This is a genomic window from Streptomyces dioscori, assembly GCF_003024195.1.
GTDB lineage: Bacteria > Actinomycetota > Actinomycetes > Streptomycetales > Streptomycetaceae > Streptomyces > Streptomyces dioscori.
The window spans coordinates 288285-344097 of the sequence record NZ_KZ679039.1 but is presented as its reverse complement, the minus strand read 5'-3'; the positions used below and the strand labels follow the sequence as shown (position 1 = coordinate 344097).

Genomic DNA, 55813 nt, shown 5'->3' with positions numbered 1-55813 from the left:
GCGAAGTCGTCGGTCGGCGAAGCCCCTATGGCTGCCGCCAGCTCCTCCTCGAACCGCTCCCTATCGCCGGGAAACCCGTAACGGCTGAGCGCTCTGCGCAGGTCGTCCACGGTCCGGATCTCGGGCTGGGGCATCGTTCCCCAGCCGTACTCAGGCTGTGCGCTCATGATCTGCTCCTGACGGACAGGCGTGGCTCCACCTCCCAGTATGGTGCCGCCTTCACGAGGCGGACAGCTCGCGCTCTGCGCGCGGGCCCTCACTGGCGCGCTCACCGCTGCGCCGACTCGTGACCGCATTCCGCCCACAGGAGTTTGCCGCCCCGGGCAGACCCCAGGACGTGTGCGCCCCAGCTGTCCGCGCACGCCTGTACGAGGTGGAGGCCGCGGCCGGTCTCGGCGGTTTCGGGTCTTACGCCGGCGCGGGCGCCCCCTGGAGTGAAGGCCGGGGGGATCTCGCAGTCGGAGTCCCACACCGCGATCCGCAGCCGGTTCGGCTCCGCCGAGCGGACCCGGAGGGCGTACGGGCCCCGGGTGTGCAGGTGGGCGTTGGTGAGCAGTTCGGAGGCGAGCAGTTCCGCGGTGGGGGTGAGACCGGCGAGGTCGTGCGCGGCGAGCACGGTTCGAAGAGTTGCGCGGGCGATACCCGGTGCGCGTGGATCGTGCGGGAGTTGGAGGGTGTACGCCCAGGGCGGCGATACGGTGGCCATGGGAGTCTCCGATCACGAGTGGGGGTTGGGTACGGGGCCCAGTGACCGGGTCGCTCCGTCGAGCGGGGTGCTTCTGGGTGGTGGCGCCTGCACTCAGTAAGCTAGCGGTTCACCACTTAATACATTTCCCATTTCGGCAATCGCATGAGGTTTTCCCTCGTGTGGGTGACTCCAACGTGCGGTTGATCGAGGAAAGTTGAGCCATGGCGCCCAGGACCGCCACCACCGCCCGCCGAATCCGCCTCGGCACCGAACTCCGGCGGCTGCGCGAACGAGCGGGGCTCACCGTCACCGAAGGCGCCCGCCAACTAGGCGTCAGCCAGGCGCAACTCAGCAATATCGAGGCCAGCCGGTTCGGCGTCAGCCCGGAGCGACTGCGCGCCCTCGCACGCATCTACCGCTGTTCCGACACCCACTACGTCTCGGGACTGATCGAGTTGGCCGGCGAACGGAAGGGTGGCTGGTGGGAGACCTTCCGAGAGGTGCTGCCCACCACACTCCTGGATATCGCCGAGTTGGAGCATCACTCCACGCGACTGCGGTCAGCCAACACCGCGCACGTGCCGGGGCTGCTCCAGATCACGGACCACGCCCGCGAAATCTTTCGGCAGGTAGTGCCTGAGTTCTCCCGCACCGACATCGAGCATCGTGTGAGTCACCGTCTCCAGCGCCAAGCACTGCTGGACGGACCAGACCCGACCCCGTACCGGGCGATCATCCACGAAGCCGCGCTTCGCGTGCCGGTCGGCGGCGCCGCAATCGCCCGACGCCAGCTCGGACACCTGGTCGAACAGAGCGAACGCGAGCACATCACGGTCCAGGTGATCCCGTTCGCGATCGGCGCCTATCCCGGCTCCGGTCAGACCATCCTGTACATGTACGGCCCCGTGCCCCCGCTGGATACCGTCTCACTGGACCAGTCCCACGGCCCCGCACTTGTGGACGCCGAAGCTCAACTGCACACGTATCGCGTTCTCCTCGACCGTATGGAGTCCGTGGCTCTCCCTCCCGAGAAGTCCCGCGACTTCATCCACACCATCGCCCAGGATCTGTGAAGGGACCGAGATGCTTGACCACTCCTGGCAGAAGTCGTCCTACTGCGGCCAGGGCGAGTCCTGCCTGCACGTAGCCGAAACGTGGCAGAAGTCCTCCCTCTGCCAAGAAGGCGACGCCTGCCTCCACGTGGCCGCCTCCGCCCCCGCAAAAACGATCCACCTCACCGAGAGCGGTGACCCCCGCGGAGCGATACTCGGGGCCTCCCCCGGGGCCTTCTCCGCGCTGCTCAGTGCCGTGAAGGGGCGGCAGCCGCATGGCGCGTGAGCGGGATCTGCGGTTTCGGGTCGTCACCCGGGTTCAGCGGTATCTGGCGAACCCGCTGACCCGCCGGCTGCCGTTCCACACGCTCGTGGAGACCACCGGCCGCACCTCCGGTCTGCCCCGGCGGACACCCGTCGGGGGGCGCCGCGTCGGGCGGGCGTTCTGGTTCGTCTCCGAGTACGGCGACAAGTCGCAGTACGTGCGGAACATCCAGGCCGACCCCCGCGTACGCGTCCGCGTCGGCGGGCGGTGGCACCACGGCACCGCCCACCTGATGCCGAGCGACGACAGCCGTGCCCGGCTGAGGTCGCTGCCCCGCATGAACAGCGCCGCCGTCCGTCTCTTCGGGACGAACCTGCTGACCGTGCGGGTCGATCTCAGCGACTGAACGGCCGCCGGGTCACGCCGACCCGTTCGACAGGCGGTCCAGCCATTCCGTGAGCAGCGCGCCCTCGGCCCGGGTGAGGGCCGGGGGCGGGGTCTGCTGGAGGAGGGCGTTCAGGTGGGCGGCCGTGGAGGGGACGTGGGGCTCGGACGGTTCGACAGCCTCCTGCGGAGCCGCCCCCGTCACGTCCGGCGTGAACACCGTCGCGTGGACCGCGTCCCGGACCCGGCGCGACACCGACTCGTCCGTGAACGTCGCCGGGCGCGAGACCAGCATCAGCGCCACGCCGACGTTCGCCGACATGATCATCTGAGCCGCCAGCTCGGGCGCCAGGCACAACTTGCCCTGCGCTGCCGCCCGTTGCAGATCGGCCGTGAGGATGCTGTGGGCCTCCAGCGCCGCCGCCGGGGGCGTACGCATCGCGGGTGAGTGCATGAGCCGGAACAGGTTCGGGTTCGAACGCGCGAACTCGACGTGCGTGGTCCAGCCGTCCCGCAGATCCTCGATCGGATCCGTACCGGGCGGCCGGTCCCGCTTGGTCGCGAGGTACTTGTCCCAGCCGTGGTCGACGACCGCCGACAGAAGGCCCTCCTTGTCCCCGAAGTGGCGGTAGAGCGCGGGGGCGCCGACGCCGGCCCCCTCGCACACGGCCCTGGTCGACACGTCCCCGTCGGGGGACTGGGCGACCAGGGCCGCCGCCACTTCGAGAATGCGCGCTTTCGTACTCACGGCCGTGACGCTATCCGAGGTCATACGGCGGGCCGCGGGGAGGCCGCCGGAGATGTCCGGGAGGGGCGAGAGGGTCGGGAGGGTCGGGAAGGTCGCGGGGTGAGCAGGTCTGCGAGGCCTATGCGGGCCAGGAACTGCGCGCGGATACGGTCCGCGACCTCGCTGACCTCCTCCGACCCGTCGTTCGAGGGGTCCACGTGGACGCGGAAGGGCCGCTTGCCGGGCGGCGCGTCGACCACGTCCACGATCGCGTCGGCCACCAGGGACGCGGAGGTGCCGGCCGGTTCGAGGGCGGCGAGGCGCTCGGCGACCTGTTCCATCAGGCCCGCGTACCGCTCCTCGTACGCCGGGAGCACGGACTGCTCGGACGGGTGGCCGCCGGTCGCGAAGTGCTCCGTACCCGACGTGAACGCGCCCGGCACCACGATCGTCGTCTCGATGCCGAACCGGGCCAGCTCACCGGCGTACGACACCGCGAGCGCGTCCATCGCGGCCTTCGCGGCGAAGTACGGGGCGAGGTAGGGCGGAGTGCCGCCCCTGGTCGAGGACGAGCCGACCCAGAGCACCAGGCCGTGCTCCTGGGCGCGCAGGTGCGGGAGCGCGGCCCGGTTCACGCGCTGGGTGCCGAGCACGTTGGTGTCGTACACCGCGGCCAGTTCGGCCGGGGTGAAGGCCTCGGCGGGTCCTGTCACCATGTGGCCCGCGTTGTGGACGACCACGTCCAGCGCACCGGCCCCGGCCAGGACCGTGGCGACGGCGGCGTCCGCGGACTCCTGCGACAGGACGTCCAACTCGACGGTACGCAGGTCGACTTCGTGCTCGGCGGCGCAGGACTCGGCCTCGGCGACCCGGTGGGCGTTGCGCCCGGCCGTGTCGCGCATCGCCGCGTACACCGTGTGCCCGGCGTCGGCCAGTGCCCGCGCGGCGAGCGCGCCGAAACCGGAACCCGCCCCGGTGATGACGACCGTCTTGCCCATGACGGAACTCCTGAGGGAGAGGGGAGGAAAGAGGGTGGGGTTACGCGATGCCGCCGTTGGCGCGGACCACCTGGCCGTTGACCCAGCGGCCCGCCGGGCCCGCCAGGAAGGACACGACCCCGGCGATGTCACCGGGCGTGCCCAGGCGCTCCAGCGGCGGCTGCGCGGCCATCCGCGCGATCGTCTCGTCGTCCTTGCCGTCCAGGAACAGGGCGGTGGCGGTCGGGCCGGGGGCCACGGCGTTGACGGTGACGTCCCGGCCGCGCAGCTCGCGGGCCAGGATCAGGGTCATGGCCTCGACGGCGCCCTTGGTGGCCGCGTACCCCGCGTAGCCGGGGAGGGCGAGCGCCAGCACGCTGGTGGAGAAGTTGAGGATCGCGCCGCCCTTGCGCAGCCGGCGCGCGGCCTGCTGGTCGACGACGAAGGTGCCGCGGATGTTGGTGCGGTGCATACGGTCCAGGGCGTCGAGGTCGGTGTCGACGACCGGGGCCAGGGTCATGACACCGGCCGCGTGCACGACGACGTCGATCCCGCCGTACGTCGACTCGGCGGCGTCGAAGAGGGCCGCGACCTCGGTCTCGTCGGCCACGTCGGCCCGGAAGGCGAACGCCTTGCCGCCCGCCTCTGTGATCGCGCCCACGGCCTTGTCCGCCTCGGCCTGGTTCCCCGCGTAGTTGACGACGACGGCGAATCCGTCGGCGGCCAGGCGCTCCGCGGTCTCCCGGCCGATACCCCGCGATCCGCCGGTGACGATCGCGACGCGGGTGGTGGTGCCAGTGGCTGCACCGGTGCCTGTAGCTGTACCGGTGCCGGTCTGCTCGGTCATGACGGTGCTCCTTGTCTCGGCGGGTAGCGCTGCTCGCATCCCGACAGGAGCAACGCTAACACCGATATAATATCGACGCTACCCCGCAACCGTAGCGCCGCTACCAGCACTGGACGCGACGACCGGCCTTCACTAAACGGAACAGCGTTCCGCATTTCTAACGGAACGACGCTCCGCTTACTGCCGATGGGCGACGAACGCAATCACCGGGGCGGCTCGCGGCGCTGGCTGGTCAAGACCGACACCCCCGCCGTCCTTGCTGGACCCGTCACTACGGCGCCGCTGACCGCCGCCCGCGTGGGTACGGGCCCCTCACCCCTCGATCGCGCCGCGTTCGCGCGCCATACGCTGACCGCATGACGGTCGAAATGACGCTGAACCTGCCTGCCGACGTGGCCGCCTACCTGACGGCCAAGGGGGACGCCTCCGCGTTCACCACCCGGGTACTGCGCCGCCAGATGCTCGCCGAGGATCTGGAGAAGTCGGCGCGGGTACGGGCCCAGGCGGGCCTGGCGACCACCGCTGCGGAGCCCGCCGAGAGCGAGGACGCCACCCTGGAGCGCTGGGCGCGGGTTGCCGCGCGGTGAGGCACGGGAGGCACGGGCAGCGGGGAGGCGGAGAGCCCAGAGCCGGCCACTCCGCCGTCAGGGCATCGGTGAGGCTCACCGCTGCCCAGCCGAGCAGCCCCGGCAGGACGCGGCGTCGGCGTTCAGCCCGGCCACACCAGTGACTGGAGTTCCGCGTATGCGTGCAGGGCGTACGAGCCGACGTCTCTGCCCACTCCGCTCTGCTTGAAGCCGCCGAACGGGGCCTCCATGTTGCGGCCCACCGTGTTGATGCCCACGCCGCCGGTGCGGAGGCGGGACGCCACGCGGAAGGCTCGGGAGACGTCGCCGGACCAGACGTAGTCGATCAGGCCGTAGTCGGTGTCGTCGGCCAGGGCGACGGCCTCCTCCTCGTCGTCGAAGGGGACGACCACGACCACCGGGCCGAAGATCTCCTCGCGGACCACCCGCATGTCGGGCGTGCAGTCCGTCAGGAGGGTCGGGGCCACGTAGAAGCCCCGCTCGAACGGCGGGCGTTCGCCGCCCGCGACCACCCGCGCGCCCTCCTTGCGACCCAGTTCGATGTATGACTCGACGCGGTCCCGGTGCGCGGACGAGATCAGCGGGCCGACGACCGTGCCGGGGGCCCGCGGGTCCCCCACCTTCAAGTGGCCGATGAAGGCCGCAAGTTGGTTGACCAGACGGTCGTACACCGGCCGCTGCGCGAGCACCCTTGTCGGGGCCGTGCAGATCTGGCCGCTGTAGAACGAGAACGTCGTGCCGATGCCCCGGACCGCCGACTCCAGGTCCGCGTCCTCGAAGACGATCGCCGCGCCCTTGCCGCCCAGCTCCATCAGCTGCCGTTTCATCCCGCGCCCGCACACCTCGGCGATGCGCCGGCCGACCGCCGTCGAGCCGGTGAAGCTGACCATGTCGACGTCGGCCGAGTCGACGGCCGCCTCCCCGACCTCCGCGCGCGCACCGGAGACGACGTTCACGACCCCCGGCGGTACGCCCGCCGCCTCCAGCGCCTCGGCCATCCGGTAGACGGAGAGCGGGTCCTGCGGGGCCGGCTTCACGACGACCGTGTTGCCCATCGCGAGCGCCGGGGCGATCTTGCCCGCCGGGTTGGCCCAGGGGTTGTTGTACGACGTGATGCAGGTGACCACGCCCACCGGACGGCGTACGGCGAGCGCGCCCAGCACGGCGGCCCCGCCGAACGGGCCCGCCTCGTTGATCTGCGGCGGCAGCGGCTCCTCGACGGGCTCCACGCGCGCGTACCGCTGGAAACGGGCCGCCCCGACCCCCACCTGCATCCCGCGCGCGGTGCCGGTGGTGGCCCCGGTCTCCGCCTGCGCCAGTTCGGCGTACGGGAGGAGGTTGCGCCGGATCTCCTCGGCCGCCCGGTGCAGGACGGCCGCCCGTTCCTCCGGTGTCGTGCGCGACCACGTCCGGAAGGCCTCGCGGGCCGCGCCTGCCGCCGCGTGCACCTGATCCCGCGAGGCCTCCGGCGCGAGCCCGACGACGTCCTCGGTCGCCGGGTCGATCACCTCGTAGTGGCCGCCGTCCGGCTCCACCCACGAGCCGCCGATGAACAACCTTTGCCCAGACCCCGCTTGACGGGTCATCACTTGGTGCTCACCGTGTGCGTGTCCCGGCCCGACCTGAGCACCTTGCCCGGCACGGCCCCGGTCACCACGTCGTCGCGTATCGACTCGACGCCGTTGACCCACACGGCCGTGACGCCGATCGCCTTGGAGTCGAGGCGCGGGCTGTCTCCCGGCAGGTCGTGCACCAGGGTGGCCTTGCCGGCGTCGATCCGTTCCGGGTCGAAGAGCACGAGGTCCGCATGGAAACCCTCCGCGATCCGTCCGCGCCCACGGAGCCCGAAGAGCTGTGCCGGATCGTCCGTGAGCATCTTCACCGCCTGCTCCAGCGTGACGAGTTTCCGGCCCCGCAGGCAATCCCCCAGGAACCGGGTCGTGTACGGCGCCCCGCACATCCGGTCCAGATGGGCGCCCGCGTCCGACCCGCCGAGCATGACGTCCTCGTGCCGCCACGTCTCCTGGCGCAGGGTCCACGAGTCGGGGTCGTTGTCGGTCGGCATCGGCCACAGGACCGTACGGAGGTGGTCGGCGGCACAGATCTCGACCAGCGTCTCGAAGGGTTCCCGGCCTCGCTCGGCCGCGATGTCCCGTACGACGCGGCCGGTGAGTCCCTCGTTCTCCGCGCTGTACGTGTCCCCGATGACGTACCGGCCGAAGTCCGCGAGGCGCCGGAAGACGCCCGCCTCCTTGGAGTCGGCCCGCCGCAGCATCTCGGCGCGGACCTCAGGGTCCCGGAGTTTCGCGATCCGCTCGGGCACCGGGAGATTGAGGACCTCGCCCCAGCCGGGGATGAGGTTGAGGGCGCAGAAGGTGCCCAGGGACATGTTCATCGGCGTGAGGATCGGCATCGTGAGCGCCACGATCCGTCCACCGGCCTTACGGGCCCGCTCGCTCGCCGCCAGCTGCCGTGGCACGCGCTCGGGGACGGCCGCGTCGATCGTCAGGACGTTCCAGTTCAGGGGCCGGCCGGCCGCCGCGCTCATCTCCACGAACAGATCGATCTCGTCGTCGCTGAACTGGTCGAGGCAGCCCGCCACGATCGCCTCGATCTGGGTGCCCTCGCGTTCGCCGACCGCCCGGGAGAGGGCGAGGAGTTCGGCGGGTCCGGCGTGCCGGGAGGCGACCGGTTTCCCGTCGCCGTCGGAGTGGGTCGACGACTGGGTGGTGGACAGCCCCCAGGCCCCGGCCTCCATCGCCTCATCGAGCAGCGCGACCATCGCCGCCAACTGCTCGTCCGTGGGCTGCCCGCCCACCGCGTCCGGACCCATCACGTACCGCCGCAGCGCGCAATGCCCCACCATGAAGCCCGCGTTGACGGCGATCCGGCCCTCCAGGGCGTCGAGGTACTCGCCGAAGGAGTGCCAGCTCCACGGCGCGCCCTCCTCAAGGGCGACCAGCGACATGCCCTCGACCTTGGACATCATCCGGCGCGTGTAGTCGGCGTCCTCGGGACGGGACGGATTCAGGGGCGCGAGCGTGAAGCCGCAGTTGCCGCCCGCCACGGTCGTCACACCGTGGTTCAGGGAAGGCGTCGCGTACGGGTCCCAGAAGAGCTGCGCGTCGTAGTGCGTGTGGGGATCCACGAACCCGGGCGCGAGGACGAGCCCGGAGGCGTCCTCGGACGTCCGCGCCTCCTCGGTGACCGCCCCGACGACGGCGATCCGCCCGTCCCGTATCCCCACGTCGGCGACGAAGGCGGGCCCACCCGACCCGTCGACGACTCGCGCACCCCTGATCAGATGGTCAAGCACGACAGCCCCTTCGTTTGTTTTTTGGGGGCGCGGGGAACTGCGCGACCAGCCCCCACCGGACCCGCACCCACCCACGATCCTCAGACAGCCCCGCGGAACCGCGTGGTCCGGTGCACAGGATCCGTATCGATCTTCGGAATCACGTGCTCCCCGATCAACCGGATCGTCTGCAGCGTCTCCTCCTTGGGCACCCCCACCGGCAGCCCGAACGACAACTGATCGGCCCCGGCCTGCTCCCACCGCTTGCACTGCGTGAGCACCTCGTCCGGATCCCCGCAGATCAGCAGCTCCTCCGCGATGAGCAGTTCGATGAACTCCTCGTTGTACTCCGGCAGCGTCTCCGGCCAGACCGGAAAACCCTCGGGCCGCGGGAACGTGTCGTGGTAGCGGAAGACGAGCGAGGGCAGATAGTGCAGTCCGCCGCTCACGGCGATCCGTACCGCCTCGTCGTGCGTGGGCGCGCAGACCGCCGTCGTCGTCACCATCACGTTGTCGTTGACGAAGTCCCCGACCGGCTCGGCCTCGACGACGGCCGTCTTGTACTGCTCAAGGACCCACTCCATGTCGGAGACCTTCTGCACGCTGAACCCGAGCACCCCGAGCCCCTTGCGGGCGGCCATGGAGTACGAGGGCGGCGACCCGGCGGCGTACCACATGGCGGGGTGCGACTTCCCGTACGGCTTCGGCAGGATCTTGCGCGGCGGGAGCTGCCAGTGCTTGCCCTGGAAGCCGACGTACTCGTCCTGGAGCCACATCTTGGGGAACTCGGCGATGGTCTCTTCCCAGATCTCCTTGGTGTGGTTCATGTCGGTGATGCCGGGGAGGAAGCCGAGGATCTCGTGCGAACCGGCCCCGCGTCCGCTGCCGAACTCGAAGCGACCCTCGGTGAGATGGTCGAGCATGGCGACCTTCTCGGCGACCTTCACGGGGTGGTTGACCTGGGCGAGCGGGTTGAAGATGCCCGATCCCAGGTGGATGCGCTCGGTGGCGTGCGCCAGATAGCCGAGGTAGACGTCATTGGCGGAGAGGTGCGAGTACTCCTCCAGGAAGTGGTGTTCCGACGCCCAGGCGTACTTGAAGCCGGACGCGTCGGCCTGGATGACGTACTCGGTCTCCTCCATCAGCGCCTTGTGCTCCGCGAGCGGGTCGGTCTCGGCCCGCTTGCCCACGTATCCCTGTACAAAGAGCCCGAATTCCAAGGAGGTTCACCGTCCCCTGTGTCCGTCATCCGTCCGGCGAACGCCGAACCTGACGCATCGTCAGATTGACCTGCCGCCGACTGTGGCACCGCACCCGTGAGGCGTCAATAGCTGATGGCCCGTCACATACGCCCCGTCGCGCCCCGATGCGCCTCGCCGCGGCTCGCTGTGGCTCACATCGCGCTCACGCCCGCCAGCCATCCCCCGTCGATCACGAATGGTTGCCCGGTGATGTAGGAGGAGTCGTCGCAGGACAGGAAGAGGGCGAGGCGGGCCACCTCCTCGGCCCGGCCGATCCGGCCCATCGGCACGAGCTTGCGGTAGAACTTGGCGACGGCCGCCGCAGCCGCCTCCGCGGCCTCCGCCGAACCGGTGCCCACCGATCCGGTGCCTGCCGATCCGGTGTCCGCCGCCGGGTCGAGCAGGGCGGGATTGCTCATGGCGGTGTCGATCGCGCCGGGACAGACGGCGTTGACGCGGATCCCCTTCGGCGCCAGTTCCAGCGCGGCCACGCGCGTGAGTCCGACGATGGCGTGCTTGCTCGCGCTGTACGCGCCCACGTACGCCATGCCGGTGAGCCCGGTGTACGAGGCGGTGTTGACGATCGTCCCACCGCCGGCCGCCTCGATCTCGGGCGCCAGGGCCTTGATGCCGAGGAAGACGCCGACCTGGTTGACCCGCACGATCTGCATGAACTCGTCGAGGGGGGTGTCGACGAGGGCGTTGAAGCGCAGGATGCCGGCGTTGTTGACGAGCCCGTCGACCTTCCCGTACGCCTCCTTCGCCAGTGCCACCGCGGCGGTCCAGTCGTCCTCGCGGCTCACGTCCAGGTGCACGTACCGGGCGCGGGCCCCCAGCTCCTTGGCGAGGGTCTCCCCCTGCTCGTCGAGCACATCGGCGACGACGACCGAGGCCCCCTCCTCGGCGAAGAGCCGCGCCTCCTGCTCCCCCTGCCCCCGAGCCGCCCCGGTGACGACAACGACCCGCCCGTCCAACTTGCCCATGATCACTCCCTAGCCGATGGGCGCCCCGTCAGGGGCGCGGGGAACTGCGCGGCCAACCACGACGCACCCGCGGTCGCACACGAGGCCAGCCCCCTCCCCCTCAGGGGCGCGGGGAACTGCGCGACCAGCCACAACGCACCCGCAGCCGGGTACGGGGCCAGCCCCCTCCCCCTCAGGGGCGCGGGGAACTGCGCGACCAGCCACGACGCGCCCGCAGACACGTACGAGCCCCGCCCTCTACCCGAGCAGCGGACCGACCCCCGACCCGAACGCCGCGATCTGATCGGTCAGTTCGGCCCGGCTCCGCGACCGGAACCGCACCTGGATCTGATGCACCCCCATCGCCCCGTACGCCCGCAGCGACTCGGCGATCTCCTCCGCGGAGCCGGAGACCGTCCGGCGTCCCACGGCCCACGAGGGCCGCCCCACGTACAGCGGCTCGGTGATCGCGCCGACGGTCAGCGGCCGGGTCACCCCCGCCTCCTCCCGCAACCGCCCCAGCCGGGCGATCTGCTCGGGCAACCGCTCCCGCGGATCCCCCTGCGGCAGCCACCCGTCCCCCCGGACCGCGGCCCGCCGCACGGCCGCGGGCGAGGACCCGCCGACCCAGACGGGCACCCGCTCCTGCGCGGGCCGGGGCCGCTGGCCGAGCCCCTCGAAGTCGTACAGCTTCCCGTGATGGGACGGGAACTCCTCAGGTCCCAGCGCGGCCCGAAGCGCGTCGATGCACTCGTCCAGCACCGCCCCGCGCCGCTCGAAGTCCACCCCCAGCGCCTCGAACTCCTCCTGTACGTGACCGGCGCCGACCCCGAGGATCAGCCGTCCGCCGCTGAGGTGGTCGAGGGTCGCGTACTGCTTGGCGGTGGCGAGGGGGTGCCGCAGTCCGACGACGGCGACGTGGCTGAGCAGCCGGACGTGTTCGGTGACGCCCGCCAGGAAGGCGAGCGTGGCGACGGGGTCGTACCAGACCGTGCTCATCGCGGCGGCGAGGCGGCGGGGGACGGCGACGTGGTCGCAGCTCGCGAGGTACGCGAAGCCGGATGCGTCGGCTGCGCGGGCGATCTCCACGAGATCGTCCGGGCCGGCGTCGGCCTCCCACGCCTCGGCGTAGAGGGTGCTCTGCGACTGGACCGGGAGCTGCATCCCGTACGCCAGTCGCCCTTCGGGGAGGTTCTGCATGGGCGGCGCCCCTTGTCTGACGGGCCGTCATTGGGGTGGGTGGGGGTGTTGTGTGCGGGTGCGGGTGCGTCGTGGCTGAGCGCGCCGTTCCCCGCGCCCCTTAGGGGGTGGGGGTCGGGCTCCGCGTTCAGGCTCAGGTGCGTCGTGGCTGAGCGCGCCGTTCCCCGCGCCCCTTCGGGGGTGGGGGTGGGGGCGGGGGTGTCACGGGGACCAGAGGCCGTCCTTCGTCAGGGACAGGAGTTCTATCGCGTTGGTGCGGACTATTCGGTCCACCACTTCCGCGTCCAGGTGGGACATCTGGGCCTCGCCGACCTGGCGGGACTCGGGCCAGGTGGAGTCGGAGTGGGGGTAGTCGGTCTCGTAGAGGACGTTGCCGACGCCGATGGCGTCCAGGTTCTTGAGGCCGAAGGCGTCGTCGAAGAAGCAGCCGTAGACGTGCTCGGTGAAGAGTTCGGAGGGCGGGCGGTGGACCTTGTCCGCGACGCCGCCCCAGGCGCGGTTCTCCTCCCACACCACGTCGGCGCGTTCGAGAATGTAGGGGATCCAGCCGATCTGGCCCTCCGCGTACATGACCTTCAGGTTCGGGAAGCGTTCGAACTTGCCGCTCATCAGCCAGTCGACCATCGAGAAGCAGCAGTTGGCGAAGGTGATGGTGGAGCCGACGGCGGGCGGCGCGTCGGCGGAGGTGGAGGGCATCCGGCTGCTCGACCCGATGTGCATCGCGATGACCGTGCCGGTCTCGTCGCAGGCGGCGAGGAACGGATCCCACTCGTCCGTATGAACGGAGGGCAGTCCGAGGTGCGGAGGTATCTCGGAGAAGGCGACGGCCCGCACTCCGCGGGCGGCGTTGCGCCGTACCTCCTGTGCGGCGAGCTGCGGGTCCCACAGAGGGATGAGCGTGAGCGGTATCAGCCTCCCTTGGGCCTCGGGCCCGCACCACTCCTCGACCATCCAGTCGTTGTAGGCCCGCACGGAGAGCAGTCCCAGTTCGCGGTCGGCGGCCTCGGTGAACGTCTGGCCGCAGAACCGGGGGAAGGTCGGGAAGCAGAGCGCGGACTGCACGTGGTTGACGTCCATGTCGGCGAGGCGCTGCGGGACGTCGTACGAGCCGGGCCGCATCTGCTCGTACGTGATGATCTCCAGCTTGATCTCGTCCCTGTCGTAGCCGACGGCGGTGTCGAGGCGGGTGAGCGGGCGGTGCAGGTCCTCGTAGACCCACCAGTCGCCGATCGGCCCGTCGTCGCCGGGGCTGCCCATGACGGGGGCGAACTTCCCGCCGAGGAAGGTCATTTCCTTCAGCGGGGCGCGTACGACGCGCGGTCCGATGTCCTGGTACTTCGACGGGAGCCGGTCCCGCCAGACGTTGGGGGGCTCCACCGTGTGGTCGTCCACCGAGATGATCTTCGGGAAGGTCTCCATGCGTTGTACGGTAGCGCCGATCTGACGGGGCGTCAGCTACTGGAGAGGGATCTCCGGAATGCGGGTACGGCCCCGCGTGGTTGCGGGGAGGGGGTGTGGGCCCTGTGTGGGCTTGCGTGAATCTGGCATGGCGGCCTGTGATCGGTGTCTCCCACGGCTGACGCATCCGCCATGAACAAGGCAAACTGGCCTGGTTGTCATGACGGTTCGGCAGGGGGACAGCGATGGACGGTGTACCGCGAGTACCGGAGCAGTGGGAACCCGAGGAATCGGTGGCCCTGCGCTTCAGCGTGCTCGGGCCGGTGCGCGCCTGGCGGGGGGCACAGGCGCTGCCCACGGGGTCCCCGCAGCAACGCGCCCTGCTGGCCGCCCTGCTGCTCCGCGAGGGCCGCACGGCGACGTCCGGCGAGCTGATCGACGCCCTGTGGGGCGACGAGCCGCCGTCCCAGGCGCTGGCGGCCGTGCGCACGTACGCCTCGCGACTGCGCAAGATCCTCTCCCCCGGCGTCCTGGTCAGCGAGTCCGGCGGGTACGCGATCCGGCTCACCGACGCCTCCGGCAGCGGCGCCACGCTCGACCTCGCCCTGGCCCAGGAGCTGGCGGCCGACGCGGAGAAGGCCAAGAGCAGGGGCGATCTGTGCCATGCGCGCGCCCTGCTGAACAAGACGCTGAGCCTGTGGGACGGGGAGGTGCTGGCGAGCGTCCCGGGCCCGTACGCGGAGACCCAGCGCACCCGGCTGCAGGAGTGGAAGCTCCAGCTCACCGAGTCCCGCCTCGACATGGACCTCGAACAGGGCTGCCACGCCGAGGCGGTCTCCGAACTGACCGCGCTCACCGCCGCGCACCCCCTGCGGGAGCGGCTGCGCGGGCTGCTGATGCTGGCGCTGTACCGCTCGGGCCGCCAGGCCGAGGCCCTGGCCGCGTACGCCGACACCCGGCGGCTGCTCGCCGACGAGCTGGGCGTGGACCCGAGCCCGGAACTCCAGGAACTCCAGCAGCGCATCCTCCAGGCCGACCCGGGCCTCGCCGAACCCTCGGCGCCACTGGCCCCCGAGACCGCGGCCACCCCGGTGCGCCCGGCCCAACTGCCCGCGACCGTCCCGGACTTCACCGGCCGCTCGTCCTTCGTCTCCGAACTGTGCGAGGTCCTCGCGAGCGCCGAGGGCCGTGTGATGGCCGTCTCCGCGCTGGCCGGCATCGGCGGCGTCGGCAAGACCACGCTCGCCGTCCACGTCGCCCACCAGTCGCGGGTCGCCTTCCCGGACGGACAGTTGTACGTGGACCTGCAGGGCGCCGGTGCGCGCGCCGCGGCACCGGAGGCCGTACTGGGCGCCTTCCTGCGCGCGCTCGGCACCCCGGACTCGTCCATTCCGGACAGCCTGGAGGAGCGGGCGGCCCTGTACCGCTCGGTGCTGGACGGCCGCCGGGTCCTGGTCCTCCTCGACAACGCCCGCGACGCGGCCCAGGTCCGGCCCCTGCTGCCCGGCACCGAGGGATGCGCCGCGCTGGTCACCTCGCGGGTGCGGATGGTCGACCTGGCCGGCGCGCACCTCGTCGACCTCGACGTGATGTCGCCGGAGGAGGCCCTCCAGCTCTTCACGAAGATCGTCGGCGCCGAGCGGGTGGAGTCGGAACGCCAGTCCGCGCTGGACGTGGTGGCGGCCTGCGGCTTCCTGCCGCTGGCCATCAGGATCGCCGCCTCCCGGCTGGCCGCCCGGCGCACCTGGACGGTCTCGGTCCTCGCGGCGAAGCTCGCCGACGAGCGGCGGCGCCTGGACGAACTGCAGGCCGGCGACCTGGCCGTGAAGGCCACCTTCGAGCTGGGCTACGGGCAGCTGGAGGCGCCCCAGGCCCGCGCCTTCCGCCTGCTGGGCCTCGCGGACGGCCCCGACATGTCCCTGGCCGCCGCCGCCGCGGTCCTCGACCTGCCCCTCGACGACACCGAGGAACTCCTCGAATCCCTCGTCGACACCTCGCTGCTGGAATCCGCGGCGCCCGGCCGCTACCGCTACCACGACCTCGTCCGGCTCTACGCGCGTGCGTGCGCCGAACGCGACGAACACCCGCCGGGCGAACGGGCCGCCGCGATGTCGCGCCTGCTCGACTTCTACCTCGCCACGGCCGCGGGCGTGTACGCCATCGAGCGCCCCGGCGACCGCCTGGTGGACCACCTGGAGACGACGCAGTACCCGGGCCTGACCTTCACCGGCGGCAGCGCCGCGCTCGACTGGCTCTACACGGAAGCGGCACCGCTGCTGGCCTGCGTACGGCAGTCGGCGGGCACGGAGTTCCTGCGGCGGGCGGTGGATCTGCTGTGGGCGGCCAAGGACCTCACCGAGTCCGGGGCGAACTCCCACCAGTACGAGACCACGGCCCGGGCGATGTGCGACGCCACCCGGGCCGCCGGGGACGACCGGGCTGAGGGCAGGGCCCGGACGATCCTCACCGACGTCCTCCTGGTCTCCGGCCGCATCCAGCAGGCGGAGGACGAGGCCCAGCGCGCCATGGCACTCGCGGGTGCCGCACAGGACGCCACCGCGATCAGCTGGGTCGCCAACAACCGCGGCCTCATCTGCCTGCACCAGAGCCGGCACGCGGACGGCAAGGAGTTCTTCGACCAGGCCATAGAGCTTCTGCGGGCGGCCGGCAACCGGCCGTTCGAAGCGACCAGCCTCTGCAACCTCTCGCGCGCCCACCTGGGCATGGGCAACGTCAGCAAGGCCGTGGAGATCGCCCAGCGCGGTGTCTCCATCCATGCCGAATTCGGCCGGACGGTACGCCTCGCCAACGGCCACTACGCGGTGGGCATCGCTCTGCACATGGCCGGGCGGCACTCCGAGGCACTCGGCCACTTCTCCGAAGCCCTGGGCATCCTCGGGGACCACCGGCAGCGGCTCTGGGAGGGGACGACCCACTTCCGTATCGCCGAGGTCCATCTGGCCGCCCACCGTCCCGCGCCGGCGGCGCAACACGCCGAACAGGCCCTCGCACTGCGGTGCATCGGCGGTGACCGTATGCGGGGCAACGTCCTGACGCTGCTGGGGCGGGCCCTGTCGGTCCTGGGACAGGTGGACCGGGCCACGGCCTGCTGGAGAGAGGCCCTCAACCTCTACGAACAGAGCGGCGCCGAGGAGGCCGCCGCGGTGCGCGCCCTGCTCACCCCCGCCGCCGCGGCATGATCGACGAGCCGCCCACCAGGGCGGATGCAGACGTTCAGCATTCGTTTATCTCCGCGCGTCAGTCTCTACCTGTCACACCGTCGCGTCGGGGGGCAGACGGTCTGACCAGGAGCCCAACCGGCTAGTGTGCGGCTCCGAACGCCCGTCCAGCGACCCTCGGGGGAGTCTCTGGACGGGCGTTCTTCACTTGTCAACATCAGCAAAAGGGAGTCACCCCATGAGCGACAAGCAGAAGGACACGGCCGGAGCTCTGCCGGACGACTCGGTCAAGGACGAAGCCATCACGACGATGGACAACCCGATGCCGACGCCGCCGGCCGGACCTGACCTCACCGCGATGGACAACCCGATGCCCACACCGCCGGCCGGGCCCGACCTGACGGCCATGGACAACCCCATGCCGACGCCGCCGAAGGACCCGGACGTCGTCACACTGGACAACCCGATGCCGAGCGAGCCCGCCAAGGGTGGCGTCACGACGCTGGACAACCCGATGCCGACGCCGCCGTCGCTCTAGCAGGACGACACAGGACAACAACTGAAGACCTTTCTCCCGACGGGGATCGGCCGCGGTGGCGCGGAGGGGGAGCCACCGCGGCCGAGGTCTGTCCGGGGCAGGATCCGGCCGATCGGCGACGTGAGCCGTTTCGGCCCGGCAGGACGTAGCACCCGTACGTAGGACCCGTAAGTGACCGGCGTCTTCGGGCGTCCGGCCGTTCCCTCTCACCCAGGAGTCGGTATGACCCGTACGCAGAAGTTCCTCACGACGCTCACCCTGATGCTCGGCGTCACCGCCGCGGCCGCGAGTCCGGCACTGGCCGACAACTCCATGCCGGCGCCCGCGCCGGACGACATCGCGACTGTGACCGTGACCGTGCCGGAGGCGCCGGCCGTCCCGGCGCACTGACGTCCCGACGTCCACCGCGTCCAGCACGTCCGCGACGTCCGCGACTCCGACGGGCCGGGCCGGGCCTGGCCGACAAGGCGCTCGGCCCGTCGTCGTGTCCGGGGTTTTCGGGCCCGGCCGGAATTCGTCGCCGGGGGCGTCCCGGCCCTCGCGGTGGGCGCCCGTACGCCGTACTGTGCGGATCACGATGACAGCGCAGCCCACCGAGCCCGGCAGACCCCTCGTTCCGCGGCCGGAACGGACCCCCGGCGCCCTTCGCGCGGCCGTCATCCGGGTTGCCCCGCACCGGCTCGCCGAACTGGAGCGCGAGACCGACGGGGCCATCGGGGCCGCCGCTCGCACCGGCAGTCTCGGGCCGATCATCCAGCTTCTCGACACCTGGGCCGTCACCGTGGAGATCGCGAGGTTCCCGTCCACGGCCGCGCGGCTCCGCAAGGCCGAGCACACGGTGGGGGCGGTGGGGCGGGGCGCGCCTGCGCGGCGTGGGGCGCGGGATGAGATCCACGCGTTGCGCGCGGCGGCGCGGGAGTCGCTGGCACTCGGCTCGGCGACTCCGACGTAGGTCCGTTTCCATCCGCGGGCCGGTGGGGGCTGGGCGCGCAGTTCCCCGCGCCCCTGACGGGCGGGGCTACGCCCTGCCTCGATCCTCATCTGCGGGTCCGGTGGGGTTGAGCCGCGCAGTTCCCCGCGCCCCTGAAAAGCGCCCCTGAGGGGGCGCAGCCGGGGCGCGTCCCGGAATTACGCGCAGAGTTCGTCGTCGATCAACGCGTTCTGGGTGTCCTGGGTGGACGAGTCCGTCGAGCCGTCGCCTGTCGAGTTCAGGACCACGGTGCGGCGGCCGTCGGCGCTGATGCCGTTGCGGGTGGTGTAGCCGGGGAGGTTGCCCCCGTGGCTGTAATAGACGCCGCCGCAGGACAGCGGGACGCTCATCAGGCCGAGGCCGTAACGCACGCCGGGCCAGGCGGAATCCAGTTCCGGGGCCGGTACGGTCGTCCTCATCGCCGTCAGCTCCGCCGGGCGCAGCAGCCGGCCCCCGAGGAGCGCCTGGTAGAAGCGGCTCAGGTCGGCCGTCGTACTGATCATTGCGCCCGCCGCGCCGCCCGCCGAGGCGTTGAGTTCGGTGATGTCGATCGCCGGTCCCGCTTCGTCGAAGCTGGAGTAGCCGCGCAGATGGCGGCCGGGGATACGGGACTCGGTGGTCGGGGCAAGGGTGTCGCGCAGGCCCAGCGGGCGGATGAGACGGTTCGTGACCTCCTCGTTCCAGGTGTGCCCGGTGGCCTTCTCGACGATCATTCCGGCGAGTATGTAGTTGGTGTTGGAGTAGCTCCACCCGGCGCCGGGCGCGAATCGCGGGGTGTGCCGCATCGCGACGGCGACCAGTTGCTCCGGGGTCCAGGTGCGGTACCGCTCGGCCTGGTAGCCGGCCGTGCCGGCGAACTCGGGGAAGTCCGACGTGTAGTCGAACAGCCCGCTGGTGTGCTGGAGCAGCTGCCGTACGGTGATCGCGCCGCCGTCGTTGCCGTGGCCGGAGACGACTCCGGGCAGCCAGTGCTCCACGGTGTCGTCGAGCGACAGGCGTCCCTCGCCGACGAGTTGCAGGATCACCGTGGCGACGAACGTCTTGCCGGCGCTGGCGATCCGGAACTTGTCACCGGGGCGTACGGCGGCCTGCGTGGCCCGGTCGGCGACCCCGCCGGTGGCGTACCGGGCACCTCGCGGGTCCGTGGACCGGGCCACGACCCCGACGGTCCCGGTCTTCATGATCGCGTCCACGCCGGCCTGCAACGCCCTGCCGTGCGAGGCGCTGTACGCGGGGGTGCCGGTGGCCCCGGTCGCACCCGCCGCGGGCAGGGTCAGGCCGACGCCGGCCAGGACGGTCGCCAGGGTCGTGGCCACCACTCGGGAGGTGAGTTCGGTCTTCATGGATCACGTGCTCCAAGCGTCTCGGTAGGGATCGGGCCGTCGTCGCGGTACGACCACCACGCTAGGAACCCCACCTGTGCACCACGATCAAGCAGGCGCCCCAGCAGGCACTGGTGCACTCCCCCGCACAGGGGTAGCGCCTGCTGTACCAACGAGCCAAGCCCAAGCCCCGTAAGGGGCGCGGGGAACTGCGCGGCCCACCCCCACCGGCCCGCACTCGGCACCCGGCCGCAACCACCCCCACCCCAGGGGCGCGGGGAACTGCGCAACCACCCGCACCGAACCACGCACCCCACCACCCACGCACTCCAAGACGGCCCGTCAGCCCTTGCGCCGCGCATCGTCCAAGTACCTCAGAACCGCCGCCACCCGCCGATCCACCTGATCCGCGGGCGACAGGTCCAACTTCGCGAAGATGCTGCGGATGTGCTTGTGCACGGCCCCCTCCGTCACCACGAGCCGCCCAGCGATCGCCCCGTTCCCCAACCCCTCCGCCATCAGCGCGAGAACATCCCGCTCGCGCGGGCTGAGCCGCTCAAGCCGCGTGTCCTGCCGACTGCGTGTGAACAACTGCGCGACGACCTCGGGGTCGATCGCCGTACCCCCGCCCGCCACGCGATGGAGCGCGTCCAGGAACTCCTCGACCCGCCCCACCCGCTCCTTGAGCAGATACCCGAGCCCGGTCACCCCACCGCTCAGCAACTCCGTGGCGAAGGACTGCTCGACGTACGCCGACAGCACGAGGACCGCGAGATCGGGCCGCCGACGCCGGGCCTCGACCGCCGCGACGATCCCCTCGTCGGTGTGTGTCGGCGGCATCCGCACATCGAGGATGGCGACATCCGGCTTGTGCGTGTCGATGGCGTCGAGGACACCGTCACCCGTAGAGGCCGTCCCCACCACGTCGAGCCCCTCCGCACGCAGCAGCAGCGCCAGCCCCTCCCGCAGCAGCGCGTCGTCCTCGGCGATCACAATCCGCATGGCAGTTCCACCTTGAGAGTCGTCGGGCCGCCGGGCGGGCTGGCCAGTTCGAGGGTTCCGTCGTGCGCGGCGATCCGGTCGCGGATCCCGGTGAGCCCGGACCCGCCCTCCTGGTCGGCGCCGCCCCGCCCGTCGTCGGTGATGTCCAGGCGCAGCCGTCCGCCACCGCTGCGGACCGTGACCGCCGCCTGCCGCGCCCCGCTGTGCTTGGCGATGTTCGTGAGGGCTTCGGCGACCACGAAGTAGGCGGTCGCCTCGACGGACGCGGCGCACCGCTCGGGCGCGTCCACGTCGATCCGGCAGGGCACGGGACAGCTCGCGGCGAGTCCGGTGAGCGCCCCGGCGAGCCCCCGGTCGGCCAGTACGGGCGGCAGGATGCCCCGGGCCACCGAGCGCAGCTCGGACAGGGCCTGCTCGGCGGCGCTCTGGGCGCGTTCGAGGAGTTCGTCGGCGCCCGCCGGGTCGCGGGCCACCATGCGGCGCGCGGCGCCGAGGAGCACGGTGACGGTGACGAGCCGGTTCTGGGTGCCGTCGTGCAACGAGCGTTCGATGCGCCGCAGTTCGGTGGCGTGGGCGTCCAGGGCGGCGGCCCGGGTCGCGGTGAGTTCCGCGACGCGCAGCGACAGGTCCGTGTCGGGCCCGGCCGCGAGGAGGATTCGGCCGGGCTTTGCCTGGAGGCGTGCCATGCCGGGGCTGAGGCCGAGGATGATGGCGGTCCAGCCGAGCCCGAGCAGGCCGGCGGCGGCGGCGTCGGCCCAGGTCTCCGCGACCCCGATCCCGAGGGACGTACTGGTCGCGCCCTCCGGCAGCAGGTACCAGTAGAGGGGGAAGAGCGAGTCGCGCAGGGCCAGCAGCGGCAGCAACAGGCCGCCGATGCCGAGCAGCAGACCGAGCGTGGCGTGGCGGGCCAGCCAGCGCAGTTCGCGGCGCGTGGTCGGGTCGACGACGGCGAGCCGCACCGCGGTCGGCGCCGGGTCGGGCCCCAGGATCTCGGGTCCCCACCGCCCGAGCCGGTCGCGTTCGCGTCCGGCGAGGGAGTGCAGGGCGCGCAGCACGAGTGGTGCCATCAGCAGTCCGACGCCCACCAGGGATGTCACGGCGGTCACGGCCGCCCAGACGAGGACGAGCAGTGCCATCAGCGCGGTGCCGAGTCCGCCGACGAGCTGTTCGAGAGCGGCGACGGCCGCACCGGCCGCCCGCACCACGGTGGCCCGGATCCCGGGCCTGTCCTCGCCGCCGTCATCGCGTACGCCGGGCGGGGTCGGGGTCGGCATCCGCCCCTCCTCTCTCGCTCGTTCACGGCCCCGTACGAGCGACCGCTTCACCGTCGTGGAGGAGCGTAGAGGTACAGCCTGCTGTACCCCCACTCGGGCTGCTGGCGGGCTCGGCCGGCCGGGGCCCTGATCCGTACCTTCGAAGCCACGACAGCGAGACCCGCAGCGCGCATCGCCCACCGCGAACCACGCACCACACATCGCGCACCGCGCAGGGTCCGAAGAAGCTCGAAGACTCCGAAGAGGGACAGCCATGACGACCACGGACCCCTACCGCCTCGACGGCTTCCCCGGGAGCCCGGACCCGGCGCGGCAGAACGCTCCCCGGGAAGCCCAGGAAGCCCTCAGCTGGGACCGCTTCGTGCGTACGGTGCTGTGGCTGGTCCTGGTGATCAGCACCGTCGGCAATATGGTGGCCTCCTACAGCGCCGCCTCCACCGGCGTCCACCTGGTCTGCGGCGGGGTCACCGCCCTGTGCGTGACCGCGCTCGTCGTCCGTCACCTGCGGGGCCGGCGATGAGCGGGGTCCTCGCGGGAGCCGGCCACCCGATGGCGGCGCCGACCGCGCCGGCCATCGAGCTGGGACACGTCAGCAAGACGTACGCGGGAGGCGTCCGCGCCCTCGACGACGTGTCGCTGAGTGTCGAGCACGGCACGTTCCTCGCCGTGATGGGGCCCTCGGGCTCCGGCAAGAGCACGCTGATGCACTGCGCCGCCGGACTCGACTCCCCCACCTCGGGGAGCATCCGTATCGGCGAGCGCGAGATCAGCGGGCTGAACGAGACCCGCCGCACCGAACTGCGCCGCGAGCACATCGGTTTCGTGTTCCAGTCCTACAACCTGGTCCCCGCCCTCAGCGTCGCCGACAACATCACACTGCCGCTGCGGCTGGCCGGGCGCGCCCCGGACCGGGAGTGGGTACGCACACTGGTCGAGCGGGTCGGTCTCGCCGACCGGATGTCGCACCGGCCCGCCGAACTCTCCGGAGGCCAGCAGCAACGGGCCGCGATCGTACGGGCGTTGGTGGCGAAGCCCGCCGTCGTGTTCGCCGACGAGCCGACCGGCGCCCTCGATCTGCGCAGCGCCCACGAGGTGCTGGGCCTGCTGCGCGAACTGGTCGACGAGCTGCGCCAGACGGTGGTGATGGTCACCCATGACCCGGCCGCCGCCGCCCAGGCCCACCACGCGGTGGTGATGGCCGACGGCCGGGTGGTCGAGCGCCTCTACCGGCCCACCGCCGCCGAACTGGCCGACCGTCTCGTCAAGCTGGGAGAGGTCTAGAACCATGCTGCATCTCGCGGTCCGTATGGCAGGACACCGGATCACCGCCCTGATCGCGGTGGCGTGCGCGGTGCTCGGCGGCGCGGCACTGATCACCGGCACGGGGGTACTGGCCGAGTCCGGTCTCCGCTCCCAGCTGCCGGCGGGACGGCTCGCCGGGGCCGACGTCGTGGTCTCCACCGACCAGAGCTTCCATCCGGCCGGTGACCTGCCGATCGCCCTCCCGGAACGCGGCACGGTCCCGGCCGCCCTGGTCGGCCGGCTCGCCGAACTGCCCGGTGTCACCGCGGCGGTCGGTGACGTCAGCTTCCCCGCCGCCGTCATCGACGCCGACGGCCGCGTCGTACCGGCCGAGGAGCCGCGGACGGCCGGGCACGGCTGGTCGTCGACGAAGCTGCTCACGGACCCGGAGAAGGTCGGTGGCGACCAGCCGTCCGACGCCGCCGAGGTGGCGCTCGACAGGGCGACGGCCGAGGCCGCGCATGCCCGGGTGGGCGACCGGGTCCAGGTCGTCGCGGCCGGGCGGGCCGCCGCCCGGTACCGCGTCACGGCGGTGGTCGACGCCCCGGGCGCCGGCATCCTCTTCGCCGACCCGACGGCCGCACGGCTGTCCGGCCGCGACGGCAGCGAGGGTGGCAACGGTGGCGACGGCGACGGCAGCAACACGGCGGCGCGCGCCGGGACCGTCGACCTCGTCGGTCTGCGCACCGAGCCCGGCGCGCAGGCCTCGGTGGCCGCGGCGGCCCGCGAGACGATCAGGAACGCCGGCACCGACGCGGACAAGAAGGACGCGAACAAGAAGGCCGACAAGGAGTCGGACAACGGCGCCGAAGTGATCGTCTCCACCGGTTCCGCCCGCGGGGACATCGCCTCCCCCGGCGCGGGCGCGGCCCGTTCGCTGCTGATCCTGCTCGCCGGTTCGCTCTCCGGGATCATCATGCTGATCATCGGGTTCGTGCTGGCGAGCGCCCTGGCCGTGTCGATCGGCGGCCAGCGCCGCGACCTCGCCCTGATGCGGGCCGTCGGCGCGACCCCGAGGCAGATCAGGCGGCTGGCCGCCGCGCAGGCCTCGGTCATCGCCGCCGTGGCGGTCGTGCCCGGTGTGGGCCTCGGCTATCTGCTGGCCGGGCAGTTCCGGCGGATGCTCGTCGACCGCGAGGTGATCCCGGACGGCCTGCCGCTCACGTACAGCCCGCTGCCCGCGCTCGCCGCCGTCCTCCTCCTGGGGCTCGCCGTGCAGGTGTCGGCCCGTGGTGCCGCGTGGCGCACCTCGCGGCTGCCGGCCACCGAGGCGGTCGCCGAGTCGCGCGTGGAGCCCCGTACCCCCTCGAAGGTCCGGATCCGCGCGGGTCTGCTGCTGATCGTCGCCGCGACGACCCTCTCGGTGGTGCCGCTGCTGAGCCGGACGGTCCTCGGTGCGGCGGCCACCTCCATGGCCGGCATCATCGGCGCGATCGGTCTGGCCCTGGCGGGTCCTGCCCTGGTCAAGGGCATCGGGGACACGGCGGCCCGGCGGCTGCGGCCCGGGGTGTCGGCCCCGACCTGGCTCGCGGTGGCGAACATCCGCGGGTACGCGCTACGGCTGTCGGGGGTCGTCAGCGCCCTCGCCATGGCGGTCGTGTTCGTCCTGACCTACACCCTCGCCCAGACGACCGTCATGAGCGCCACCGCGCAGGACACCCGCACCGGCACCCTCGCCCAGCAGAGCCTGAGCGCACCAGGGCTCGGCGGTGTGCCCGCGGGCACCCTCGCGGACGTCAGGAAGGCCGACGGTGTACGGGCGGCGGCTCCGGTCAGCGACACCACGGTCGTGTGGGAGTACGAGATGTTCGGCGAACCGGAGGTCGAGGCCGCCTCCGCGATGATCCTGACCCCGGCCGCGCAGGACGTCCTGGACCTCGGTGTACGGGACGGCGGCCTGGCCGGGCTCACCGGGGACACGGTCGCCGTCGACAGTGAGGCCGCCCGTGCCCGTGACGCCGGGGTCGGCAAGCGGATCACCCTCGTCCTCGGGGACGGCAGCCGGGTCAGCCCGAAGGTCGTCGCCGTCTACGACCGCGGCCTCGGCTTCGGCCCGGTCGCGCTCTCCCACGACCTCGTCGCGGGGCACACCACCGCCGGCCTCGACCAGAGGATCCTCGTACGCACCGACGGCACCGCCGCCGCGCAGCGCAACCTCGCCGAACTGGCGGCTTCCCGGCCGGGGTTGGCCCTGGCGTCCACCGACACCGGGTCCGGCGACAGTCTGAGCGACGCACCGGCGACGGTCTGGATCAACCTCGCCACCATCGTCGTACTCCTCGGCTACCTGCTCCTCTCCATCGCCAACAAGCTGGTCGCCACGACCGCCCAGCGGCGCAACGAGATCGCCACGCTCCGCCTCAACGGCACGACCCCGCGCCAGATCCTCGCGATGATGCGCCGTGAGGCCGCGGTGATCGGGGTCGCCGCCCTCGCCACCGGGCTGCTGCTGTCCGCGATCCCGCTCGTGCTGCTCGGCATCGGTTTCCTGGACCGGCCGTGGCCCGCCGGCCCGGTGTGGCTGCTCCCGGCGGTCGCGCTGACCGTGCTCACCACGGCCTTCGTCACGGTCGAACTCCCCACCCGGCAGGCCCTGCGCACGGCCCCGGCCCACGCGCTGTCAGCCCGCGAATAGCGCACGGGCGCGTGAGCGCGTCGGCGACCGGGGTCCCGCCCGCACAGGGCGGGGCCCCTCAACGCCGCTTCCGCAGCTCTCCCTTCACGACCTTCCCGCTCGCGTTCCGGGGCAGTTCGCCGACGAACTCCACCGCCCTGGGCACCTTGTAGTTCGCCATCTCGCGGCGCGCCCAGGCGATCAGGTCGTCACCGGTGAGGGGGACGCCCGGACGGCGTACGACATAGGCCTTGCCGACCTCGCCGAGCCGCGCGTCCGGGACGCCGATGACCGCCACGTCCGCGATGTCCGGGTGCAGGCCCAGGAGTTGCTCTATCTCCGCCGGGTACGCGTTGAAGCCGCCGACGATGAACATGTCCTTGATGCGGTCGGTGATCCGGAGGTTGCCGGCCGCGTCCAGGACGCCGATGTCGCCCGTGCGGAGCCAGCCGTCCGGGGTCATCGCCTCCGAGGTGGCCGCGGTGTCCTCGTAGTAGCCGCGCATGACGTTGAATCCGCGGACCAGGACCTCGCCCGGGACGCCGGGGGCGACGGCCGTGCCCTCGCCGTCCACGACCCGCACCTGCGTGCCGGGGATCGCGCGGCCGGACGTGGACGCGATCACGTCCGGCTCGTCGCCGCGGCGGCACATCGTGACGATCCCGCTGGCCTCGGAGAGCCCGTAGGCGGTGAGGACCGTGCCCACGCCCAGCTCCGCCCGCAGCCGCTCCACCAGCAGCAGCGGCACGACCGCCGCGCCCGTCACCACCAGCCGCAGGGCGGAGAGGTCGTACGCGTCACGGTGGGGGTGGTCCAGGAGGGACTGGTGGAGGGTGGGCGGGCCGGGGAGCACCGAGATGCGTTCGGAGGCCACGTTCGCGAGGACCGTGTCCACGGTGAAGACCGGCTGCGGGATCATCGTCGCGCCCCGCATCAGACAGGCGATCACGCCCGCCTTGTAGCCGAAGGTGTGGAAGAAGGGGTTCACGATCAGATAGCGGTCGCCTTCGCGCAGACCGGCCAGTTCGCACCAGACGTCGTACGCCCGCAGGGTCTGTGCGTGGGTGATCACGGCGCCCTTGGGCCGGCCCGTGGTGCCCGAGGTGAAGATGATGTCCGAGGGGGCGGACGGGTCGAGCGCCGCGGCCTGTGCCCGCACCTCGGCCTCCCCCACGCCGTCCCCGCTCGCCAGGAAGTCCTTCCAGGTACGGAAGTCGGCGGGGGCGTCGTCGGACAGGACGACCACCTGCTCCAGATGCGGAAGCCCCGGGAGAGGCCCCGCGCCACGACCCGCACGGGTGGCCGCGTCAGCACCTGCGTCGGCGGGCTCCTCGCTCTCGGCGCAGGCCCGCCGCAGGGACGCCACGTACGAGGTGCCCAGGAACGTACCCGTCACGAACAGCAGCTTCGTGCGGCTCCGGGCCAGTACGTACGCGGCCTCCGTCCCCTTGAAGCGGGTGTTCAGCGGGACGAGGACCGCGCCCGCCGACACCGCGCCCAGGGCGGACGCCATCCAGTCCAGGGTGTTGGGCGCCCAGATGGCGACCCGGTCGCCGGTCCGCACGCCGTTCGCGACGCAGGCCGCCGCCGCGCGCTCCACCCGGGCGCCCAGCTCCGCGTACGTGACGCGGGTACGGCCCTCGACGACCGCCTCCACGTCCGCGTACCGCTCGGCCGCCGCCCGCACGAGCCCCGGGATCGTCTCCCACTCCAAGTCACCGCGCACAGCAGGCCTCCCTCCGCCGCCGGGCGACCGAACCGATCGAACCGACCGGCCGATCAGCCGGACGACCACTAGCTGACTACCCGTCAGATTAGCTGTAGCCTGACGCCCTGTCAGCATTCGTGGACCAGGGTGGAGGTGCGTCCATGGCACGGGCAGGGGCGGGCACAGGGGCAGCGGGACTCAAGGACGCGACGGCCGTCGTCGGGATCGGGGAGACGCCTTTCGCCAAGCAACTCCCGGACAGCGAGAAGACATTGGCCTGTCGAGCGATCCTCGCCGCACTCGACGACGCGGGGATCGCACCGGCCGAGGTCGACGCGCTCGCCTCCTACACCATGGAGGAGACCGACGAGGTCGAGGTCGCCAAGGCCGTCGGGTTCGGCGACCTCAGCTTCTTCAGCAAGGTCGGCTTCGGGGGCGGCGGCTCGTGCGCCACGGTCGCGCATCTGGCGTCCGCGGTGGCCACCGGACAGGCGACGGTCGGCGTCGCCTGGCGCTCACGCAAACGCGGCAGCGGACCGCGCCCGTGGAAGAACACGGCCGTCCAGCTCCCCACCCCCGCCCAGTGGACCCGCCCCTTCGGCCTCCTGCGCCCCGCCGACGAGATAGCCATGCTCACCCGCCGCTATCTGCACGAGTACGGGGCGACCCGCGACCACCTCTTCAACGTGGCGCTCGCCTGCCGCAACCGGGCCAACCAGAACCCCGCCGCGATGATGTACGAGCGACCGCTGACCCGGGACATGTATATGACCTCGCGCTGGATCAGCGAGCCGCTCTGCCTCTTCGACAACTGCCTGGAGACGGACGGGGCGCTCGCCTGCGTGATCGTCTCCGCCGAACGCGCCCGCGACTGCCGCCGCAGACCCGTGTACGTGCACTCCGCCGCCCAGGGCCTGCCCGCCCAGCACCACGGGATGGTCAACTACTGGAACGACGACCCGCTGACCGGCCCCGCCTGGACGGCCGCCCGCCACCTCTGGAAGCAGGCCGACTTCACCCCCGAGGACGTGGACGTCGCCCAGATCTACGACGCGTTCACCCCGCTCATCCCGCTCTCCCTGGAGGGCTACGGCTTCTGCGGCCGGGGCGAGGGCGGCGCGTTCACCGAAGGGGGCGCCCTGGAGATCGGCGGCCGGCTGCCGCTGAACACGAGCGGGGGCGGACTCTCCGAGGCGTACGTCCATGGCTTCAACCTCATCAACGAGGGCGTGAAGCAGCTCAGGGGGACCAGTACGGCGCAGGTGCCCGGCGCGGCGACCTGCCTGGTCACCGCGGGCGAGGGCGTCCCGACGTCGGCGCTGCTCCTGAGGAACTGACAGACCGAGGAACCGAGAGACCGAGGAACCGAGCCACCGAGCCACCGAGTCGACCTAGGAGCCCAGATGCTCACACCCGTGGTGGACGACGACGGCGCCCCCTTCTGGGAGTACGCGGCCAGGAGCGAGCTGCGCGTCCAGGCCTGCGCCGAACCCGGCTGCGGGGAACTGCGCTTCCCGCCCCGCCCCTGCTGCCCGCACTGCCACTCCTTCGACAGCGAGTGGCGCAGGATGAGCGGCCGGGGCCGTATCTGGTCGTACGTGATCCCGCACCCCCCGCTCCTGCCGGACTACGCGGCACAGGCCCCGTACAACGTGATCGTCGTCGAACTGGCGGACGCCCCGCGGATCCGGCTGGTGGGCAACCTCGTCAGCGGGCCCGACGCGGCGCTCAACTCGGTCGCGGCGGAACGGATCCGGATCGGGGCGCGGGTACAGGTGGTGTTCGGCACCGGCGGTGGGGACGGCCGGGACGGCTTCCGGCTGCCGCGCTGGGTGCTGGAGCGGCCATGACGGCCCTGCGGACCACCACCGACAAGGACACCGGCGTCGCGGTGGTGACACTGGACCGCCCGGAACGCCTGAACGCCATCGACCTGGAGATGACGACACAACTGAAGTCGCTGTGGGCGGAGTTCAGATTCGACGACACCGTACGGGCGATCGTCCTCACCGGGGCCGGCGACCGGGCCTTCTCGACAGGACTCGACCGCGACGCGGAAGTCCCGCAGCCGGGATCTCCGTACATGCTGGACGACCCACTCGCCTCGATCGGCCCGAAGGCGTCCGGCCTGTGGAAGCCGGTGATCGCCGCGGTGAACGGGATGGCCTGCGGCGGGGCGTTCTACCTGCTCGGCGAGGCGGACTTCGTGATCGCGGACGAGACAGCCACGTTCTTCGATCCGCACACGACGTACGGCATGGTCAGCGCGTACGAGTCCGTGTACCTGGCCCAGCGGACACCGTTCGGGGAGGTGGCCCGCATGGCCCTGATGGGAACGGCCGAACGGGTTTCCGCGCGGCGGGCGTACGAAGTGGGGCTGGTGTCGGAGGTGACGGGGCGGGGGGAGGCGGTGACGGCGGCGATCAGCTGTGCGACCGTCATCGCCTCCTATCCGCCCGCGGCGGTACAGGGCACGGTCCGGGCCCTGTGGACGGCCCAGGAAGCCACCCGATCCACGGCCCTGTCCCAGGCCCCCCACCTGATAACCCTGGGCAACCTGCCCCCCGAGTCCCAGGCCCCCCTGTTCGCCACGCGCCCCAGAACCTTCCGAACCCGCTGAGCCCCCGTACGGCCCGGTGGGGGCTGCCCGCGCAGTTCCCCGCACCCCTGGGGGGGGGTGGGGTGACGCCTGCGTCTTGCCTGCGGGTGCGTCGTGGCTGAGCGCGCAGTTCCCCGCGCCCCTAAAGGCAAAGGCGGGGGCGCAGCCCCGCTTTGGTCTTTAGGGGCGCGGGGAACTGCGCGAGCAACCCCCACCGGCCCGCAGCCAAGCCTCCGGCCGACACCCCCGCCCTTCGCCCTTAAGGGGCGCGGGGAACGGCGCGAACGCCCCCCACCGGCCCGCGGTCAAGACCCGGCCGGAGCCACCCGCCCCCTCAGGGGCGCGGGGAACGGCGCGGCCAACCCCCACCGGGCCCGCACATGCCATGGACCCGCGGCCCCCGCCCCTCAGGGGCGCGGGGAACGGCGCGATCAGCCCCCGCCGGTCCGCACGTGGCGCGCAGCCTGAGGGGGCCCGTTCAGGAACGGGCCGTGCCCGTTCCTTTTTCCGCGTCGAGCGCGTACACGCAACGGTCCTTGCTGCACGCGTACACCACCCCGTCCTTGACGACCGGAGACCCCGTGATCTCCCCGCCGGTGGCGAGCTTCCAGCGCAGCCGGCCGTCGTCCGCCTTCAGGGTGTACAGGAGGTGGTCCGTCGAGCCGAAGTGGATGCGGCCGTCGGCGACGGCCGGCGCCCCCACCAGGTCGCCGCCCGCCTGGAAGCGCCACTTGGGTGTGCCGGTGACCGCGTCCAGGGTGTAGAGCCCTTTGCCGCTGCCGACGTGGACGTGTCCTGCCGAAACGAGCACCGGGTCGATGGAGGACCGCGCCTCCGTCGCGATGCGCCACCGGTCACGGCCGTCGGTGGCGTCGAGCGCGTACACCGTGCCGAGGTAGTCGGCGAGGTACACCCCGCCCCCGGTGACGGCGGGCCCCGGCGCGAACGTGGGCGCGCTCAGGAACACCGCCGGCGCCTCGAAGTGCCAGCGCACGTGCCCGCCGGCGATGTCGATGGCGAGGACGCGCGTCCCGGCGGACACGTACACGTATCCGTCGTCGGCGTGCGTGATGCGGACGGGCACGCCCCCGCAGGAGGCCGCGTCGCCGATCGGGTACGACCAGCGCTCCTCCCCCGTACGGGCTTCGAGGGCGCGCAGCCGGGCGTCCTTCCAGACGTACACCGTGCCGTCGTGGACGGCGGGACCGGCCTCCGGCGACTCGAAGTCGGTCTGGGCGCCGGTGATCTCCCAGAGCTTCTGCCCGTTGGCGGCCTCCCAGGCCTGTACGCCGCCGCCGCGCGTTCCGGTGACGACCGTGCCGCGGTCGGCCTTGAGGGAGTACACCCAGGCGTCGGTCGGCAGCCGCCACAGGTCGGTGCCCTCGCGGGCGTCCAGGGCGAAGAGCGTGGGCCCGTCGGAGGCGTGCACGCGGCCGTCGGCGACCGCCATCGACCAGGCGACGTCCCGTGTCTTGAAGCGGCGCCGGCCGGTGGCCACGTCCAGGGCGTGCACCTCGAAGGAGGTGACGTAGACGAGGTCTCCGGCGACGGCGGGCGTCCCCCACACGTCGTTCGACATACGGAAGCGCCACGGCCGCCAAGAGGAGGAGGAGCCGTCGGGTCCGGCGGGCGCGGGGACGGCCGCCACGGGCTCGGCGCCGTTCACGCCGGGGCGCGAGCGGGACCAGGCCGCCGCGAGTCCGGCCTCCGGAGGAGGCGCCTTCACCGCCGCCGCGCGGGCGTCGGCGACGCGCGGGCCGGGACCGATCGGCACCTGCGCACCGGCGAGGCGTACGGGCCCGGCGTCGGGCGCGCCACCGGGCCGGCCGACGCCCGCGCCGACGGGCATGCGCGGCGGTCCGGACGACGGCATGGGCGGGATAGGCGGGTCGTGGGGCGGCGGGGGCGGCACCACGGCCACTCCGCGTCCGCCGCTGCGGCCGGTCGGGGGCTTCGGGGCGGGCCGGCCGCCACGTCGTGTCTCTATCAGGCTGACGGCCCGCTCGGGCAGCCACGCGGACGCGGTACCGCTGTCGTCGGAGCCGGAGCCGAAGAGGTGGGGTGCCAGTTGGGCCTGGAGGTCGGCCGGGTTGGGGCGGGCTGTCGCGTCCATCTGCATGCAGGACTCGATCAGCGGGCGCAGTTCGTCGGGGAGCCCTTCGAGGTCCGGGCCTTCCCTGAGCAGCATGAAGACGGTCTCGACGGGGTTCGCGCCGTGGAAGGGCGCGTGGCCGGTGGCGGCGAAGACGAGCATCGAGCCGAGGGAGAAGACGTCGCTCGCGCCGGTGACGCTGCGGGAGTCCTTCGCCTGCTCGGGTGACATGTAGGCGGGCGTACCGACGGCGACGTTCGTCATCGTCAAACGTGTGTTCGAGACACCGGAGGCGATGCCGAAGTCGATGACGCGCGGCCCGTCCTCGACGACGAGGACGTTCGACGGTTTCAGGTCGCGGTGGACGAGACCGGCGCCGTGGATGGACTGCAGCGCCTCGGCGACGCCCGCGGCGAGCCAGCGGACCGCCTGGGCCGGCATGGGCCCGCACTCGGTCACTATCTCTTCGAGGGAGGGCGCGGGCACGTACGCGGTGGCCAGCCAAGGCACGGCCGCGCGCGCGTCGGCGTCGACGACGGCCGCCGTGTAGAAGCCGGAGACGGCACGGGCCGCCTCGACCTCGCGCGAGAAGCGGACGCGGAACAGCTGGTCCTCGGCGAGCTCGGTCCTGACCGTCTTGATCGCCACGCGCCGGCCCGAGGCCGAGCGCGCGAGATAGACCAGCCCCATGCCGCCGGCGCCCAGCCGTCCCAGCACCTCGAACGGCCCGATCCGCCGCGGATCGTGCTGTGTCAGCTGATCCACCACTTGCCTGCCACCTCCCCGTACGCGGCCGCGCTTCCAGCCACCGCTCCAGCCGCAGCATCGCCACTGCGCAGCGTCTCACCACCGAACCGCTCCGGCGGCACGCACCCCGATTCTTCCTGTCCTGCGCTCCGGTTGCGAACCCGGGACCCATTCGGGATGTCTCCCACCATTCCCGGGCAAACACCCCGCCTCCACCTTGCTTTTCAACGTCGGCCGTGGCTTTTCGGTGCCTTTCAGAGCTTCCCGCACGGGTTTCGGCCCTGGAGCACCGCCCATTTCAACGGCGCAGAAACCTGAAATTGAGCGCTGGAGCACGACTCGTCCCCCATCGTGGACGCCTCGTCACCCGTCGCGGCGCTGCAGCAGCGCGAACGACGCCCCCTGATTGTCACTGACGACGGCCACCCGCCCGTACGAGGTGTCGAACGGCGGTGCCTGGACCCGGCCGCCGAGCCTCGCCACCGCGCCGACCGCGGCCTCGCAGTCCTCGACCCCGAAGTGCACGAGGAAGTGGGGCGGCATCTCGGCGGGATAGACGTCGGAGATGTGGGCGCGGCCGAATTCCCGGGTGGCGCCGGGCCCGAAGAGGGCGTCGCGGAAGAGGCCGGGATAGAAGGCGTCGGCGGTGGCCGTGTCCCGTGAGTACAGCTGGACCCAGCTGAAGGTGCCGGTTCCGCGCCTGCTGCCGAAACCGGGGTGCGTACCGGCCTGCCAGAGCCCGAAGACCGCGCCCTCGGGGTCGGCGGCGAGCGCCCCGACCCCGTACGGGCCCACCGGCACGGGGGTCGTGACGATCTGGCCGCCCCCCTTGCGGATGCGGTCGGCCATGTCCTGGGCGTCCGGGGTGGCGAAGTAGACCGCCCAGACGGTGGGCATCCGCCCGTCCCGCTTCGGCACGAGTGCGGCGACGGGTTCCCCGCCGAGCCGCGCCCGCACGGCCCCCGCGTACGGGCTGTCGGCCCACCGAGAGGCCACGACCTCGGCCCCGGCCCCGGCCTCGACCCCGGCCCTCGCCCTGACTCCGGCTCCGGCTCCAGTCCCGGTCCCGGTCCCGGTCCCGGAGGGGGCGGCACCCTCCGAGGGACCGCCAGCCGCCGACGGACCGGCGGCCCCCGGAGGACCGGAAGCCTCCGACGGACCGGCATCCTCCGACGGACCGACGGGCGCCGTGGGGCCTGTGGGGTCTGTGGGGCCTGCGGAGCCAGCGGGGCCTGCGAAGCCCGCAGGGCCTGCGGGGCCAGCGGGGCCAGCGGGACCTACGAGACCCGCAGGGCCAGCCGGGCCTGCGCGGCTCGCGGGACCAGCGGGACCAGCGGGACCTACGAGACCCGCGGAGTCGGCGGGGCCTGCGGAGCCCGCAGGGCCAGCCGGGCCTGCGAGGTCCGCGGAGCCAGCCGGGCCTGTGCGGCCCGCGGGGCCTGCGGGGCCGGCGAGGTCCGCAGGGTCCGCGGAGTCGAAGGTCCAGCCGAACAGTCCGCCGTAGAAACGCTTGCCCGCCTCGACGTCCGGCAGCTGGGCGTCGATCCAGCAGGGGACGCCCTCGGCGAACGCGGCAGAGTCAGATCCAGCCATGCGGCCAAGCTAACGGCGTTCCGCTCATCCCGCAGAGCGGGCGCCTCCGGCGCCCCGCAGGTCCGCGCACCCCATTTGCAGTCGGCCGAATCGCGCTCCGATCACCCCTCGGTAAGCTGACGGCATGACAGGACAAGTGCGTACCGTCGACGGCCGTGTGGCCGGTCGGCGCGGGCAGGCGACGCGGCAGAAGCTGCTCGACTGCCTCAGCGAGATGCTCAGCTCCTCGCCCTACCGCGACGTCAAAGTCATCGACGTCGCCCGGAAGGCGGGCACTTCACCGGCGACCTTCTACCAGTACTTCCCGGACGTCGAAGGTGCCGTCCTGGAGATCGCCGAGCAAATGGCCGCCGAGGGCGCCGGGTTGACCGAGCTCCTCGAAGGACGCTCCTGGGTGGGCAAGGCGGGCTGGCAGACCGCGCAGGAACTCGTGGACGGTTTCCTTGAGTTCTGGCGCAAAAACGACGCCATCCTCCGGGTCGTCGACCTGGGCGCCGCCGAGGGCGACAAACGCTTCTACAAGATCCGTATGAAGATCCTCAACTCCGTGAACAACTCCCTCACGGACACGGTCAAGGAGCTCCAGGCCAAGGGCAAGGTCGACAAGGACGTCAGCCCCGCGGCCATGGCGGGCTCCCTCGTGGCGATGCTCGCGGCGGTGGCCTCGCACCAGAAGGGCTTCCAGACGTGGGGTGTCAAGCAGGCTGAACTGAAGCCGAACCTCGCCCTGCTGGTGCACCTGGGTGTGACGGGCAAGAAGCCGACCAAGTAGACGGACCGACCAGACATTCCCCACGTTTCCAGCACGCCGCTTCCAGGCCCATGTCCTGTCACACAGGCGGTAGTTCACCCCGGAGGATCCCCGGCCGATCCCCGGCCGATCCTCGGCCGATCCCCGGTGGATTCCCTGGTGGACTGCCGCCTGTCGCGCTCCCGGGTCCGCGCCCCTGACGCCCCCGCGCGTACGTCACCTCCGTACGATCCGGAACAGCCGGATCTCCCGCTCCACCCGCGCCTGGTACGTCGCGTACGGCGGCCAGAACTCCAGCAGCGCCCGCCACACCGCGTCCCGTTCCGCGCCGGACAGCAGGCGGGCGGTCACCGGGATGTCCCGGCCCTTCCAGTTGATCTCCGCGTCCGGGTGGGCGAGCAGATTGGCGGTCCAGGCGGGATGGTCCGTACGCCCGAAGTTGGACCCGATGAGAATCCAGCTCCCGACGGCACCGTCGACCGCACCTTCGACCGCGCCGTCGCCCGCACCCTCGACCGCGACCTCCCCGGCACCCCCGGCATCCCCCTCCGGCATACAGGCGAGCGGCGTACGCCTCGGCAGCCCGCTCCTCGCACCCCGCGCCGTGAGGATGACACCGGGCAGCATCTGTGCGCTGAGCAGTACCTTTCCGCGCGTGAGCCGGTGCACCGCACGGTCGAGGGCGGGCACGACGTGCGGCGCGACCTTGGCGAAGCCCCGGGTCGAGGACACCTTCTGCACCAGCCGCACCCCGGTCCGCCGGGACGGAGACACGGCCATCAGACCGCCACCTCCCCGCCGCCGAAGAGCCGCGCTTCCTCGGCCGCGTACGCGCGCAGCCGGTGCACCGGCCCGAAGAGCAACTCGTCGCCTGCCGCCCGCTTGAAGTACAGCTGCGCCTCGTGCTCCCAGGTGAACCCGATCCCGCCGTGCAGCTGAACGGCCTCCGAGGCGCAGACGCGCAGCGTCTCCAAAGCCTGTGCGAGCGCGAGTCCGCCGACCCGCTCCCGGCCCTCGACGGTCGCCCAGGCCGCGTAGTAGGCGGCGGAGCGCGCGCCCTGGACCTGTACGTACAGATCGGCGAGCCGGTGCTTCACCGCCTGGAACGACCCGATCGCGCGCCCGAACTGCTCACGCTGCTTGACGTACTCCACGGTCCGCTCCAGTACGCGGTCGGCGCCGCCGACGGCCTCCGCGGCGAGGACGGCGGCGGCGGAGTCCCCCACGCGGGCGAGCACGCCACCGACGTCCGCACCCTCCGGCTCCCCCAGCAACTCGGCTGCCACGTCCCTCAACTGGATCCGGCTCTGCGACCGGGTCTCGTCGAGGGAGGTCTGCCGTACGCGGGTCGCGCCCGCCCGTACCAGGAAGAAGAGGGTGCGCGGGCGGGCGAAGCCGCCGGTGTGCGCGGCGACGACCAGCAGGTCCGCGCTGTGTCCGTCGAGCACCTGGTCGGCCTGCCCGTACAGCCGCCACCCGCCGTCGGCCTGCCGCGCCTGTACACCGCCGGCCCGCCCGCCGCCCGCCCAGTCGCCGCGGTTGCCGCCGGTCAGACCGAGGGCGGTGGTCAGCGCCGCCCCCGGTACGACGAGGGCGGCGGTCAGCTCGCCCGAGGCGATACGAGGCAGCAGCGCGGCCCGCTGGCTCGGGGTGCCGAGGCCCAGCACGAGGGGCGCGCCGAGCACGGCGGTGGCGAGGAGGGGCGACGGGGCGAGGGCCCGCCCCAGCTCCTCACCTGCCAGGGCGAGTTCGGTCGTCGTGCACCCCACTCCCCCGTACGCCTCCGGAAGGGCGAGGCCGGGGAGGCCGAGCTGCTGGGCGAGGGTCTCCCAGAGGCCGGGGTCGTAACCGTCGGCGGTCCGTACGGCGGCCCTGACCTCCTCCGGGCCACAGCGTTTGAGGAGCAGCTCACGGAGGGTGCGGCGGATCTCGTCCTGTTCCGCGGTGAAGGTGGCGTCCATCGGCGGGCTCCTCCCCGGGCCGGGTGTCCGGCGTCCGGTTCCCTGATCTGACGGGCCGTCATGTTAGGGGCAGGGCAGACAGATGCCCAGGGCCACGGCACCACCACACCTCCCCCGTCCCCTGTATCTGATGTACCGTCAGATTTCATGATGACCCCGTCCGGGAACCGCAAGGTGGCAGTCGTAGGCGTGGCGCTCTCCGACTGCGGGCGCGTGGACGAGGCGACGCCGTACGCGCTGCACGCCCAGGCCGCCCGCCGGGCCCTGGCGGACTCGGGCCTCGACCGGTCGGTGATCGACGGCCTGGCCTCGGCGGGCCTCGGCACACTGGCACCGGCCGAAGTGGCGGAGTACCTGGGCCTGCGCCCGACCTGGGTGGACTCCACATCCGTCGGCGGATCGACCTGGGAGGTCATGGCGGCGCACGCGGCCGACGCGATCGCCGCGGGCCACGCCAACGCCGTCCTGCTGGTGTACGGGTCCACCGCCCGCGCGGACATCAAAGCGGGCCGCCGCACCGGCAACCTCTCGTTCGGCGCGCGGGGTCCGCTCCAGTTCGAGGTGCCGTACGGGCACACGCTCATCGCCAAGTACGCGATGGCCGCGCGGCGGCACATGCACGAATACGGCACCACGCTGGAACAGTTGGCCTCGGTGGCGGTGCAGGCGCGGCAGAACGCGGCCCTCAATCCCGACGCGATGTTCCGCGACCCGATCACGGTCGACGACGTCCTGTCGGGCCCGATGATCGCGGACCCCTTCACCAAACTGCACTGCTGTCTGCGGTCGGACGGCGGGGCGGCGGTCCTGCTGGCGGCGCAGGAGTACGTACGCGACTGCCGTACGGCTCCCGTCTGGGTCCTGGGCACCGGCGAGCACGTCTCACACACGACGATGTCCGAATGGCCCGACTTCACGGTGTCGCCGGCGGCGGTGAGCGGGCGGATCGCGTTCGAACGGGCGGGAGTTCGCCCCGGCGACATCGACGTGGCGCAGATCTACGACGCCTTCACCTACATGACGCTCGTGACCCTGGAGGATCTCGGCTTCTGCGCGAAGGGGGAGGGGGGCGCGTTCGTGGGGAAGGGGCGGTTGCGGGTGGCGGGCGGGGAGCTGCCGGTCAACACGGACGGGGGTGGCCTGTCGGGCCAGCATCCCGGTATGCGGGGCCTGTTCCTCCTGGTGGAAGCGGTACGGCAACTTCGGGGCGCGGGCGGAGGGCGGCAGGTCCGCCGCCCCGACGGCGCCCTACCCGAACTGGCGGTCGCGTCGGGGACGGGGGGATGGTTCTGCTCGGCAGGCACGGTGGTACTGGGACGGTAGGGGTGACTCGGGCGGGTTTGTCGGGTGCGGGTGAGTGGGGGCTGGTCGCGCCGTTCCCCGCGCCCCTGAGGCGGGTGGGGGCGCCCGCCGGAATCAAACCGCGGACCCATCACACCTGACTGCGCCGTTCCCCGCGCCCCTAGGGGGTGGGAGTGCCGGCCGGCTTGCTGACCGCGGGCGCGTCGTGGCTGGCCGCGCCGTTCCCCGCGCCCCTGAAAAGCGGGGCTGCGCTCCGGCTTTGGCCTTTGGGGGCGTGGGCCAGAAAGCGACGAGCCCCCGCCCTCGCCCTTCAGGGGCGCGAGGAACTGCGCGGCCAACCACGACCCCCCGCAGTCAAAACCCGGCCGGCGCCCTCACCCCCTAGGGGCGCGAGGAACTGCGCGATCAGCCCCCGCCGGGCCGCAGGTGAAAACCGGCCGGAATCACTCACCCCCTCAGGGGCGCGGGGAACGGCGCCGGAGCCGGAACCTGCCCAGGGGCGCGGGGAACTGCGCGATCAGCCCCCGCCGGGCCGCAGGTTGAAGCCGGCCGGTGCCACCCCCACCCAGGGGCGCGGGGAACTGCGCAACCAGCACTCAGCGACCCCCGGCCGGCAAGCCGCCCGCACCACGCGGAGCGCAACGCCAGGAGAAAAGTTACCCACGTGGAGATTGACACGCGTGGGGATACAGGGGTCAGCCGTACAAGGGACGGTAGTGTGTTCGAGGGTTGAACGACCCTCGAACACCAGCAGTCCGTCCGAGCAGCCCGCACGTGACCTCTGAAAGTGGAGCTGATGAACGTGTCGACCGGCGGCAGACGGCTCCGCAGTCGCGCCACCATAGCCACCCTCACCCTCGCCATCTCCCTCATATCGGGCCCGAGTTACGCGGCCCCGGACGAGCCCGCCCCCGACGGCGACCAGTCCATCGAGGACATCCGCGCCGAACTGGACGGCCTCTACCGCACGGCGGAGGTGGCCACCGAGGCGTACAACACCGCGGACGAGAAGGCCAAGAAGCAGGAGAAGCGGCTGAAGTCGCTCCGCAAGGGCCTGGCCCGCGCCGAGACCCGCGTGGACGATCTGCACGACCTCGGCGGCGCGGCCGCCCGCACGCAGTACCGCGGCGGCGACCTCGCCGCCACAGGCATCCAGTTGCTGCTCGGCGACCACCCCGAACAGGCCCTGAACGAGGCGTCCCAGGCCCGTCAGGTCCTGCGGGGCATCGTCAACGTCTCCGAGTCCCAGAAAACCGCCCGCGCGGAGCTGAGCCGGCAGACCGACACCGCCGCGAAGGAACTGCGCAAGCTGAAGAGCAGCCGCGCGGACAAGGCCGAGGCGAAGACGAAGATCGAGGGAAAGATCGCCGAGGCCGAGCAGATCGAGGCGGGCCTCGAAAAGGACCAGGCCCGCGAACTGGCCGCGTTGGAGCGGCAGCGGGCCAAGGAGGCCGAGTCCCGCTGGACGGGCTCGGGCGGCGGCACCTCCAACGGAGACGGCAACGGGACCGGTGGCGGGACCGGTGGGGGCGGCGGCAGCAACGGAGGCGGTTCGGTCGGCGGCGGGACGACGGCGACCGGAGCAGCCGCGAAGGCCGTCAACTTCGCGATGGCCCAGATCGGCAAGCCGTACGGCTGGGGCGCCACGGGCCCGTCGGCGTACGACTGCTCGGGACTCACCTCCGTGGCGTGGGCGCGCGCCGGCCACCCCATACCCCGTACGTCACAGGCGCAGTGGGCGGGGCTGACCCGCGTCAGCCTGGCGTCCGCGCGGCCCGGCGACCTGATCATCTACTTCAACGACGCCACGCACGTGGGCATGTACATCGGGGGCGGGAAGATGGTCCACGCCCCGCGCCCAGGACGCACGATCACGACTGCCCCGGCCGCCTCCATGGCGATTCTCGGCGTCGTCCGACCGGGAGTATGAGCGGATGTCCCACTCGCTGACACCCCGTGACACGGGGAACCTGCCCGCGCTCGCCGCACGGCCGCTGATCCGTCTCGACGCCTACGTGGCCGAGGACGGCTCGACGGTGGTCAACGGTCATCTCCTGCAGATGGGCGGCAACCGCAAGCCCAACGAGGCGATCCTCGACGCCATCGCCATGTTCGCCCGCACGCTCGGGGCCCCGGTGGCGGCCACCGTCATCGACCGCTCCGTGATGCAGGTGGCACGCCTGCGGGTGCACCCCGACGGGTCGAGCCGGACCATCGCCGACGAGGACGATCTGCCGCCCGGACTGGAACGCACCGCAGCGGAGGAGGAGGCGTTCCCTCCGCTGGCCCGCGTCGAACGGATCATCCAGCACGCGCAGCACGAGGAGTTGCACGCCGCGTTCGTGCTGGCCAGCGCGTTGCGGGAGCACCTCACGTTGCGCAGGGGGCCGGAGGACGATCTCTCGCTGGAGGCACGGGCGATAGAGGCGTACCTCGCGTATCTGCGCGGCGACTACACGCTGTCCATCACGCTCGCGCTGACCGTCGCACGCATCCGCTGCCGCGTCGACCTGAACCGCGCCGCGCCCGACGTGGCACGGGCCACCGCGGCGTGGCAGCGGCTCCTGGACGAGGGCCAAGTGGTGACGCGGGGCCAGGAGTTGCTGCACATGTGGGGGCGGTTGTCCTCGGAGGGGCTGTTGCTGGAGCCGGCACACCAGGCCATGGCACAAACGGTCCGAACCCGCCTCGAACACGGCGGCCGAGGGTTGCAGCCGGCCCCGCCCACCGCCCCGGCCCTCCCTCCGGGCCACGCCCCGGAAGCCCCCGTGGCCCCCGAGGACAAACCCCTCAAACCAACCCGCAGAGGCCTACGCCGCTTCACCCGCAAGGCAGGCAGAACGCCCGCTCCTTGAGGGGCGCCCGGGGCGAATACGCGATCCGCCGGGGCGCGCCCCGGCGGGGGCGTGCCGCGCAGTTCCCCGCGCCCCTCAGGGGGCAGGGGCGCGGGGAACTGCGCACTCAGTGAGCTACTGCCTACGCCCCCGGCCCGTACACAAGACTCAGCACCCCGGTCCGAAACGTCTCCGCCGAGATCAGCGTCAGCGGCACCGCAGGCTCGCCCTCCTCGAACAACCGCATCCCCTTGCGCACCGCGATCGGATGCACCAGCAGATGCAGTTCGTCCAGCAACCCCGCCCCCAACAGCTGCCGTACGACCGACACGGACCCGCTGAGCGCGATGTCCCCGCCCCGCTCGTTCTTGAGCGCGGTCACGACCTCGACGAGGTCACCCTCCAACTGCTCGGAGTTGCGCCACTCGAACTCAAGCCGCTGCTTCGACACAACGATCTTCCGCACGTCACCGAGCTGCTTCGCGAACCCCGCGTCCTCGCCCCCGGCCGCCTCCCGTTCCGGCCACGCCCCGGCGAAACTGTCGTAGGTCTTGCGCCCGAACAGCATGGTGTCGGCCGCGGCGAAGGTCGCTCCGACAGCCGCGCCCATCTCGTCGTTGAAGTAGGGGAAGTGCCACTGGTCGGGTGCCTCGACGACACCGTCGAGCGAGATGAACAGTCCGGCGCTGATCTTCCTCATGCTGTTCCTCCAGGGTCCGAAAGAGCCGGTCGGTGCGATCCGCGAACCGGTCACTACTTGGACGGCGAGAGCCGGAAAAACTAATCGGCTTCAGCCCATCACGCCCCGGCCGCGAGAACCAGCGGAGAGAACGAACCAGGAGCGATCGACACCGGGGCGATCGAGACGGGGGCAACAGCCACGACCCCACCGTCCGCCCGCCCACGCCCACCTACACCCGCACCTACACCCGCCCCGAAGACGAACACCCGCAGCACCAGGAACCGCCCCACCCCCGCGAGCCCGGAGGCGCCGAGGTAGACGATCTGCTCGGTGAGCAGCCCGGGTGACGACTGCAGCAGGTGCAGGACGAGCACCGCCAGGGACGTCACCGCGTACGCGGCCGTCGCCGACCCCGCGGACTGCCAGTGCCGCCGCCACCCGGCCCGCTGCCCCGTCCCGAAGGTGAACAGCGCGTGCAACTCGGTGCACAGGACCGTCGACGCCACGGTGATCACCGCGTTCGCCACCACCCACGGCAACCACCCCGCCAGCAGCGCCACCGCCCCGCTGGCGAGAACCCCGACACCCCCACCGCACACCACGAACCGCACGAAGGAGACGAACGCCCCGGGAGCGGCCACGCCCACCGTCTCCGGCTCCGCCGCGAGCTGCGACTTCATGGGGGGTTTTCCTTCCGGGGGAAGAGGCTGCGGCCCCTTCGGTCAACTGGCTTCTACCGGGATCAACAATGCCGTCGCCCGGCCACCCCATCGAGACAGTGCGCACCCGGATCCATGGTGGTGCCAGCCCTACCCCCGGCCTGCGCTCCGCCCCCGCCCCGCCCTCCCGGAATACGCGGACGGCCGCAGCACGCTGAAGAAACTGAAGGAACCACGGAAGAGACACCCCAGGCACCTCAGGCACCCCAGGCACCCCAGGCACCCCCGACGATCCTCCGGAGGAACCCCCATGGCCCTGTCCCGTGAAGAACGCGAGAAGTTCCTGGCCGAACCGCACATCGCCGCGCTCGCCGTGGACGCCGGAGCGGGCCGCGCCCCGCTCACCGTGCCGATCTGGTACCAGTACGAGCCCGGCGGCGACGTCTGGATCCTGACCGGGCTGACCTCCCGCAAGAACGAGCTGATCAGCGCCGCGGGCAGGTTCTCCCTGATGGTGGACCGGCTCGAACCCACCATCAGGTACGTGTCCCTCGAAGGGCCGGTCGTCGATACGACGCCCGCCACCCGCGAACAGCTCCACGAGATCTCGGCCCGCTACCTCCCGGCGGACAAGGTCGACGGGTACGTCGAGTTCTCCTGGAAGGAGCACGGCGAGATGGTGGTCATCCGGATGCGCCCCGACCGGTGGCTGTCGTCCGACCTCGGTTCGGTCTGAGGCCGCCCACCGCGTGACAATCGGGGCATGAGTGCCGACAGCGCCGACGCCCCCGCCCCCGCCCCGCCCACGAACGACTCCGCCGACTCCACCGACTCCATCGACCCTTCTGCCGCCCCCCGCCCCTCCGATTTCGTACGGCTGCTGAGGGCTCAGCGGGTCTGGGACACCGAGCTGCCGGACTTCGCCCCGGCCACGACCCCCGACGGTCCGCTGCCGCTCTTCGAGCAGTGGTTCGCCGAGGCCGTGACCGCCGGGCAGGTCGAGCCGCACACGATGTCGCTGGCCACGGCGGACGCCGAGGGCCTGCCCGACGTGCGGACCGTGATGCTGCACGGCGCCGACCGGGAGGGCTGGCACTTCGCCTCGCACGCGGGCAGCCGGAAGGGGCGGCACCTGGCGGCCCGCCCGTACGCGGCGCTCGGGTTCTACTGGCCCGCGCAGGGCCGGCAGATCCGGGTGCGCGGGCCGGTGACCGTCGCCCCGCCCGAGGTCGCGCAGGCCGACCTGCACGCCCGCTCGGCCGGCGCGCTCGCCTCGGCGCTGGTCGGCAGGCAGAGCGAAGTGCTGGACTCGTACGGGGAGTTGGAGCGCGCCTCGGACGCGGCCTGGGACCGCGCCCGCCGCGAACCGGACGCCCCGGCGCCGTCGTGGACGGTGTACGTCCTGGACCCGGACGAGGTGGAGTTCTTCCAGGGCGACGCGCGCCGCCGGCACGTGCGCCTGACCTACCGCCGCACGGACGACACCTGGCGCAAGGACCTGCTCTGGCCCTAGGCAGCGGCCGGGAGGACCGAGAGGGGTCCGGGCAGGCCGTTACGGCAGTACGGGCTCAAGGTCTGTGGCGGGGTCCGTCGCCAGCCGGCCGTGCAGATGGACGTCCCGGAAGGCGTCCAGGCGCCCCGACTCGAACATCGCCCCGCGCAGGGTTCCCTCGGCCGGGTACCCGCACCGCTCGGCGATCCGGCACGACGCCTCGTGTCCGAGCGCGTGTCCCAACTCCAGCCGGTGCAGGCCCAGTTCCTCGAAGGCCCAGCGGGAGGCCAGGGCAAGGGCGCGCGTGGCCACCTGGCGGCCGCGCGCTTCGGGGAGCACCCAGTAGCCGACGCGGGCCACCCGTATGACGTGGTCGATGTCGTTGATCCCGATGTGCCCGAGCGGTACGCCGCCGGTGGCGTCGGTGACACAGAAGGAGGCGCCCACTCCCTCCTGGGCCGCCTTGGCCCGCGCCGCCATCGACTCCTGCGCGTCGGCGTGGTCCTCGATCGGCCTGAGCGGCGTGTTCCACCGCTGGAACTCGGGGTCGAGATATCCCCGCAGCCACGCCTGGACATCCCCCTCGGTGTCCGCGTCCCAGGGGCGGAGCCGCAGTCCGTAACCGCGGATCTCGGGATGGGGAAGGGAGCCGGAGGACTCGTACAAGTCGGTCATTCAACCATTCAACAACGGCCCCCGCGGCGGAACGGAACGAGGGTCGCCCCAAAGCCCCCGCAAACCCCGGGACCACGGAGGCTCAGGAAGGGCCCCGGGGCCGAAACACGGGAACGGCGACAGTCTCCTCCACCCGGAAGGCCACTTCCAACGCCATCCCCACCCGCAGGTCCTCCTCCCCGCACTCCACCACCTCGGTCATCATCCGCGGCCCCTCCGCGAGATCGACGACGGCGGCGACGTACGGCGTACGGGACCCGAAGGGCGGCAGGTCGTTGCGGTGGACGACGGACCAGGTGTAGAGCGTGGCGCGGCCACTCGCGCGCTCCCAGGTCACGGCCTCGCTCCAGCAGTGCGGGCAGAACTCGCGCGGGTAGTGGTGGGCGCGCCCGCACGCGCCGCAGCGGCGCAGCAGCAGACGGCCGTCGGCGGCGGCGTCCCAGTAGGTCCGGGTGAAGGCGTCGGTCTCCGGCAGGTCGAAGCGGGGCGATGCGCCCGAGCGCGCGGGTCCGCCGGAGCCGGCCGCCATCAGAAGAGTCCCAGCGCGCTGTCCAGGGACCACGTCTGCCAGGACATGGCGAACAGGGCCACCAGGGAGATGAGGGCCATCATCGCGTTCTGTCCCTGTTCGGCCCAGTCGTGGATCATCAGCACGAGGTAGAGCAGATTGAGCAGCAGGCCGCCGGCCAGGGCGATCGGGGTCAGGAAGCCCACGACGAGGCCGAGGCCCAGGGCGAGTTCGGCGTACACGACGACGTACGCCATCGTGCGCGGCCGGGGCGCGACCACCACGTCGAAGCCGCTGCGCACCGGGTTCCACCGGTGCTTCGCGGCGACGTCGGCCGCCCACGCGATTCCGGTGCCCCGCTCGAACCAGCCTTTCTTGTCCTTGTGCCGCCAGCTCTCCAGCCACCACAGCCCGAGTCCGACCCGGAGCACGGCGACCCATTCCGCACCGGTGAGCCAGATGGTGTCCATGGCACCGCATCCCCTCCGCAGCAGCAGATCTGACGGTACGTCAGTTCAACGCACCGGGCGCGAGTGCGCAAGGGGCCTACGACCCCCGTCCCGCCGCACGCATCCCCCGTACCGCGCACACGCATGTGGCCTACGACACAAACCCCACACACCCCTCCTACAGCCGTGATCAATTCGCAACCGATTCCGGGCTTGACCGAGACCCATCAAGTGGTGGCGTGCATACGCTCGGCACATGGCCGACTCTCCCGACCCGACACCGCAGACATCCCCGGCACCCGCGCCCGAGCCGACACCGCCAACGCTGCCGACGCCGACACCGCCGACGGCAGCCGCGCCACAGAAGGACCGGCCCGTGTACGTCATCGGGGGCGGCCCCGGCGGCCTCGCGGCGGCGCACGCGCTGCGGGCCCAGGGCGTACGGGCCGTCGTGCTGGAGAAGTCCGACCGGGTCGGGGCCTCCTGGCGGCGGCACTACGACCGGCTGCGGCTGCACACGACGCGGCGGCTCTCCGCGCTGCCGGGCCTGCCGATGCCGCGTTCGTTCGGGCGGTGGGTGGCCCGCGACAACGTGGTGCGCTACCTGGAGAAGTACGCCGAGCACCACGAGCTGGAGATCGTCACCGGCGTCGAGGTCTCCCGCGTGGAGCCCACGGCCGACGGCGGCGGCTGGCTGCTGCACGCCACCGGCGGGCGTGAGCTGACCGGCAGCGCGGTGGTCGTCGCCACCGGCTACAACCACACGCCGTACGTGCCCGACTGGCCGGGCCGCGACGGGTACACGGGCGAGTTCCTGCACGCCGGCGAGTACCGCAACCCCGCGCCCTTCGCCGGACAGGACGTCCTCGTGGTCGGCGTGGGCAACACCGGCGCCGAGATCGCCGTGGACCTCGTCGAGGGCGGCGCGTCACGCGTACGCCTCGCCGTGCGGACCGCGCCGCACATCGTGCGCCGGTCGACGGCCGGGTGGGCGGCCCAGTACACCGGGGTGCTCTGCCGGCGGCTGCCGGTCGCGCTGGTGGACCGGCTGGCCGGGCCGATGGCGAAGCTCAGCGTTCCGGACCTCGCCGCCAAGGGGTTGCCGCGGCCCGACACCGGGCTGTACTCGCGGGTGAAGGAGGGGTCCATCCCCGTGCAGGACGTCGGACTGATCGACGCGGTCCGCAAGGGCCGGGTGGAGGTCGTGGCGGCGGTCGAGGGCTTCGAGGACGGCAAGATCGTCCTCGCGAACGGCGACCGCGTCGGCCCGGACGCCGTGATCGCGGCGACCGGTTACCGGCGCGCGCTGGAGAACGTCGTCGGCCACCTCGGCGTACTCGACGGCCGTGGCCGCCCGGTCGTCCACGGCGCCCGCACACCGAAGAACGCGCCCGGCCTGTACTTCACCGGCTTCACCAACCCCATCAGCGGCATGCTCCGCGAACTCGCCATCGACGCCGAGAAGATAGCGAAGGCGATAGCACGCGACGCAGGCAGCAGGAACCCGTCCCGCATCCCACGCTGACGCCCCACCTCACCCGCCCCGGCGGCCGTCACTCGCCCCGCCGACCGCCACCCACCCCGGAAGCCGTGGCCCGTCCCGGAAGCCGTCGCCCTACGCGTCTCTTCACGCGCCCTCTCCTGCGTCCGTGAAGTGCGCGAGCGTGGTGATGACCCGGTCCGCGATGTCCGGCGGCCAGGGGAACGAGGCCGCGACCGCCCGCTGGTGGGCGAGTCCGTGCAGACCGAGCCAGAGCGCGACCGTGTCGGCGAACACGTCCGTGCTGGTGGCGCAGCCGGCGGTGACACAGTCCTGGAGGGCCTCGGCGAGCCGTCCCATGCTCGCCTCGCCGAGGGTGCCGAGGTCCTGCGCCGTCACGGAACTCGCGTTCGGATCGGGCATCCAGAACCCGCCGAACATCGTGCGGTAGCGCCCCGGGTGGGCCTCGGCGAACCGCAGGTAGCCCTGGCACAGGGCCGTGAGCCGTGCGCGGGGCGCGTCGTCGGCGGCGTCCACGGCCGCGCTCAGCTGCTCGTCCAGGTCGGCGAAGGCATTGCGCACCACGGCGAGCATGATGGCGGGCTGGTCGGAGAAGTGGCGGTAGATCGAGGGGGCCGCGATGCCCACCTTGCGGGCGACGGAGCGCAGGGTGATGGCGCTCTCGTCACCGGTCTCGTCGAGCAGTTCGACCGCCGCGGCCACGATCTCCTCGCGCAGCCGGGCGCCCTCCCCACGGCGGTTCCGGACGCGGACGGGTGTCGCTGAAGTGTCGGTGTCGTCTCCCATACTGTTACCTTACAGTGAAAAACTTATAGGCGTTCGCCTTGCGGGCGAAGGGATTCCGATCGTAGGCTTACAGTCGTTAGCCTATTGACGGCCCAGGGATCGGAATCCGCATGAGCGGCATCACCATCGCGGGCAGCGGCACCGGACCGCGCCCGGCCCGCCCGAGGAACCGTCGAGGCGAGGGGAGCAGACTCCGCGCCGAGATCCTGGCCGCCGCGGCCGAGCTGCTCGACGCCGACGGCGACGAACGCGCCGTGACCCTGCGGGCCGTCGCCCACAGGGTCGGGATCGCCGCCCCCTCGATCTACCCGCACTTCCACGACCGGCCCGCCCTCATGCTCCAGGTGACACGGCAGGCCTTCGCCGGACTCTCCGTACGGATCCGGTCCGCCCTCGACCGGGCGGGCGACGATCCCCAGGAACGCCTGGACGCCGCCTGCCGGGCCTACCTGGACTTCGCCCGCGACCACCCCGGGCGGTACCGCGCCATGTTCGGCGGCGCAGGGAACACTCCCACCGCCTCCGGCCGCCGCCCGGACCTCCCGGCCGAGCAGGCGACCCGGATCCTCACCGACTTCCTCACCGACTGCCTCGCCGCGGGGCACCACGCCGGCACCGACCCCGCCACCGACGCGGTCGCGCTGTGGCTGGGCCTGCACGGACTCGCCCACCAGCGGGCCATCGCCCCCGCGTTCCCCTGGCCGGCCGACATCGTCCAGCGACTCACCTCCCCCTTGACCCGGCCCCCGGGGCACACGCACACCTAGACCTCAGACGCCGAGGCCCGGATGATCCCGGAGCTGTCTGCGGGAGGTGATGCCGAGCCGGCGGAAGATGTTGCGCTGATGGGCGTGCCAGCCCGCCTCCCGGCAGTGGTCCTCGACTCCGGTCACCAGCCCTCGCGCGTACGCCGCGATCCCCAGGTTCGAGCCGGCCCCCGGGCGTCGGTGCGCTCGGTCAGCGGCGATTCCAGGGCCTCGCCGGCGGCGTCGCGCTCTCCGCACGCGACGGCCGCCTCCACCAGCTCGGGCAGGGAGGAAGCCCGCGAGGAAGGGCTCGCCGCTCGCGACGGCCTGCCGGGCCGCGGCAAGGGCGGCCGGGTACTCGCCCAGGCCGTTGCGCAGCACGGGCGCCGCCCAGTGGGTGTTGGCGATCAACTGCCGGGTCCCGCTCACCGCCGCCCCCTCGGTGACGTGCGTTCGACGGGAACGCGTTCTTCATCCTGGACGACCTGGACGGCTACCGGGAACTACCCCTCTCCCCGCCAGACCTCCACCCCGTTGCCTTACACCGCGAAGTTCATGGCCGCACCCTCTTGCCGTCCGTGAACTAACACGTATAGCCTTACGACCGTAAGCACACAGCAGGAACCCGCACGGGCCCACCACGGGCCCGTAAACAAGCCTTGAGGGGTACGCCATGAACAGCACCGCCACCACCACGGCCACCGAGATCGTCCTGCCCGGCGCGGTCGAGCCGGACGGCCTGGAGCTCCGGACCCGCGCTCTCCCGGCCCCGGCCAAGGGCCAGGTCGTCCTGCGGATGGACGCGACCGGCGTCTCCTTCGCCGAGCAGCAGATGCGCCGCGGCACCTACTACGACCAGCCGCCGTTCCCCTTCGTGCCCGGCTACGACGTGGTCGGCACCGTGACCGAGGCCGGCCCGGAGGTGGACGCCGCGCTCGTCGGACGCCGGTTCGCCGCGGTCACCAAGACCGGCGCGTGGGCCAGCCACCTCCTCGTCGACGCCGTGGACCTGATGCCGGTACCGGACGAGGTGGACGCGGCCGACGCGGAGACCGTGACCGTCAACGGCATCACCGCCTGGCAGATGCTGCACCGCGTCGCCAAGGTCCGTACCGGCGGCACGATCGTGGTGCTGGGCGCCAACGGCGGCGTCGGCTCCACCCTCGTACAACTCGCCCGCCACGCCGGGATCACCGTGATCGGCACGGCCTCCGAGCGACACCACGCGACCGTACGCACGCTCGGCGCGACCCCGGTCGACTACCGCGACCCGCACATGTACGACCGGATCCGGGAGCTCGCGCCCGACGGCGTCGACGCGGTGTTCGACCACGTCGGCGGCACCGGCCTGGAGCAGTCCTGGCAGCTGCTGCGCCGCGGCGGAGCCCTGGTCTCCTACGGCAGCGCGGCCACCAAGGACAACGAGGGCAACTCACAGCTGCCGGTGCTGAAGCTGTTCGCACGGCTCGCCGCGTGGAACTCCCTGCCCAACGGCAAGAGCGCCCAGTTCTACAACTTCTGGGCCGGCAAGCGCCGTTGCCGCGCGTCCTGGCAGCAGCGGATGACCGAGGACCTCACCCAGGTCCTGCGCCTGGTCGCCGACGGCAGCCTCACCCCGCAGATCGCCGCGAAGCTCCCGCTGTCGGACACCGCGGCGGCACTGGCACTCGCCGAGACCCGCACCGTCGCCGGAAAGATCGTCATCGTCCCCGAGGTGTGACACGGGGGGCCGCCCCCGCCCCGACCGCCCTGCTCGACAGGCGCCCGACGCCCGGCCCGTACGGCGTGACGTGTCCCCGCCGTGTCCGCCGTGTCCGCCGTCGCCGCGTCGCCCCCACCCCCCACCCGGAGTCCGCCCCCACCCGGGTGCCGCGTGACACGCCGCCCACCACACCGGAGGTACCCGCCATGTCCATCACCACCGCCGTCTCGCCGCCGGCCACCACCGCCACCGCCACCACCACCGGCCGTCCGGCCGCGGCAGGCCTCCAGGGCGACGTCGACAACCGCGCGACCTACGTCAGCTTCGGCCTCGCCTACCTGCTCGGCCACGGCTCCGCGGCGCTCTCGAAGGGCGACAGCCCCCTGCTCGACCTGCCCGGCTGGCTGCCCATGGCACTCCTCGGCACCGGGCTCGCCGTCGGCACCGTGCAGGCCACCCGCGCCGCCCTGCGCGCCCAACGTGCCGCCACCGATCCCGACGACGTCCTCTCCGGCCAACTCCTCGGCGTCGCCTGGATCACCGCCTTCGCCGCCCTGTTCCTCGCCATCACGGGCCTGGCGTCCACGCTCGACCTGCCCGATGTGCAGTCCCTGCTGTGGCCCACCGGCTCCGGGCTCGTCGTCGGTCTGCTCTACGTCGCGGAAGGCGCCCAGCGCCGCAACCTGCTCCACTACGGCCTCGGCAGCTGGCTCGCCCTGACCTCCACCGCGGCCCTCCTCCTCGGCACCCCCGGCTTCTACTGGGTCCTCACCATCGCCGGCGGCGGCGCCTACGCCCTCGCCGCGGTCCTCGAACGCCGCCGCCTCAAATCCCTCTCGGGAGCGCCGCAGCGCGCCTGACCCTGCCGAGAACCACTCGGCGCCCCACCCACATCACTCGCACCACCCGCAGAGACAGGAAAGCCATGCCCAGCAACAGCGCCACCCTCCCCTCGGCCGCCCAGCCCCGACCCCGGCCCCGGCCCCGGACGCGCGCACATGCCGCCGCGGTCACGTTCACGGCCGCACTCGCCGCCGTCGGCATCCTTGCGAGCACCCCTCCCGCCCAGGCCGCTCCCACCCAGGCCTCTCCCGCCCGGACGGGAACCGCACACCACACCGACGGGCTCAAGTGCCGGGGCAAGGGCACGGACCCCGCCGCCGTCATCCGCTACCGGACCGACATCGTGATCAAGGCACCGGTGAGCACCGTCTTCAAGCTGCAGACCGACGTCGAGGGCTGGCCGTCGTGGCAGGCACCGGTCCTCTCCTCGGAGCGCCTGGACCACGGTCCTCTCCGCGCGGGCTCGCAGTTCCGCTGGACGACCCCGGCGCCCGCCACCCCGACGACGCCCGAGACCACCCTGAACATCACCTCCACCGTCCGCCAGCTCGACCGCGACACCTGCATCCGCTGGAGCGGTCCCGCGGTCGGCGAGGGCCTGCGCATCGACGAGGGCGTCCACGTCTGGAACTTCACCAAGGTCAAGGGCGGTGTACGCGTACGGACCGAGGAGTCCTGGACCGGCGCGCAGGTCGAGGCGGACGTCCCCCTGGCGACGGCGATGCTCGGCGGCGGGCTCGAAGAGTGGCTCCGCGAGCTGAAGACCACCGCGGAGGCCCGAAGCGACGGACCGTGCGCCTGACGGCGCGGAACCTCCACCGCATAACCACCGAGAAAGAGATCGAGACCGACCCGATGAAATCGATGCGAGCAATGCAATCACTGCGATCAATGCGAGCAATGCGATCACTGAAACCACTGCCCAGGTTCATGCAGGGCATGGCCGCCGCCGCGGTCGTCACGGCCACCACGCTGTCCGCGCCGGCCATGGCAGCGGCGCACGACGCGCGGTCCGCCACCGGAACGCACCAGGCGCAGCCCGGCTCCGGGACCTTCCAGGAATGCCGCGGGGTGACGGTCGACAAGAGCGCTCCCGTCGTCAGCCGCGCCGCCGTCCTCATCGACGCGCCCCTGAAGACGGTCTGGAAGCTGCACACCGACATAGACGCGTGGTCCTCCTGGATACCGGAGATCACACCGGCGAAGAAGAAGACGCCGGGGCCCCTGCGACCGGGCTCGGTCTTCGACTGGTCCCCCCAGAACATGAAGGTCACGTCGACCGTCACGGCGGTCGAGCAGGGACGGTGCACGGCATGGGCCGCGCCCGTGAACGGTATTGACGGCGTGCACCTGTTCACCTTCAAGCAGGTCAGGGGCGGTGTGCTCGCCACCACCGAGGAGTCCTGGGCGGGCGCTCCCGTCGAGGCCGACATCCCCGGCAGTCAGGCCGCCCTCGACGCGGGCCTCGACGACTGGGTGAACCGCCTCAAGAGCACGGCCGAGGCGAAGTCCGGCTGCACCGGCCGCTGAGCCAGGACCGGATGGAAAGGGAACAGGCCACCCAAGAGCCGGTTATCCCCCATGAAGAAGCAGGACGACGTGGCGGCCACTCCCGTGGCCGCCACAAGTTCTTTGCCTGCAGACCCGTTCCTGACGTGGCGTCAGTTCAGTAATCTGGCCTTATCTGACACTGCGTCAGTTATTGGCAGCCACCTAGGACAGCCACACAGGAGCGGGCGGACCGATGCTTGGATCAACCCACGGCACCCTCACCACCGACTCCCGCCGGGCCCGGGTCATCGCCTGCGGCGAGCAACCGGCCCCTGCCGTGCACGGCAGGCCGGCCGCCACCGACGACCTCGACGTCAGCGGCAGGCCGCTGTACGCCGGCGTACCCGATCTGGACCGCTTCTTCCGCCCCGAGTCGGTGGCCGTCGTCGGCGCCTCGGACGCCGAGGGGCGGCCGAACACCGGCATCACCCGCCAACTGCTGTCCTGGGCCGAGCGGGTGGGCGCACGCCTCCACCCGGTACACCCCACGCGGGAGTCCGTATTCGGCATACCCTGCGTGCCGTCGGTCACGGACCTGCCCGAACAGGTCGATCTGGCCGTGCTGCTGGTCTCCGACCCGCTTCCCGTGATCGAGCAACTGGCCGAAACGAAAGTGCGGTTCGCGGTCGCCTTCGCGTCCGGGTTCGCCGAGACGGGGACCGTGGGCGCAGCCGCGCAGGACCGGCTCGCCGACGCCGTGCGGCGCTCCGGAATCCGCTCCGGCCTGCGGCTGCTCGGCCCGAACACCAACCTCAACGCCTTCGAGAAGTTCCGCACCGATCTCGACGGGCCGGCGATCGCGCTGATCACCCAGTCCGGCCACCAGGGCCGCCCGGTCTTCACCCTCCAGGAACTGGGCATCCGCGTCTCCCACTGGGCGCCCACCGGCAACGAGGCCGACCTGGAGAGCGCCGACTTCATCTCCTACTTCTCCGAGCAGCCCGAGGTAGGCGCCATCGCCTGCTATGTCGAGGGCCTCAAGGACGGCCGCTCCTTCATGCTCGCCGCCGACCGGGCCGCCCGGCGCGGGGTCCCCGTCGTCGCGGTCAAGGTCGGCCGCACGGAGACGGGCGCGCGTACGGCCGCCTCCCACACCGGCAAACTGACGGGCGCCGACGCGGTGGTGGACGCCGCGATGCGCCAGTACGGGGTCGTACGCGTCGACGGCCTGGACGAACTCCAGGACACGGCAGCCCTGTTGGCCCGCGCACGCCCGCCGTCCGCCGACGGGGTGGCGGTCTACTCCATCTCGGGCGGTACGGGCGCCCACTTCTCGGACCTGGCAACGGAGGCGGGCCTGCACCTGCCGCCCCTCTCCCCCGCCAAACAGGCCGAACTCCACCAGTGGATACCGGAGTACCTGGACGTCACGAACCCCATCGACAACGGCGGCCACCCGGTCGGCGACTGGCGGGGCCGCAAGATCATCGACGCGATCCTCGCCGATCCGGCCGTCGGGGTGCTGATCTGTCCGATCACGGGCCCCTTCCCTCCCATGAGCGACAAGCTCGCGCAGGACCTGGTGGACGCGGCGGAACACACGGACAAACTGGTGTGCGTGGTGTGGGGATCACCGGTCGGCACGGAGTCCGCGTACCGCGACACCCTCCTCGGCTCGTCCCGGGTGGCGACCTTCCGCACGTTCTCGAACTGCATCACGGCGGTACGCGCCCACCTGGAGCACGCCCGCTTCACCGCCTCCTACCGGTCCCCCTTCGACGAGGCCCCGCGCACCCCGTCCCCCTCCTGCCGCAAGGCCCGGGCGCTGATGCGGCCCGGCAGCAGGCTGAGCGAACACGCGGCGAAACAACTGCTGCGGGCGTACGGGATCCGGGTGCCGCGCGAACAGTTGGTGACCAGCGCGGCGGCCTCCGTACGGGCGGCCGGTCTGGTCGGCTACCCGGTCGTCATGAAGGCGTCCGGCGCGCGGCTCGCCCACAAGACGGAACTCGGCCTCGTGAAGGTGGGCCTCACCTCCGCCAGCCAAGTACGGGACGCCTACCGTGAGTTGACCGACATCGCCCGGTACGAGGACGTGTCGCTCGACGGCGTTCTGGTGTGCCAGATGGTGGAGCAGGGGGTCGAGATGGTCGTCGGTGTGACACACGACGACCTCTTCGGTCCGACGGTGACGGTCGGGCTGGGCGGCGTACTCGTGGAAGTACTCCAGGACACGGCGGTACGGGTGCCGCCGTTCGGCGAGGACCAGGCACGGTCGATGCTCGACGAGTTGCGGGGGCGGGCGCTGCTCGACGGCGTCCGCGGGCGGCCTCCGGCGGACCTCGACGCGCTGGTGGAGGTCATTCTCCGCGTCCAGCGGATGGCCCTGGAACTGGACACGGACCTGTCCGAACTGGACATCAACCCCCTGATGGTCCTCCCCCGAGGCCAGGGAGCGGTGGCCCTGGACGCCTTGGCGATCTGCCCCTGACCCACTGCACGGGGCCGAGCAGAAACGGGTGCGCCATCAACCACGCCCCGCAAACACAAAGCCTGCGTCCCCGACCACGGACCAGGCACGCCGAGACTGCGCCTCCGCCTGCGGGCCGAGGGCGGAGAGACTGCGTCTCCGCCTGCGGGCCGGGGGCGGAGAGGCTGCATTTTCGACTGCGGCCCGGTGGGGGCTGGCCGCGCAGTTCCCCGCGCCCCTAAAGGGCGCCCACCCCGGCCCCCAAGGGGCGCGGGGAACGGCGCAGTCTTTTGCCTTTAGGGGCGCGGGGAACGGCGCGGCCAACCCCCACCGACCCCGCACCCAACACACCACCGACAGGCCCCACCCCCTCAGGGGCGCGAGGAACGGCGCAATCT

The 55813-nt window shown here is 72.1% G+C and carries 53 protein-coding genes (1 of these 53 running past the window's edge); 27 read left to right on the top strand and 26 right to left on the bottom strand.

All coding sequences use genetic code 11. From position 1 onward, the window contains the following. Both C6Y14_RS06190 and C6Y14_RS06185 read right to left on the bottom strand, forming a co-directional pair. Positions 1–167 carry the 5' portion of a hypothetical protein gene (locus tag C6Y14_RS06190; RefSeq protein WP_107015478.1) on the bottom strand. 109 nt of this gene lie to the left of the window's left edge, so only the first 167 of its 276 coding nucleotides appear in the window; it begins with the start codon at positions 165–167; its stop codon lies off the left edge, out of view. A gap of 101 nt (positions 168–268) precedes the next feature. Beyond that, positions 269–706 carry an ATP-binding protein gene (locus C6Y14_RS06185; RefSeq protein ID WP_107015477.1) on the bottom strand — a complete coding sequence of 146 codons (438 nt, stop codon included), beginning with the start codon at positions 704–706 and terminating at the stop codon, positions 269–271. A 203-nt stretch (positions 707–909) separates the two neighbouring features. Here C6Y14_RS06185 and C6Y14_RS06180 point away from each other — a divergent pair, with 203 nt between their 5' ends. From C6Y14_RS06180 to C6Y14_RS06170, 3 genes are read left to right on the top strand one after another with little or no spacing between them, the layout of a single operon-like run. Beyond that, the gene (locus tag C6Y14_RS06180) at positions 910–1761 is read left to right on the top strand and encodes a helix-turn-helix domain-containing protein (protein WP_107015476.1); all 852 of its coding nucleotides are present in this window, start codon (positions 910–912) and stop codon (positions 1759–1761) included. Between the two features lie 10 nt (positions 1762–1771). Beyond that, positions 1772–2026, top strand: a complete 255-nt coding sequence (locus tag C6Y14_RS06175; protein ID WP_107015475.1) for a DUF397 domain-containing protein — start codon at positions 1772–1774, stop codon at positions 2024–2026. Then, on the top strand, positions 2016–2411 hold the full coding sequence (locus C6Y14_RS06170) for a nitroreductase/quinone reductase family protein (protein WP_107015474.1): 396 nt from the start codon (positions 2016–2018) through the stop codon (positions 2409–2411). The genes C6Y14_RS06175 and C6Y14_RS06170 overlap by 11 nt, the downstream gene beginning before the upstream one ends. A 12-nt stretch (positions 2412–2423) precedes the next feature. Here C6Y14_RS06170 and C6Y14_RS06165 read toward each other — a convergent pair whose 3' ends face one another. From C6Y14_RS06165 to C6Y14_RS06155, 3 genes are read right to left on the bottom strand one after another with little or no spacing between them, the layout of a single operon-like run. Continuing rightward, positions 2424–3161: a TetR/AcrR family transcriptional regulator gene (locus C6Y14_RS06165; protein WP_199854644.1), complete on the bottom strand. Its 738-nt coding sequence runs from the start codon at positions 3159–3161 to the stop codon at positions 2424–2426. Next, positions 3158–4114 carry an SDR family NAD(P)-dependent oxidoreductase gene (locus C6Y14_RS06160; RefSeq protein WP_107015473.1) on the bottom strand — a complete coding sequence of 319 codons (957 nt, stop codon included), beginning with the start codon at positions 4112–4114 and terminating at the stop codon, positions 3158–3160. The genes C6Y14_RS06165 and C6Y14_RS06160 overlap by 4 nt, the downstream gene beginning before the upstream one ends. Before the next feature lie 40 nt (positions 4115–4154). Then, positions 4155–4940 carry an SDR family oxidoreductase gene (locus C6Y14_RS06155; protein WP_107015472.1) on the bottom strand — a complete coding sequence of 262 codons (786 nt, stop codon included), beginning with the start codon at positions 4938–4940 and terminating at the stop codon, positions 4155–4157. Positions 4941–5296: 356 nt separating this feature from the next. Here C6Y14_RS06155 and C6Y14_RS06150 point away from each other — a divergent pair, with 356 nt between their 5' ends. Next, positions 5297–5527 carry a hypothetical protein gene (locus C6Y14_RS06150; RefSeq protein ID WP_159074182.1) on the top strand — a complete coding sequence of 77 codons (231 nt, stop codon included), beginning with the start codon at positions 5297–5299 and terminating at the stop codon, positions 5525–5527. Positions 5528–5649: 122 nt separating this feature from the next. Here C6Y14_RS06150 and C6Y14_RS06145 read toward each other — a convergent pair whose 3' ends face one another. From C6Y14_RS06145 to C6Y14_RS06115, 6 genes are all read right to left on the bottom strand, one after another. Next, positions 5650–7113, bottom strand: a complete 1464-nt coding sequence (locus C6Y14_RS06145) for an aldehyde dehydrogenase family protein (RefSeq protein ID WP_107015470.1) — start codon at positions 7111–7113, stop codon at positions 5650–5652. Next, positions 7113–8843 (bottom strand): N-acyl-D-amino-acid deacylase family protein, encoded by a 1731-nt coding sequence (locus C6Y14_RS06140; RefSeq protein ID WP_107015469.1) that lies wholly within the window; start codon positions 8841–8843, stop codon positions 7113–7115. Before C6Y14_RS06140 ends, C6Y14_RS06145 begins: the two co-directional genes overlap by 1 nt. 80 nt (positions 8844–8923) lie before the next feature. After that, positions 8924–10042, bottom strand: a complete 1119-nt coding sequence (locus C6Y14_RS06135) for an LLM class flavin-dependent oxidoreductase (protein WP_107015468.1) — start codon at positions 10040–10042, stop codon at positions 8924–8926. Between the two features lie 173 nt (positions 10043–10215). Next, positions 10216–11046, bottom strand: coding sequence for an SDR family NAD(P)-dependent oxidoreductase (locus C6Y14_RS06130; protein ID WP_107015467.1), 831 nt, complete (start codon positions 11044–11046; stop codon positions 10216–10218). A gap of 237 nt (positions 11047–11283) precedes the next feature. Further along, entirely contained in the window at positions 11284–12225 is a 942-nt protein-coding gene (locus C6Y14_RS06120) for an LLM class F420-dependent oxidoreductase (protein WP_107015466.1), read from the bottom strand. A 201-nt stretch (positions 12226–12426) separates the two neighbouring features. After that, positions 12427–13644, bottom strand: coding sequence for an amidohydrolase family protein (locus tag C6Y14_RS06115; protein WP_107015465.1), 1218 nt, complete (start codon positions 13642–13644; stop codon positions 12427–12429). 224 nt (positions 13645–13868) lie between these two features. On the opposite strand from C6Y14_RS06115, the gene C6Y14_RS06110 reads away from it, so the two are divergent. The 4 genes from C6Y14_RS06110 (at position 13869) to C6Y14_RS06100 (ending at position 18292) form a co-directional block, all read left to right on the top strand. Beyond that, positions 13869–16823: an AfsR/SARP family transcriptional regulator gene (locus tag C6Y14_RS06110; RefSeq protein ID WP_107015464.1), complete on the top strand. Its 2955-nt coding sequence runs from the start codon at positions 13869–13871 to the stop codon at positions 16821–16823. Between the two features lie 217 nt (positions 16824–17040). Beyond that, positions 17041–17340, top strand: a complete 300-nt coding sequence (locus tag C6Y14_RS06105) for a hypothetical protein (RefSeq protein WP_107015463.1) — start codon at positions 17041–17043, stop codon at positions 17338–17340. 222 nt (positions 17341–17562) lie between these two features. Next, positions 17563–17730, top strand: coding sequence for a hypothetical protein (locus tag C6Y14_RS43960; RefSeq protein ID WP_159074181.1), 168 nt, complete (start codon positions 17563–17565; stop codon positions 17728–17730). A gap of 187 nt (positions 17731–17917) precedes the next feature. Next, on the top strand, positions 17918–18292 hold the full coding sequence (locus tag C6Y14_RS06100) for a DUF6247 family protein (RefSeq protein WP_199854643.1): 375 nt from the start codon (positions 17918–17920) through the stop codon (positions 18290–18292). Positions 18293–18468: 176 nt separating this feature from the next. Here the strand turns inward: C6Y14_RS06100 and C6Y14_RS06095 are convergent, their stop codons facing one another. The 3 genes from C6Y14_RS06095 to C6Y14_RS06085 form a co-directional block, all read right to left on the bottom strand. Further along, the gene (locus C6Y14_RS06095; protein ID WP_107015462.1) at positions 18469–19653 is read right to left on the bottom strand and encodes a serine hydrolase domain-containing protein; all 1185 of its coding nucleotides are present in this window, start codon (positions 19651–19653) and stop codon (positions 18469–18471) included. A gap of 321 nt (positions 19654–19974) precedes the next feature. After that, on the bottom strand, positions 19975–20634 hold the full coding sequence (locus C6Y14_RS06090; RefSeq protein WP_107015461.1) for a response regulator: 660 nt from the start codon (positions 20632–20634) through the stop codon (positions 19975–19977). Continuing rightward, the gene (locus C6Y14_RS06085; RefSeq protein ID WP_107015460.1) at positions 20622–21908 is read right to left on the bottom strand and encodes a sensor histidine kinase; all 1287 of its coding nucleotides are present in this window, start codon (positions 21906–21908) and stop codon (positions 20622–20624) included. The genes C6Y14_RS06090 and C6Y14_RS06085 overlap by 13 nt, the downstream gene beginning before the upstream one ends. 253 nt (positions 21909–22161) lie before the next feature. Between C6Y14_RS06085 and C6Y14_RS06080 the strand changes: the two genes are divergently transcribed. The 3 genes from C6Y14_RS06080 to C6Y14_RS06070 are packed head-to-tail and all read left to right on the top strand — an operon-like array spanning position 22162 to position 25845. After that, on the top strand, positions 22162–22428 hold the full coding sequence (locus C6Y14_RS06080; RefSeq protein WP_107015459.1) for a hypothetical protein: 267 nt from the start codon (positions 22162–22164) through the stop codon (positions 22426–22428). Next, a complete protein-coding gene (locus C6Y14_RS06075; protein WP_199854642.1) occupies positions 22425–23189 on the top strand; it encodes an ABC transporter ATP-binding protein in 765 nt (254 codons plus the stop codon). The genes C6Y14_RS06080 and C6Y14_RS06075 overlap by 4 nt, the downstream gene beginning before the upstream one ends. 4 nt (positions 23190–23193) lie before the next feature. Then, the gene (locus C6Y14_RS06070; protein ID WP_107015457.1) at positions 23194–25845 is read left to right on the top strand and encodes an ABC transporter permease; all 2652 of its coding nucleotides are present in this window, start codon (positions 23194–23196) and stop codon (positions 25843–25845) included. A 58-nt stretch (positions 25846–25903) separates the two neighbouring features. On the opposite strand, the gene C6Y14_RS06065 is transcribed toward C6Y14_RS06070, so the two are convergent. After that, on the bottom strand, positions 25904–27550 hold the full coding sequence (locus C6Y14_RS06065; protein WP_225890927.1) for a FadD3 family acyl-CoA ligase: 1647 nt from the start codon (positions 27548–27550) through the stop codon (positions 25904–25906). Positions 27551–27693: 143 nt separating this feature from the next. On the opposite strand from C6Y14_RS06065, the gene C6Y14_RS06060 reads away from it, so the two are divergent. The 3 genes from C6Y14_RS06060 (at position 27694) to C6Y14_RS06050 (ending at position 30152) form a co-directional block, all read left to right on the top strand. Then, positions 27694–28869 (top strand): lipid-transfer protein, encoded by a 1176-nt coding sequence (locus C6Y14_RS06060; protein ID WP_107015455.1) that lies wholly within the window; start codon positions 27694–27696, stop codon positions 28867–28869. A 66-nt stretch (positions 28870–28935) separates the two neighbouring features. Beyond that, the gene (locus C6Y14_RS06055; protein WP_107015454.1) at positions 28936–29382 is read left to right on the top strand and encodes a Zn-ribbon domain-containing OB-fold protein; all 447 of its coding nucleotides are present in this window, start codon (positions 28936–28938) and stop codon (positions 29380–29382) included. Then, on the top strand, positions 29379–30152 hold the full coding sequence (locus C6Y14_RS06050) for an enoyl-CoA hydratase/isomerase family protein (RefSeq protein ID WP_107015453.1): 774 nt from the start codon (positions 29379–29381) through the stop codon (positions 30150–30152). Before C6Y14_RS06055 ends, C6Y14_RS06050 begins: the two co-directional genes overlap by 4 nt. A gap of 457 nt (positions 30153–30609) precedes the next feature. On the opposite strand, the gene C6Y14_RS06045 is transcribed toward C6Y14_RS06050, so the two are convergent. Both C6Y14_RS06045 and C6Y14_RS44850 read right to left on the bottom strand, forming a co-directional pair. After that, entirely contained in the window at positions 30610–32991 is a 2382-nt protein-coding gene (locus C6Y14_RS06045; protein ID WP_107015452.1) for an outer membrane protein assembly factor BamB family protein, read from the bottom strand. A gap of 342 nt (positions 32992–33333) precedes the next feature. Then, the gene (locus tag C6Y14_RS44850) at positions 33334–33966 is read right to left on the bottom strand and encodes a VOC family protein (RefSeq protein ID WP_225890926.1); all 633 of its coding nucleotides are present in this window, start codon (positions 33964–33966) and stop codon (positions 33334–33336) included. A 721-nt stretch (positions 33967–34687) separates the two neighbouring features. Here C6Y14_RS44850 and C6Y14_RS06035 point away from each other — a divergent pair. Beyond that, positions 34688–35335, top strand: a complete 648-nt coding sequence (locus C6Y14_RS06035; RefSeq protein ID WP_107015451.1) for a TetR family transcriptional regulator — start codon at positions 34688–34690, stop codon at positions 35333–35335. 195 nt (positions 35336–35530) lie between these two features. On the opposite strand, the gene C6Y14_RS06030 is transcribed toward C6Y14_RS06035, so the two are convergent. Both C6Y14_RS06030 and C6Y14_RS06025 read right to left on the bottom strand, forming a co-directional pair. Beyond that, a complete protein-coding gene (locus C6Y14_RS06030; RefSeq protein ID WP_107015450.1) occupies positions 35531–36094 on the bottom strand; it encodes a nitroreductase family deazaflavin-dependent oxidoreductase in 564 nt (187 codons plus the stop codon). Then, on the bottom strand, positions 36094–37275 hold the full coding sequence (locus C6Y14_RS06025) for an acyl-CoA dehydrogenase family protein (RefSeq protein ID WP_107015449.1): 1182 nt from the start codon (positions 37273–37275) through the stop codon (positions 36094–36096). Before C6Y14_RS06025 ends, C6Y14_RS06030 begins: the two co-directional genes overlap by 1 nt. 150 nt (positions 37276–37425) lie before the next feature. On the opposite strand from C6Y14_RS06025, the gene C6Y14_RS06020 reads away from it, so the two are divergent. The 3 genes from C6Y14_RS06020 to C6Y14_RS06010 all read left to right on the top strand — a co-directional run bounded on the left by C6Y14_RS06020 (position 37426) and on the right by C6Y14_RS06010 (position 41432). Next, positions 37426–38598, top strand: a complete 1173-nt coding sequence (locus tag C6Y14_RS06020; RefSeq protein WP_107015823.1) for a thiolase C-terminal domain-containing protein — start codon at positions 37426–37428, stop codon at positions 38596–38598. A 775-nt stretch (positions 38599–39373) separates the two neighbouring features. After that, entirely contained in the window at positions 39374–40507 is a 1134-nt protein-coding gene (locus C6Y14_RS06015) for a C40 family peptidase (RefSeq protein ID WP_107015822.1), read from the top strand. A gap of 4 nt (positions 40508–40511) precedes the next feature. Next, positions 40512–41432 carry a hypothetical protein gene (locus C6Y14_RS06010; protein WP_107015448.1) on the top strand — a complete coding sequence of 307 codons (921 nt, stop codon included), beginning with the start codon at positions 40512–40514 and terminating at the stop codon, positions 41430–41432. Positions 41433–41553: 121 nt separating this feature from the next. Here C6Y14_RS06010 and C6Y14_RS06005 read toward each other — a convergent pair whose 3' ends face one another. Next, the gene (locus tag C6Y14_RS06005) at positions 41554–42111 is read right to left on the bottom strand and encodes a dihydrofolate reductase family protein (RefSeq protein WP_107015447.1); all 558 of its coding nucleotides are present in this window, start codon (positions 42109–42111) and stop codon (positions 41554–41556) included. 98 nt (positions 42112–42209) lie between these two features. After that, positions 42210–42773 (bottom strand): hypothetical protein, encoded by a 564-nt coding sequence (locus C6Y14_RS06000; RefSeq protein ID WP_107015446.1) that lies wholly within the window; start codon positions 42771–42773, stop codon positions 42210–42212. 289 nt (positions 42774–43062) lie between these two features. On the opposite strand from C6Y14_RS06000, the gene C6Y14_RS05995 reads away from it, so the two are divergent. Both C6Y14_RS05995 and C6Y14_RS05990 read left to right on the top strand, forming a co-directional pair. Next, positions 43063–43488, top strand: a complete 426-nt coding sequence (locus tag C6Y14_RS05995; protein ID WP_107015445.1) for a pyridoxamine 5'-phosphate oxidase family protein — start codon at positions 43063–43065, stop codon at positions 43486–43488. A gap of 27 nt (positions 43489–43515) precedes the next feature. Then, the gene (locus C6Y14_RS05990; protein ID WP_107015444.1) at positions 43516–44265 is read left to right on the top strand and encodes a pyridoxine/pyridoxamine 5'-phosphate oxidase; all 750 of its coding nucleotides are present in this window, start codon (positions 43516–43518) and stop codon (positions 44263–44265) included. A 39-nt stretch (positions 44266–44304) separates the two neighbouring features. Here the strand turns inward: C6Y14_RS05990 and C6Y14_RS05985 are convergent, their stop codons facing one another. From C6Y14_RS05985 to C6Y14_RS05975, 3 genes are all read right to left on the bottom strand, one after another. After that, entirely contained in the window at positions 44305–44919 is a 615-nt protein-coding gene (locus tag C6Y14_RS05985; RefSeq protein ID WP_107015443.1) for a GNAT family N-acetyltransferase, read from the bottom strand. Positions 44920–45001: 82 nt separating this feature from the next. Further along, entirely contained in the window at positions 45002–45448 is a 447-nt protein-coding gene (locus C6Y14_RS05980; RefSeq protein ID WP_107015442.1) for a Zn-ribbon domain-containing OB-fold protein, read from the bottom strand. Continuing rightward, positions 45448–45897 (bottom strand): DoxX family protein, encoded by a 450-nt coding sequence (locus C6Y14_RS05975; RefSeq protein WP_107015441.1) that lies wholly within the window; start codon positions 45895–45897, stop codon positions 45448–45450. The genes C6Y14_RS05980 and C6Y14_RS05975 overlap by 1 nt, the downstream gene beginning before the upstream one ends. Positions 45898–46132: 235 nt before the next feature. On the opposite strand from C6Y14_RS05975, the gene C6Y14_RS05970 reads away from it, so the two are divergent. Continuing rightward, positions 46133–47401, top strand: coding sequence for a flavin-containing monooxygenase (locus C6Y14_RS05970; RefSeq protein ID WP_107015440.1), 1269 nt, complete (start codon positions 46133–46135; stop codon positions 47399–47401). Between the two features lie 102 nt (positions 47402–47503). Here the strand turns inward: C6Y14_RS05970 and C6Y14_RS05965 are convergent, their stop codons facing one another. Beyond that, entirely contained in the window at positions 47504–48163 is a 660-nt protein-coding gene (locus C6Y14_RS05965) for a TetR/AcrR family transcriptional regulator (protein WP_107015439.1), read from the bottom strand. Between the two features lie 110 nt (positions 48164–48273). On the opposite strand from C6Y14_RS05965, the gene C6Y14_RS05960 reads away from it, so the two are divergent. Further along, a complete protein-coding gene (locus C6Y14_RS05960) occupies positions 48274–48930 on the top strand; it encodes a TetR/AcrR family transcriptional regulator (RefSeq protein WP_107015438.1) in 657 nt (218 codons plus the stop codon). 3 nt (positions 48931–48933) lie between these two features. Here the strand turns inward: C6Y14_RS05960 and C6Y14_RS05955 are convergent, their stop codons facing one another. Beyond that, the gene (locus tag C6Y14_RS05955; RefSeq protein ID WP_225890925.1) at positions 48934–49338 is read right to left on the bottom strand and encodes a hypothetical protein; all 405 of its coding nucleotides are present in this window, start codon (positions 49336–49338) and stop codon (positions 48934–48936) included. A gap of 244 nt (positions 49339–49582) precedes the next feature. On the opposite strand from C6Y14_RS05955, the gene C6Y14_RS05950 reads away from it, so the two are divergent. The 5 genes from C6Y14_RS05950 to C6Y14_RS05930 all read left to right on the top strand — a co-directional run bounded on the left by C6Y14_RS05950 (position 49583) and on the right by C6Y14_RS05930 (position 55436). Next, complete coding sequence (locus C6Y14_RS05950) at positions 49583–50629, top strand: medium chain dehydrogenase/reductase family protein (RefSeq protein ID WP_107015437.1); 1047 nt, start codon at positions 49583–49585, stop codon at positions 50627–50629. A gap of 188 nt (positions 50630–50817) precedes the next feature. Further along, positions 50818–51471, top strand: coding sequence for an ABC transporter permease (locus C6Y14_RS05945; RefSeq protein WP_107015436.1), 654 nt, complete (start codon positions 50818–50820; stop codon positions 51469–51471). A gap of 65 nt (positions 51472–51536) precedes the next feature. Then, the gene (locus C6Y14_RS05940) at positions 51537–52256 is read left to right on the top strand and encodes an SRPBCC family protein (protein ID WP_107015435.1); all 720 of its coding nucleotides are present in this window, start codon (positions 51537–51539) and stop codon (positions 52254–52256) included. Between the two features lie 98 nt (positions 52257–52354). Next, positions 52355–52984 carry an SRPBCC family protein gene (locus C6Y14_RS05935; protein WP_159074179.1) on the top strand — a complete coding sequence of 210 codons (630 nt, stop codon included), beginning with the start codon at positions 52355–52357 and terminating at the stop codon, positions 52982–52984. Positions 52985–53198: 214 nt separating this feature from the next. After that, positions 53199–55436 carry an acetate--CoA ligase family protein gene (locus tag C6Y14_RS05930; RefSeq protein WP_107015433.1) on the top strand — a complete coding sequence of 746 codons (2238 nt, stop codon included), beginning with the start codon at positions 53199–53201 and terminating at the stop codon, positions 55434–55436. Positions 55437–55813 lie beyond the last annotated feature (377 nt).

Coding starts and splice junctions, on each gene's coding strand:
- C6Y14_RS06185 (WP_107015477.1), bottom strand. CDS start 706: ATGGCCACCGTATCGCCGCCCTGGGCGTACACCCTCCAACTCCCGCAC.
- C6Y14_RS06180 (WP_107015476.1), top strand. CDS start 910: ATGGCGCCCAGGACCGCCACCACCGCCCGCCGAATCCGCCTCGGCACC.
- C6Y14_RS06175 (WP_107015475.1), top strand. CDS start 1,772: ATGCTTGACCACTCCTGGCAGAAGTCGTCCTACTGCGGCCAGGGCGAG.
- C6Y14_RS06170 (WP_107015474.1), top strand. CDS start 2,016: ATGGCGCGTGAGCGGGATCTGCGGTTTCGGGTCGTCACCCGGGTTCAG.
- C6Y14_RS06165 (WP_199854644.1), bottom strand. CDS start 3,161: ATGACCTCGGATAGCGTCACGGCCGTGAGTACGAAAGCGCGCATTCTC.
- C6Y14_RS06160 (WP_107015473.1), bottom strand. CDS start 4,114: ATGGGCAAGACGGTCGTCATCACCGGGGCGGGTTCCGGTTTCGGCGCG.
- C6Y14_RS06155 (WP_107015472.1), bottom strand. CDS start 4,940: ATGACCGAGCAGACCGGCACCGGTACAGCTACAGGCACCGGTGCAGCC.
- C6Y14_RS06150 (WP_159074182.1), top strand. CDS start 5,297: ATGACGGTCGAAATGACGCTGAACCTGCCTGCCGACGTGGCCGCCTAC.
- C6Y14_RS06145 (WP_107015470.1), bottom strand. CDS start 7,113: ATGACCCGTCAAGCGGGGTCTGGGCAAAGGTTGTTCATCGGCGGCTCG.
- C6Y14_RS06130 (WP_107015467.1), bottom strand. CDS start 11,046: ATGGGCAAGTTGGACGGGCGGGTCGTTGTCGTCACCGGGGCGGCTCGG.
- C6Y14_RS06120 (WP_107015466.1), bottom strand. CDS start 12,225: ATGCAGAACCTCCCCGAAGGGCGACTGGCGTACGGGATGCAGCTCCCG.
- C6Y14_RS06115 (WP_107015465.1), bottom strand. CDS start 13,644: ATGGAGACCTTCCCGAAGATCATCTCGGTGGACGACCACACGGTGGAG.
- C6Y14_RS06110 (WP_107015464.1), top strand. CDS start 13,869: ATGGACGGTGTACCGCGAGTACCGGAGCAGTGGGAACCCGAGGAATCG.
- C6Y14_RS06105 (WP_107015463.1), top strand. CDS start 17,041: ATGAGCGACAAGCAGAAGGACACGGCCGGAGCTCTGCCGGACGACTCG.
- C6Y14_RS43960 (WP_159074181.1), top strand. CDS start 17,563: ATGACCCGTACGCAGAAGTTCCTCACGACGCTCACCCTGATGCTCGGC.
- C6Y14_RS06100 (WP_199854643.1), top strand. CDS start 17,918: ATGACAGCGCAGCCCACCGAGCCCGGCAGACCCCTCGTTCCGCGGCCG.
- C6Y14_RS06095 (WP_107015462.1), bottom strand. CDS start 19,653: ATGAAGACCGAACTCACCTCCCGAGTGGTGGCCACGACCCTGGCGACC.
- C6Y14_RS06090 (WP_107015461.1), bottom strand. CDS start 20,634: ATGCGGATTGTGATCGCCGAGGACGACGCGCTGCTGCGGGAGGGGCTG.
- C6Y14_RS06085 (WP_107015460.1), bottom strand. CDS start 21,908: ATGCCGACCCCGACCCCGCCCGGCGTACGCGATGACGGCGGCGAGGAC.
- C6Y14_RS06080 (WP_107015459.1), top strand. CDS start 22,162: ATGACGACCACGGACCCCTACCGCCTCGACGGCTTCCCCGGGAGCCCG.
- C6Y14_RS06075 (WP_199854642.1), top strand. CDS start 22,425: ATGAGCGGGGTCCTCGCGGGAGCCGGCCACCCGATGGCGGCGCCGACC.
- C6Y14_RS06070 (WP_107015457.1), top strand. CDS start 23,194: ATGCTGCATCTCGCGGTCCGTATGGCAGGACACCGGATCACCGCCCTG.
- C6Y14_RS06060 (WP_107015455.1), top strand. CDS start 27,694: ATGGCACGGGCAGGGGCGGGCACAGGGGCAGCGGGACTCAAGGACGCG.
- C6Y14_RS06055 (WP_107015454.1), top strand. CDS start 28,936: ATGCTCACACCCGTGGTGGACGACGACGGCGCCCCCTTCTGGGAGTAC.
- C6Y14_RS06050 (WP_107015453.1), top strand. CDS start 29,379: ATGACGGCCCTGCGGACCACCACCGACAAGGACACCGGCGTCGCGGTG.
- C6Y14_RS06035 (WP_107015451.1), top strand. CDS start 34,688: ATGACAGGACAAGTGCGTACCGTCGACGGCCGTGTGGCCGGTCGGCGC.
- C6Y14_RS06030 (WP_107015450.1), bottom strand. CDS start 36,094: ATGGCCGTGTCTCCGTCCCGGCGGACCGGGGTGCGGCTGGTGCAGAAG.
- C6Y14_RS06025 (WP_107015449.1), bottom strand. CDS start 37,275: ATGGACGCCACCTTCACCGCGGAACAGGACGAGATCCGCCGCACCCTC.
- C6Y14_RS06020 (WP_107015823.1), top strand. CDS start 37,426: ATGACCCCGTCCGGGAACCGCAAGGTGGCAGTCGTAGGCGTGGCGCTC.
- C6Y14_RS06015 (WP_107015822.1), top strand. CDS start 39,374: ATGAACGTGTCGACCGGCGGCAGACGGCTCCGCAGTCGCGCCACCATA.
- C6Y14_RS06010 (WP_107015448.1), top strand. CDS start 40,512: ATGTCCCACTCGCTGACACCCCGTGACACGGGGAACCTGCCCGCGCTC.
- C6Y14_RS06005 (WP_107015447.1), bottom strand. CDS start 42,111: ATGAGGAAGATCAGCGCCGGACTGTTCATCTCGCTCGACGGTGTCGTC.
- C6Y14_RS06000 (WP_107015446.1), bottom strand. CDS start 42,773: ATGAAGTCGCAGCTCGCGGCGGAGCCGGAGACGGTGGGCGTGGCCGCT.
- C6Y14_RS05995 (WP_107015445.1), top strand. CDS start 43,063: ATGGCCCTGTCCCGTGAAGAACGCGAGAAGTTCCTGGCCGAACCGCAC.
- C6Y14_RS05990 (WP_107015444.1), top strand. CDS start 43,516: ATGAGTGCCGACAGCGCCGACGCCCCCGCCCCCGCCCCGCCCACGAAC.
- C6Y14_RS05985 (WP_107015443.1), bottom strand. CDS start 44,919: ATGACCGACTTGTACGAGTCCTCCGGCTCCCTTCCCCATCCCGAGATC.
- C6Y14_RS05980 (WP_107015442.1), bottom strand. CDS start 45,448: ATGGCGGCCGGCTCCGGCGGACCCGCGCGCTCGGGCGCATCGCCCCGC.
- C6Y14_RS05975 (WP_107015441.1), bottom strand. CDS start 45,897: ATGGACACCATCTGGCTCACCGGTGCGGAATGGGTCGCCGTGCTCCGG.
- C6Y14_RS05970 (WP_107015440.1), top strand. CDS start 46,133: ATGGCCGACTCTCCCGACCCGACACCGCAGACATCCCCGGCACCCGCG.
- C6Y14_RS05965 (WP_107015439.1), bottom strand. CDS start 48,163: ATGGGAGACGACACCGACACTTCAGCGACACCCGTCCGCGTCCGGAAC.
- C6Y14_RS05960 (WP_107015438.1), top strand. CDS start 48,274: ATGAGCGGCATCACCATCGCGGGCAGCGGCACCGGACCGCGCCCGGCC.
- C6Y14_RS05950 (WP_107015437.1), top strand. CDS start 49,583: ATGAACAGCACCGCCACCACCACGGCCACCGAGATCGTCCTGCCCGGC.
- C6Y14_RS05945 (WP_107015436.1), top strand. CDS start 50,818: ATGTCCATCACCACCGCCGTCTCGCCGCCGGCCACCACCGCCACCGCC.
- C6Y14_RS05940 (WP_107015435.1), top strand. CDS start 51,537: ATGCCCAGCAACAGCGCCACCCTCCCCTCGGCCGCCCAGCCCCGACCC.
- C6Y14_RS05935 (WP_159074179.1), top strand. CDS start 52,355: ATGCGATCACTGAAACCACTGCCCAGGTTCATGCAGGGCATGGCCGCC.
- C6Y14_RS05930 (WP_107015433.1), top strand. CDS start 53,199: ATGCTTGGATCAACCCACGGCACCCTCACCACCGACTCCCGCCGGGCC.